Below are 57,671 nucleotides of genomic sequence, written 5' to 3'. Positions count from 1 at the left end.
GAGGCCGGAAAGCTCGCCGACCGCATCGTGATCCTGGCCGGCGGCCGGATCATCGCCGACGGTTCGGCGGACGAACTGGCGCGGCAGGTGGCGGGCGAGGACGAGGTGCGCTGGACACGCGCCGGTGAGCGCTTCACACACACGACCGCCGACTCGACCGGCTACGTCCGCGACCTGTTCGCCCGGCACGGCACCGCGATAGCCGAACTGGAGGTCCACCGGGCCTCGTTGGAGGACACCTACATGGCGCTCGTACGCCAGGAGGAGGCGGCCCGGTGAACCCGGCGACCGGCGGCACCCTGCGGATCGGCTGGTCCCGCGGCCTGATCGAACTGCGGCACTCCTTCACCAACGGCGGTGAACTGCTGTCCCATCTGCTCTGGCCCACCCTGATGCTGACGGTGATGTACTTCCTGCGGGACTCGGCCTTCGGGTCCGGCGGCCTCATGCTCGGCACCCTCGCCCTGCCGAGCATCCTCGGCATGAACGTCGCGATGGGCATGGTCGCCATGAGCCAGACCCTCACCGCCGAACGCGAGGACGGCACCCTTCTGCGCGCCAAGGCGACGCCCGACGGCATGCCCGCCTATCTGATCGGCAAGGTCGTCACGGTCGGCGGCGGCCTCATCGCCGACCTCGCGATCCTGCTGATCCCCGGCCTGCTCATCATCGACGGACTCGCGGCCGGAGACGCCGGTTCCTGGCTCACCGTCGTCTGGGTACTGCTCCTCGGCATGGCGGCCACGCTCCCCATCGGCGCGATCCTCGGCTCGGTCTTCGCCGGCGCCCGCGCCCAAGGGCTCATCCAGCTGCCGGTGCTGGGCCTGATCGCGATCTCCGGCATCTTCTATCCACTCACCTCCATGCCGGAGTGGGTGCAGTGGATCGGCCAGGCGACCCCGATCTACTGGCTGGGGCTGGGCATGCGCGCCGCGCTGCTCCCGGACTCCGCGGTCGCCGTGGAAATCGCCGGGTCCTGGCGCCAGTGGGAGACGGCCGGGGTGCTCGGTCTCTGGGCGGTGCTCGGCCTGGTACTCGCCCCGGTCGTTCTGCGCCGTATGGCACGGCGCGAGTCGGGGTCGGCGGTGTCGGAGCGCCGGGAGAAGGCACTGCGCAGGGTGGGCTGAGCGGTCTGCACGGAAACGGGCGGCGTACTCCGACGCGGTGTCGGAGTACGCCGCCCCGGGGCGGGACGAGTTGCGGGAGGCGGCCCGTGCCGTCATGGCCGTTACTTCGGGTCGCGGTTGAACTTCGAGGTCGACCAGAAGTAGCCGAGCACCGCGAGACCCAGGCACCAGGCGAGGGCGAGCCAGCCGCTGTTGCCGATCTCGGTGCCGAGGAGCAGGCCGCGCAGTGTCTCGATGGCGGGGGTGAAGGGCTGGTACTCGGCGATCGGCTGGAACCAGCCCGGCATGGTCTCGACCGGGATGAAGGCACTGGAGAGGAACGGCAGCAGGATCAGCGGCGTCGCGTTGTTGCTGGCCGCTTCTGCGTTCGGGCTGGCCAGTCCCATGCCGACCGCGATCCAGGTGAGTGACATGGCGAAGAACGCGAGCAGACCGAACGCCGCGAGCCACTCCAGGACCGTGGCGTCGGTGGACCGGAAGCCGATGGCCACGCCGACCGCACCCACGAGGACCACGCTCATCACGCACTGGAGCACGCTGCCGACGACATGCCCGACAAGCACCGAGCTGCGATGGATGGCCATCGTGCGGAAGCGGGCGATGATGCCCTCGGTCATGTCCATCGAGACGGAGACCGCGGTGCCGATCGTGGTCCCGCCGATGGTCATGATCAGGATGCCGGGGACGATGTAGGCGATGTAGTCGGAGCGGTTCGCGCCGCCTCCGCCGATGCCGGCGCTCATCACGTCGCCGAAGATGTAGACGAAGAGCAGCAGCATCATGATCGGCGTGAGCAGCAGGTTCAGGGTCATGGACGGGTAGCGGCGCGCGTGCAGGAGGTTGCGCCGCAGCATCGTGTTCGAGTCGCGTACGGCGAGGGCGAGAGAGCTCATCGGGTGTTCTCCTTGGAGGACTGGCCGGGGACGCCGGCGGAGTTGGTGGCGCTGGTCAGGGCGAAGAACACGTCGTCGAGGTCGGGGGTGTGCACGGTCAGTTCGTCGGCCTCGATATCGGAGGAGTCGAGCCAGTCGAGGATGGAGCGCAGTTCGCGCTGGCTGCCGTCGCTGGGGATCTGTAGCGACAGTGCCTCGTCGTCCCTCGTGACTTCGGTCAGAGCGGAGGCGGCGCTCTGATACGCGGCCGGGTCGGTGAAGCGGAGCCGTACGTGTCCGCCGGGGATGAGCCGCTTCAGCTCCTCCGCGGTGCCTTCGGCGGCGATCTTCCCGTCGTTCAACACCGCGATGCGGTCGGCGAGTTCGTCGGCCTCGTCCAGGTACTGGGTGGTGAGCAGGACGGTGACGCCGCCGGCGACCAGGCCGCGGATGATGCCCCACATGTTGTGACGGCTGCGGGGGTCGAGGCCGGTGGTCGGCTCGTCGAGGAAGATGATCCGCGGGCTGCCGACCAGCGTCATGGCGATGTCCAGACGCCGCTTCATACCCCCGGAGTAGGTGGATGCGGGCTTCTTCGCGGCCTCGGCCAGGTCGAACCGTTCCAGGAGTTCGGCGGTCACCCGCCGCCCCTCGTCACGGGAGAGATGGTGCAGGTCCGCCATGAGGAGCATGTTCTCCTCACCGGTGATCAGACCGTCGACCGCGGAGAACTGCCCCGTGACACCGATCGCGGCCCGCACCGACTGCGGGTCCGCGGCGAGATCGTGACCACCGACACGCGCCTGCCCCCCATCCGCGGTGATCAGCGTCGAAAGGATCTTCACCGCGGTGGTCTTCCCGGCACCGTTCGGCCCCAGCAACGCGAAGACCGTACCCGCCGGGATACGCAGGTCGATCCCGTCGAGGACGAGCTTGTCCCCGTAGGACTTGCGCAGGCCGACGGCGGAGACGGCGGTGGGCGACTCCTGGCCGTTGGCGCGCTTGGACATGGGCATGACAGATGAAGGCATGGGCCCTCCCGTTCGAAGGCTGGAATGAAGTGAAAGGAATGAAGTGACAGGAATGGAGCGTGAGGAGAGGCGGACGCTCAGGCGCGGGCGCGGGCGCGGCGGACGTCGATGTTGCCCCAGTTGGTCCGGGCGCGGACCTTGACGGTGTCCTCGCTCTGCTCCGGGGTCTGGGAGGCGGAGAGCGTGTTGCGTACCTGCCCGCGGTTGGAGCTGACGTCCAGCCAGGCGGCGGTGCCCTCGCGGACGCCGACCTCGATGGAGCCGTTGGCGGTCTCCAACTGGACGGTGCCGGAGGCGACTTCGGCGACGCGAAGGCCGCCGTTGGTGGTGGTGCCGGTGACCGAGGACTCGGCGCGCTCGATGTCGATGGCTCCGTTGGCGCCGCTGATGCGCAGCTCGCCGATCACGGTGCCGACGGTCGTGGCGCCGTGCGAGTTCTTCAGGACGGCGGGGCCGTCGACGAGGCCGACACGCACGTTGCCGGTGCTGCTGGTGATCTCGGCCATGCCCTCGACCCGGTCCACGGTGATCGAGCCGTGCGACGCCTTGAGTTGCAGCGGGCCGGTGGTGTCGAGGCGTACGTCACCGGCCGAGGTCTTCACGTAGACCTCGCCGAGCCGGCCCTCGCCGATCAGGTTTGCCCCGGTGCCGGTCATGTCGATGCTTGAGCCGGTGGGCAGTTCGACCGTCACGTCGACGGTGCCGCCGCGCCCCAGCAGATTGGCCTTGGGCGTCCTGACGGTCAGTGAGCCGCCCGCGTAGGCGACCTCGGTCTGGTCGGCCGTCCGTACGTCCTGGTCCTTCTTCGGGTCGCGGGGCCGCACCTCGACGACGGTGTCGAGGCGGTCGCCCGCGGTGAACCAGATGGAACCGGAGTACACGTAGGCGGTAACCGAGATCGGTTCGGGGGTGTCGTAAGAAGGCATGGCTGTCCCGTCCTCTTGGGGCTTCGGATCGTCCCCGCTGGTGGGACGTGGTGTGGATGAAAGTGGTGAGGGTGAAGTGACGGGGCGGACGCGCGCTAGCGCACCCAGCCCGTGAAGCTCTGTCCGACGGTCAGGGTCTTCTCCGTCGTACGCGGCCGGCTGCCGCCGTCGACCGCGGCCGACACGGCGCGCACCAGCCACGCGTTGACCGACAGGCCCTCGCGGGTGGCGGCCTCCTCGGCGCGGGTCTTGAGGTGGGCCGGCAGGCGCAGGTTGACGCGGGCGGTGCCGCCTTCGTCGCCGTCGGCCGGGACCGGGGCCCTGAGCGGTTCGACGGGCGCGGCCGGCTCCGCGTGGGCACCGGTGTCGGTGGGCGGCAGGGTCACGACGAAGTCGGGGTCGAGTCCGCGCAGCCGTACGTCGACCGAGCCGGGGGCGAGTTCGCGGGTGATCTCGTCCATCGCGGCGGAGAGCACGTTGAGCATGGTCAGCCGGGTCGCCGACTCCAGTGGAGCGGTGAGCCTCTCGGCCAGCTCGCGGGCTTCGTCGCCGCCGGCCTCGGCGGCCACCGCGAGTTCGCGGCGGAGGTTGTCGACGTACGGGGTGAGGTCCATGACGCCATCATGGCACCATTATGGCTCCATGCGCAAGCGTCAAGGTGGCCCCTCTGGGGTGATGAGCGAGTGAACAGCTCTGAGCTGCGGAAACGTACTGGCGTCTAACTGAGTCACTGTGGTGCCACGCGTGTGCCTGTGCTTCCGGAGGCGTGAAATGGCACCGGTTGGCACCAGGTGGCACCGCAGTGACGCCGGATGGCGCCGAACCGCGCCACCCGATGCCATGCGCGTTCGCGGCGCGGGCCGGGAACGACCGTGGCCCGGCGGTCGTCAGAGACGACCGCCGGGCCACACGGAGAACTTCCCGCCGAGGGCGTGCCCGTCACTCCTCGATCGTCAGACCCTTCCGCAGCCTGACGAGCGTGCGCGACAGCAGCCGCGACACATGCATCTGTGAGATGCCGAGCTCCTCGCCTATCTCCGACTGGGTCATGTTGGCGACGAAGCGCAGGGACAGGATCGTCCGGTCGCGCGCCGGGAGGCCGGCTATCAGGGGCTTCAGCGACTCGACGTACTCGATGCCTTCGAGCCCGTGGTCCTCGTAGCCGATGCGGTCGGACAGCGCGCCCTCGGTGTCGTCCTCCTCCGGCTGGGCGTCCAGCGAACTCGCCGTGTACGCGTTGCTCGCCGCCATCCCCTCGACGACTTCTTCGTTGGTGAGGCCGAGTCGCTCGGCGAGCTCGGGGACCGTCGGTGCGCGGTCCAGCAGCTGGGACAACTCGTCGCCCGCCTTGGCCAGTTCGAGGCGGAGCTCCTGGAGCCTTCGCGGCACCCGCACCGACCACGACGTGTCGCGGAAGAAGCGCTTGATCTCGCCGACGATCGTCGGCATCGCGAAGGTGGGGAACTCGACGCCCCGGCTCAGCTCGAAACGGTCGATCGCCTTGATCAGTCCGATCGTGCCGACCTGGATGATGTCCTCCATGGGCTCGCTGCGGGAGCGGAACCGGGAGGCGGCGAACTTGACCAGGGCGAGATTCAGCTCGACCAGGGTGTTCCGTACATAAGCGTGCTCATGGGTGCCCTCTTCCAGGCCTTCGAGGCGTCCGAAGAGGGTCTTCGACAGAGACCGGGCATCCAGCGCGCCCACCTCGTCGAAGGGCGGGATCTCTGGCATGTCATCGAGGCCCGGGAAACCGGACGCGGATGTGGCGCCGGTCTCGTCAGGGTCGGACGGGATTGTCGACGGCGCGTCGTGGGTACGCGGTTCGTCGAGCCGGGGTGACATGGGTCTCCTCCATACGTTCTCGGCATATGGCTGCCGATGCCAATACGCGCTGCTGCGGTTTGCGGCGCCTCCATAGCCGGTCGCGTCGGTCAGGTTGGTTGTGTCTTCACTAGCCCTATCGGTTCAGCGTGGACACGTGCAAGTGTCATTTCGTACATATGTCCGCATTGCGTGGGAGATTGGCTACCGGAGACCGCGTGAAAGGCGTAATGTTTCGACGAACGTCAACGGCGCGTGACACGGCGCCGGGCGCGAACGGGAGCGCGATCACAGCGCCTCCGGGGACGCCATCCACAACAGCTGAGACATCTGACGACGGCGCACGACACGGCAGAAGAGGGACGGACGGGCATGGACCGCCAGACGGTCGGCAGCACGAACCGGGGCCGGCTTCGGGTCGAAGTTCGGACCGAAGGCCGAAGCGAGGTCGTGACAGCGGCGGGTGAGTTGGACCACCACACCGCCGAACTGTTGCGCGCACCCCTTGAAGAAGCGATCGACCAGGGGCGGGTACGTCTCGTGGTCGACTGCTCGCAGCTTGAGTTCTGCGACTCGACCGGGCTGAACGTGTTGCTCGGGGCCCGCCTCAAGGCCGAAGCGGCCGGCGGTGCCGTCCATCTGGCCGCGATGCTGCCGGTGGTCGCCAGGGTCTTCGAAATCACGGGCGCCGACGCGGTCTTCACCGTGCACGAGTCGCTGGAAGCGGCTCTTGCCGATTGACCCGGGAGCCGGTACGAAGGCTCCGCGTGAACCAGATGTTGCAAGTGTCACGTCACCCGCGTAGGTCTTGTGGGTGTTGTCACGATTACGCCGGGCAGAAGAGTCCCCGGGCGGCCGGTCGGGACAGGCAAGGCACTCTGCGTAACGACGCAACGACGTAACGACCTATTGGCGAACTGGTGAATCGGTGAGGTGAAGCGCTGATGAGCACCACCCGGCAGTTTCCGCCGGGCGATTTCGGCTCCGAGCCGGACGGCGCGGGTACCACCTCCGCCGGGTCCGAAAGCCGGGTACGCACCCTGGCGTTGGGCAGCGCCAGCGGCATCGTCCCGATGGCACGCGACTTCACCCGTCAGGCGCTCTACGACTGGGGCTGGCTGCCGGCCGCGACCGCGGACCGCCGCGCCGCCGCGGAAGACGTGCTGCTCGTCGTCTCCGAGCTGGTCACCAACGCGTGCCTGCACGCCGAGGGCCCCGAGGAGCTGCGGGTCTCCTCCGACACCAAGGTGCTGCGCCTCGAAGTCACCGACCGGGGTACGGGCCAGCCCGCGCCCCGCACCCCGCACCGCGCCGGGCGGCCGGGCGGACACGGGATGTTCATCGTGCAGCGGCTCTGTCTGGACTGGGGCGTCGCCCGTACGCCGGGAGCCCCCGGCAAGACGGTCTGGGCGGTCCTGGCGGCCCCCGCGTAACGCGCGGCCCCTCTCTCGGCGCTGACGCGCACCCCCGATCGCCGGGCGGGCTCGTTTCCGGGCCCGCCCGACTCAGCGGCACGTCACCGCACGTCGCCCATCAGGGCCCGCACCTTCTTGCGGTACATGAAGATCGCGAAGCCCGCCAGCGTGGCCAGCAGCGCCTCCACGGCGACCACACCCGTACGGCTCAGATCGACACCGGCGATGGAGAGCATCCCGGTCACCGAGTCGCCCGCCGTCACGGCCAGGAACCAGACGCCCATCATCTGACTGGCGTACTTGGCCGGAGCCATTTTCGTCGTCACCGACAGGCCCACCGGCGAGACGCACAACTCCCCGACGGTCTGGATCAGATAGATGCCCACCAGCCACACCGGGCTGACCAGGCTGCCGTCGGCCGCCAGGACCAGCGGGATCAGGAAGAAGAAGAACGAGACGCCGACGAAGAGCAGGCCGGCGGCGAACTTCACCACCGTGCTGGGCTCCTTGCCCTGCCGGTTCAGCCAGAGCCAGAACCAGGCGACCACCGGGGCCAGCGCCATGATGAACACGGGGTTCAGCGACTGGTACCAGGACGTCGGGAAGCCGATGCCGAAGACCTGGTCGTCGGCCTTCGTCGTACCGAACGCCTGGATCGTCGACCCGCCCTGGTCGTAGATCATCCAGAAGACCGCGGCCGCGACGAAGAACCAGATGTACCCGGACATCTTCGTCTGCTCGACCGGCGACAGATCCTTGTCGCGCTTTATCCGGATCAGCACCCCGGCCGGGATGACGATGCCCGCGAGCGTCAACGGCACCATCGCCCAGTTCAGGGTGAAGTTGCCGGTGAAGACCACGCCTCCGTAGAAGACCGAGGCGATCAGCAGCCACGTCAGACCCCTGGTCAGCCAGCTCGCACGCTCCTCGCGCGACAGCGGCGTCGGGACGACACTGCTGCGCGGCGCCAGGTGCTTCGTACCGGCCAGGAACTGGATCAGACCGATGCCCATGCCGAGGGCCGCGAGCGCGAAGCCCAGGTGCCAGCTGTACTTCTCGCCGACGGTGCCGATGATCAGCGGCGCGAAGAAGGCACCGATGTTGATGCCCATGTAGAAGACGGTGAACCCGCCGTCGCGGCGCGGGTCGTTGGGGCCGTCGTAGAGGTGGCCGACCATCGTGGAGATGTTGGACTTCAGCAGTCCCGAGCCGAGCGCCACCAGCGCCAGACCGGCGAAGAAGGAGCCCGAGCCCGGCAGGGCGAGCGTCAGATGGCCCACCATGATGGTGCAGGCCGCGATCGTCACGGTCTTGCGCGGGCCCCAGACCCGGTCGCCGAGCCAGCCGCCGGGCATGGCCAGCAGATAGACCATCGACAGATAGATCGAGTAGATCGCGGTCGTGGTGGCCAGGGTCAGTCCCAGACCGCCCTCCTGGAGCCCGTTCGAGGCGTCGGGGCCGCCGGACAGCAGATAGATCGTGAGCAGAGCCCTCATGCCGTAGAAGCTGAAGCGTTCCCACATCTCCGTCATGAAGAGCGTGGCCAGACCGCGTGGGTGGCCGAAGAACGTCTTCTCGGGGATGGTGCGGGGACCGGGGCCGTGGGGGCCGCCGGGTGGTTCGGGGGAGTCCTTGGTGAGGCTGGACGCCATGGGGGGGATCCTTGCTTGCTCGGGTTCATGAAAAGGGGACCTTCGGCTCTCAAGCCGCCAAAGGTCCCCAACCGGTCGTACGAAGAGCCAGGCCACCATACGGCACGACAGAGCGGTATTCGGGACGACAGAGAGGTATATGGAATGACTTGAGGGATGGATCACAGGTGCCCCACGGAACCACCAACCACTTTCGAAGGCAGCTGACCCAATCGCATACCGGAGCCACAGGCATCGGCGATCACTGCCCGGCCGCTCCTCCGCGCGGACTACCATCACCTCATGACCCGTGTACTGCTCGCCGAGGACGACGCGTCCATCTCTGAGCCGCTGGCCCGCGCCCTGCGCAGGGAGGGCTACGAGGTGGAGGTACGCGAAGACGGTCCCACCGCGCTCGAAGCCGGCCTCCAGGGCGGCGTGGACCTGGTCGTACTCGACCTCGGGCTGCCCGGCATGGACGGCCTCGAAGTGGCCCGGAGACTGCGCTCCGAGGGCCACTCCGTACCCCTGCTGGTGCTGACCGCCCGCGCCGACGAGGTGGACACCGTCGTCGGCCTCGACGCCGGCGCCGACGACTACGTGACCAAGCCGTTCCGGCTGGCCGAACTGCTCGCCCGGGTACGTGCCCTGCTGCGGCGCGGCGCGAGCGAACCGGCCGCCTCGCCCACCACGCACGGCGTCCGCATCGACGTCGAGTCCCACCGGGCCTGGATGGGCGAGGAGGAGCTCCAGCTCACCGCGAAGGAGTTCGACCTGCTGCGGGTCCTGGTCAGGGACGCGGGCCGGGTCGTCACCCGCGACCAGCTGATGCGCGAGGTCTGGGACACCACCTGGTGGTCGTCCACGAAGACCCTGGACATGCACATCTCCTGGCTCCGCAAGAAGCTGGGCGACGACGCGGCGAACCCGCGGTACATCGCGACGGTCCGGGGCGTCGGTTTCCGCTTCGAGAAGAGCTGAGCCGGGCCGGGCGGTCCGCTCCGCTCCGAGCCGGGCGATCCGGCGGGACCGGCCGGACCGGACCAGCCGAGCAGAGTAGGGCACAGTGCGCCGTCGTCTGATCAACTCCACGCTCGCCGTGGTGCTCGTCGTCATCGCCGTCTTCGGGGTCTCCCTCGTCATCGTCGAGACCCGCACCATCAGCACCAGCGCCCAGGAGAGCGTCGACCTGGAGGCGGTACGGCTGGTCAGCATCGTCGACAGCCGGCTGCTCGGCGGCGAACGCGTCACCGAGACGATCCTGCGGGAGCAGATCAACGGCGAGCGGTACGCCAAGGTCGAGATCCCGGGCCGCCCGACCGTCGAGATCGGCGTGCCCCCCGAGGGCGGCGTCATCCGGGGCAGCGCCGAGGGCGAGCAGGGCGAGACCGTCACGGTCGAGGAGTCCCGCGCGTCCGTCACCCGCGAACTCGGCCGCACCCTGCTGATCATCGGCGCGGTGGCGCTGCTCGCCGTCATCGCCGCCGTCCTGCTCGCCGTACGCCAGGCCAACAAGCTCGCGTCACCGCTCACCGACCTCGCCGAGACCGCCGAACGCCTCGGCTCCGGAGACCCGCGCCCCCGTCACAAGCGGTACGCCGTACCCGAACTGGACCGGGTCGCCGACGTGCTCGACGCCAGCGCGGAACGGATCGCGCGGATGCTCACCGCCGAGCGCCGGCTGGCCGCCGACGCGTCCCACCAGCTCCGTACGCCGCTCACCGCGCTCTCCATGCGCCTGGAGGAGATCTCCGCCACCGACGACCCGGACATCGTCAAGGAGGAGGCGACGATCGCGCTCACGCAGGTCGAGCGGCTGACCGACGTGGTGGAGCGGCTGCTCACCAACTCGCGTGACGCCCGGACCGGTTCGGCGATCGTCTTCGATCTCGACGACGTCGTGCAGCAGCAGATCGAGGAGTGGCGCCCCGCCTACCGCAGCGCGGGCCGCGCCATCGTCTGCTCAGGCACCCAGCACATGCGGGCCGTCGGCACCCCCGGAGCCGTCGCCCAGGTCCTCGCCGCGCTGATCGAGAACTCCCTGATGCACGGCGGCGGCACGGTCGCCCTGCGCAGCCGGATCACCGGCAACCAGGCCGTGATCGAGGTGACGGACGAGGGACCCGGCGTACCGGCGGACCTCGGGTCGCGGATCTTCGAGCGCGCGATCAGCGGGCACAACTCGACGGGCATCGGGCTCGCGGTCGCCCGCGACCTGGCGGAGGCGGACGGCGGACGGCTCGAACTGCTCCAGCAGCAGCCGCCGGTCTTCGCGCTGTTCCTGAGCCGTGAGGTACGGGTGCGCAACGAGCCGAAGAAGACCGTCAGATGACCCGGCCGGGCTGCGGCTCGCGCCGCCCGTCTCCTACGGTCGCCAGCTCCGGCTCCGGCTGAAGCCTGCGGAACACCCATGTGCGGTACGACCAGAAGCGGAACAGCGTCGCCACGCCGATACCGAGGAACTTGAACACGTTGCTCTGCAGCGGCCCGTCCCAGCCGAACCCGTACGTCGCCGTGTAGAGCACACCGTTCTCGATGACCAGCCCGACCGCGCTGAACAGCAGGAACAGCGTCAGCTCCTTCGTACGGCGGCTCTTGTCGCGGTCCCGGTAGGCGAAGTGGCGGAAGCCCACGTAGTTGCAGGCGATCGCCACGACGGTCGCCAGGATGCTGGCCCGGACCACCTGGAGCTCGGTCGTGTGCCGTACGAAGTTGAAGACCGCCAGGTTGACGAGCAGGCCCACCCCGCCGACCGCACCGAACTTGGCGATCTCACGGGTGAGCAGGGAAAGCCGCTCCCGCAGGGTCTGTCGCTGCGAAGGCGCGGGAGTCATGTGGCCGCTCAGCCCCGTCCGGTCGGTGTTCCGTCGTAGACGTCCAGGACGCCGACGACGCAGTCTCGTCGGCCGTATCCCCCGACGCCGCGACGCCACCGACCGACCCACTCTAACCACCGGACCGGCTCGGGTTGGGCGACGGATACCCTGGGTGTGTGACGTTTCCGGTAGTCGGCATGGTCGGCGGCGGTCAGCTCGCCCGTATGACCCACGAGGCGGGCATCCCCCTCGGCCTCAGATTCAAGCTCCTCAGCGAGACCCCTCAGGACTCCGCTGCGCAGGTGGTCAACGACGTGGTCGTCGGTGACCACCGCGATCTGGAGACGCTGCGCGCCTTCGCGCGCGGATGCGACGTGATCACCTTCGATCACGAGCACGTCCCGATCGAGCACCTGCGCGCCCTGGAGGCGGACGGCGTCCCCGTACGCCCCGGCCCTGACGCCCTCGTCCACGCGCAGGACAAGGGCGTGATGCGCGCACGGCTCACCGAGCTCGGCGTGCCCGCCCCGCGCCACCGCATCGTCACCGACGCCGCCGACGTCGCGGCCTTCGCCGCCGAGGTGGGCGGCTTCCCCGTCATCCTGAAAACGGTGCGCGGCGGTTACGACGGCAAGGGCGTGTGGTTCACCCGATCGGAGGACGACGCCGAGCAGCCCTTCCTTGCCGGAGTCCCCGTTCTGGCGGAGGAGAAGGTCGACTTCGTCCGGGAGCTGGCCGCCAACATCGTGCGCTCGCCGCACGGCCAGGCCGTCGCGTACCCCGTCGTGGAGTCGCGTCAGGTCGACGGTGTGTGCGACACCGTCATCGCGCCGGCGCCCGGTCTCTCCGAGGAACTGTCCGGCCAGGCGCAGCAGCTCGCGCTGCGGATCGCCGCCGAGCTGGGTGTCGTCGGTCATCTCGCCGTCGAGCTGTTCGAGACTGCCGACGGCCGGATCCTCGTCAACGAGCTGGCCATGCGCCCACACAACTCCGGCCACTGGACCCAGGACGGCGCGATCACCTCGCAGTTCGCCAACCACGTACGGGCCGTGCTCGACCTGCCGCTCGGCGATCCGCGTCCGCGCGCCCCGTGGACGGTCATGTGCAACGTGCTCGGCGGCGACTACCCCGACATGTACGCGGCGTATCTGCACTGCATGGCCCACGACCCGCAGCTCAAGATCCACATGTACGGCAAGGACGTGAAGCCCGGCCGCAAGGTGGGCCACGTCAACACCTACGGTGACGACCTGGCCGACGTGCTGGAGCGCGCCCGCCACGCCGCCGGATACCTCCGAGGAACGATCACCACATGAGCTCTCCCCTCATCGGCGTCGTCATGGGGTCGGACTCCGACTGGCCCGTCATGGAGGCCGCCGCCCAGGCGCTCGACGAGTTCGAGATCCCCTACGAGGTCGACGTCGTCTCCGCGCACCGGATGCCGCGCGAGATGATCGCGTACGGCGAGGAGGCCGCCGGACGCGGGCTCAAGGCGATCATCGCGGGCGCGGGCGGCGCTGCCCATCTGCCGGGCATGCTGGCCTCGGTCACGGCGCTGCCGGTCATCGGGGTCCCCGTACCGCTGAAGTACCTGGACGGCATGGACTCGCTGCTGTCGATCGTCCAGATGCCCGCCGGGGTGCCGGTCGCGACCGTCTCCGTAGGAGGAGCCCGTAACGCCGGTCTGCTGGCCGCGCGGATCCTCGCCGCCCACGACCCGGAGCTGCTGGCCCGTATGGAGGACTTCCAGCGACGGCTCGGCGAACAGGCCACGGACAAGGGCAAACGCCTGCGCGCGAAGGTCGCCGGTCACGACGCCTTCGGCTTCGGGAAGTGAGGGCCGCCATGGGCGCCGAGGACTATCTGGAGCAGGCACGCGAACTGCTCGAGGACTTCCCCGTGGTCGACGGGCACAACGACCTGCCGTGGGCGCTGCGCGAGCAGGTCCGCTACGACCTCGACCGCCGCGACATCGCCGACGACCAGTCGGCGCATCTGCACACCGACATCCCCCGGCTGCGGGCGGGCGGCGTCGGGGCGCAGTTCTGGTCCGTGTACGTACGCTCCGACATGGCCGGCGACACGGCGGTCAGCGCGACCCTGGAGCAGATCGACGTCGTCGGGCGCATGATCGCCCGCTACCCCGACGACCTCGCCGCCGCCCGCACCGCCGACGACATGGAGAACGCCCGCCGCACCGGCCGGATCGCCTCCCTGATGGGCGCCGAGGGCGGCCACTCCATCAACAACTCCCTCGCCACACTGCGCGCCCTGCACACCCTCGGCGTGCGCTACATGACGCTCACGCACAACGACAACCTCCCGTGGGCGGACTCGGCGACCGACGAGCCGGGCGTGGGCGGCCTGTCGCCCTTCGGTCACGAGGTCGTACGCGAGATGAACCGCACCGGCATGCTGGTCGACCTCTCGCACGTGGCCGCCACGACGATGCGCGACGCGCTCGCCACGAGCACCGCGCCCGTCCTGTTCTCGCACTCCTCCTCGCGGGCCGTCTGCGACCACCCGCGCAACGTCCCCGACGACGTACTGGCGCTGCTGGCGGCCAACGGCGGCGTGGCGATGGCCACCTTCGTACCGAAGTTCATCCTTCCCGAGGCGATCGCCTGGACGAAGGCCGCCGACGACAACATGCGCGCGCACGGCGCGCACCCGCTGGACACCACCGAGGCCGGGATGAAGATCCACCGGGCATACGAGGAGGAGCACCCGCGCCCGACGGCCACGGCGGCGACGGTCGCCGACCACCTGGACCACATGCGCGAGGTCGCGGGCATCGACCACATCGGCATCGGCGGCGACTTCGACGGCACGGCGTTCACACCGGAGGGTCTTCGGGACGTCGCGGGCTACCCGAACCTCGTAGCCGAACTCTTCGCGCGCCGCTGGTCCCCCGAGGACCTGTCGAAGCTGACCTGGCACAACGCCGTACGGGTGCTGCGCGCGGCGGAGGACGTGGCCCGCGGGCTGCAATCGGAGCGGGGCCCGTCGACGGCGACGATCGAGGAACTGGACGGCTGAGAGGCCGACCGGTTCGCCCCTGATCGGCGGACGGGCCGCACACGCGGCCCGTCCGGCGGTCGGGGACAGGCACCGCCCACGGGCGGCGAGACCCGGTCGGTTGTCCCCGGGGCCGGCACGGGCGTACCCCCGAACGCTCCGTCCGCCGCGACCCTTCCCGCACCCCGTGGCACGGTGGCCGTACTGCCTTCGCACCCCACGGAGCCTCGTCATGGCAGATCTACGGGACGACCCCCACGGCACGGACTCGACAAGCTCGGTCGGCGACCTCGACGCGCCGCCACAGCCACCCGCCGCGGAGGCGACGGCCACGGCCACCGCCCCCATGTCGTCCGCCGAGCGCGCCGACGCGCTGCTGGCCTCGCACCCCGTCATCGACGGCCACAACAGCCTCGCCCCCACCCTGCTGCGCCGCCGCGCCGCCGGGCACAGCCATGACCTCGAACAGGGCGAGAACTTCCTGGACACCGACATGCCGCGGATCCGGGCGGGCGCGCTCGGCGCGCAGTTCTGGTCCCTCCAGGTGGCCGGCGACACGGACGACGAGGGCCGGGCCGTCAGCACCACGCTGGAACTGATCGATCTCGTAAGGGACTTGATCGCGTCCTGCCCGGACAGCCTGCGCCTCGCGCTCGGCGCCGGGGACCTGGCCGACGCCCGCCACTGCGGACGCGTCGCCTCGTTCCTCGGCCCCGTCTCCGGCCGGGCGATCGGCGACTCGCTGGCCACGCTCCGCGCGTTCCACTTCCTCGGTGTGCGGGTCCTCGCCCTCGCGGGCGCGCGCTGGGCGGACAAGGGGCTCACCCGCTTCGGCCAGGAGGCCGTCCGGGAGATGAACCGACTCGGCGTCGTGGCCGACCTGTCCGGCGCGTCCGACGAGACGGCCCGCGACACCCTCGCCGTCACCAGGGCCCCGGCGATGTTCTCCCACTCCGCCGCCGGCGCCCTCACCGCGGACCCCGGCAACGCCCCGGACGAGATCCTGGCGCTGCTCGGCGCCAACGGCGGTGTCTGCATGGTGAGTTTCGCGCCCGCCCTGACCTCCCGCGACGGTCGCGCCCCCGACGTCTGTGCCGTCGCCGACCATGTCGAGCGGGTACGGGACCTGGCGGGCCCGGCGTGCGTCGGTCTCTCGGGGACGTACGGCCGCGAGGTGGACGCGCCCCGTACCGCCGGCCTCGAAGACACCTCGTGCTACCCGCGCCTGATCGCCGAACTGCTCGACCGAGGCTGGGACGACACCGCGATCACCGATCTCACCTGGGGCAACGCGGCCCGTGTGCTGCGCGACACCGAGTTCCTGGCGCGCGCCGCCCAGGGGCGCCGTTCCGCCTCGACGGCGACGATCGCGGAACTGGACGACTCCCGCCGGTAGTTGAGAGCCGGGGCCGGTACCCCCGGGGCCTCCCCGCCGGGCCCGGTCAGGCCCTCGGCCGCCCCATCGCCCGGTACGTCCAGCCCGCCCCGCGCCACACCGCCGGGTCCAGCGCGTTGCGCCCGTCGAGGATCAGCCGCCGTGTCACGGCCTCGCCGAGCTCCGCGGGGTCCAGCTCGCGGAACTCGCGCCACTCGGTCAGGTGCAGCACGACATCGGCGCCGCGCACGGCCTCCAGCGCGGACTCCGCGTATCCGAGCGTCGGGAAGATCCCGCGCGCGTTGTCCATGCCCTTGGGGTCGTACACGGTCACCTGACCGCCCTGGAGGTGGATCTGGCCCGCGACGTTCAGCGCGGGGGAGTCCCGTACGTCGTCCGAGTCCGGCTTGAACGTCGCGCCGAGGACCGCGACCCGCTTGCCGAGGAACGAGGAGTCGCCGCCGACCGCCTCGCGCGCCAGCTCCACCATGTGGCCCCGGCGCCGCATGTTGATCGAGTCGACCTCGCGCAGGAACGTCAGCGCCTGGTCCGCGCCCAGCTCACCCGCCCGCGCCATGAACGCCCGGATGTCCTTGGGCAGACAGCCGCCGCCGAAGCCGATCCCGGCCCGCAGGAACTTCTTCCCGATGCGCTCGTCGTAGCCGATGGCCTCCGCGAGCTTCACGACGTCGCCGCCGGCCGCCTCGCAGACCTCGGCCATCGCGTTGATGAAGGAGATCTTCGTGGCGAGGAAGGAGTTCGCCGCGGTCTTCACCAGCTCGGAGGTCGGGAAGTCCGTCACGACGAACGGCGATCCCTCCCCGATCGGTGTCGCGTACACCTCGCGCAGCAGCTTCTCCGCGTGGTCGCTCGCCGTGCCGACCACGATCCGGTCCGGGTGGAGCGTGTCCTGTACGGCGAAGCCCTCCCGCAGGAACTCCGGATTCCACGCCAGCTCGACGTCGACGCCCGCCGGCGCCAGCTCGGTGAGCCGCCGCGCGAGGCGCTCCGCGCTGCCGACCGGCACGGTCGACTTGCCGACCACCAGCGCCGAGCGGCCCAGCCGCGGGGCCAGCGAATCGAAGGCGCTCTCCACATAGCTCATGTCGCACGCGTACTCGCCGTGCTTCTGCGGGGTGTTCACACAGACGAAGTGGATGTCGCCGAAGGCGCCGACCTCCTCCCAGGAGGAGGTGAAGCGCAGCCGGCCGGTCGACCCCTCGAAGCCGGCGACGTGCTTGCGCAGCAGGTCTTCCAGGCCGGGCTCGTACATCGGCGCCTTGGCCGCCGTCAGCATCTCGATCTTCTCGGGGACGACATCGAGCCCGAGCACGTCGAAGCCCAGCTCCGCCATGGCCGCGGCGTGGGTGGCGCCGAGGTAGCCGGTACCGATCACAGTGATCTTGAGGGCCATGGGTGCTCCAGGGAGTGCGGTCGGGATGCGTCGCACCCGGTGCGATCGCGGCTGCGATCGCACCGCGAGTGCGGTGCCCGAGCATAGCCGCGCCGTCCGGACCCCTTTTCGGGCGCCTCGGGGCAAGGTGCGGGAGCTGTCGGGAAACTCACGTACGCCACCGCGCTCCTGGCCCCTAAAATTGGGGTTACTTAACGGTAGTTAGCATTCAGGGGAGTGGAAGACCGTGGCCGGATCAGCTGATTTCGACCTGTACCGACCGTCCGAGGAGCACGACATGCTCCGTGACGCCGTGCGCGCGCTCTCCGAGGCGAAGATCGCGCCGTTCGCCGCCGCGGTGGACGAGGAGGCCCGCTTCCCGCAGGAGGCGCTCGACGCGCTGGTCGCCGCCGATCTGCACGCCGTCCACGTCCCCGAGGAGTACGGCGGCGCCGGTGCCGACGCACTGGCCACCGTGATCGTCATCGAGGAGGTCGCCCGCGTCTGCGCGTCGTCCTCGCTGATCCCGGCCGTGAACAAGCTCGGCTCGCTGCCCGTCATACTCGCCGGCGGCGAGGACCTGAAGAAGAAGTACCTCGGCCCGCTGGCCAAGGGCGACGGGATGTTCTCCTACTGCCTCTCCGAGCCGGACGCGGGCTCGGACGCCGGCGGCATGAAGACCAAGGCCGTACGGGACGGCGACGGTTACGTACTGAACGGCGTGAAGCGCTGGATCACCAACGCCGGCGTCTCCGAGTACTACACGGTGATGGCCGTCACCGACCCCGACCTCCGTACGAAGGGCATCTCGGCGTTCGTCGTCGAGAAGGGCGACGAGGGAGTCTCCTTCGGCGCCCCCGAGAAGAAGCTCGGCATCAAGGGCTCACCGACCCGCGAGGTCTACCTCGACAACGTCCGCATCCCCGCCGACCGGCTCATCGGCGCCGAGGGCACCGGCTTCGCGACGGCCATGAAGACCCTGGACCACACCCGCATCACGATCGCGGCCCAGGCGCTCGGCATCGCCCAGGGCGCGCTCGACTACGCGACGGGCTACGTCCGGGAGCGCAAGCAGTTCGGCAAGCCGATCGGCGACTTCCAGGGCGTCCAGTTCATGCTCGCCGACATGGCGATGAAGCTGGAGGCGGCCCGCCAGCTCACCTACTCCGCGGCGGCCCGCTCGCAGCGCATCTCCGACGGCGGCGACAAGGAACACCTGACCTTCTTCGGTGCCGCGGCCAAGTGCTTCGCCTCCGACGTGGCGATGGAGGTCACGACGGACGCGGTCCAGCTCCTCGGCGGCTACGGCTACACGCGCGACTACCCGGTGGAACGGATGATGCGCGACGCCAAGATCACCCAGATCTACGAGGGCACGAACCAGATCCAGCGCATCGTGATGGCGCGCAACCTGCCGTAACGCGGAACCGAACGAACCGATCCGGACCGCCTCGACCCGCCCCCCGGCGGGCCGGGGCGCCTGTGGAAAAGCCGGGGACGCGGTCGGCGCCCCCTGCTACGTTCCCCGCATGATCAGATCCGTGCCGTACACCGGCAGCGAGAAGGACAGCCTGTACGTCGCCCTCGACCGGCACCGCGATGTGGTCCTGTGGAAGCTCGAAGGGCTCGACGACGAGGCGCTGCGGCGTCCCGTGACCCCCTCGGGCACCAATCTGCTCTCGCTCGTGAAGCATCTGGCGACCGTCGAGTACGGCTGGTTCTGCGAGACGTTCGGGCGGGAGACCGAGCCGTTCTGGTTCGACACCGAGACCGAGGACATGACCGTCGCGCCGGACGAGTCCACGGCCGACATCCTGGCCTTCTACGCCCGCGCCCGCGCCGCCGCGGACCTGGCGATCCGGGAGACCGGCCTGGAGGAGACCGGTACGTCCTGGAGCGGCAGGACGGTGACGATGCGCTGGGTCCTGATCCACATGATCGAGGAGACGGCGCGGCACGCCGGCCACATGGACATCCTGCGGGAGCTGATCGACGGGGCGACGGGCGATCACCAGGAGATTCCCGAGGGGTGACCGCCCGCCGGCTCAGTCCGAGGTGACAGTGACCTTCTCGTCGTTGTTCAGCTGGTCCACGAGCTGCTTGACCTTGGCCTTGTCCCAGACCAGGTTCCCGCCCTTGCTGCCCGAGATCGGGATGTTCATCGACGTGCCGTCGCCGCCCGTGACGCCCTTCATCGCGAAGAACATCTGGCTCAGCGACCAGAGGGACATGTCCTTGTCGACTATCAGGGTGTCCAGGCCCGCGCCCAGCGTCGGGTAGAGCTTGAACGGGTTGAGGATCGTGCCCGGCGTGGCCGTCTGGGAGGCCAGGGCCGCCAGGAACTTCTGCTGGTTCTTCGTGCGGTCCAGGTCACTGCCCGCGAACGCGTACCGGGTACGGACGTACGCCAGGGACTGCTCGCCGTCCAGCGTCTGCTTGCCCTTCTGGAAGTCGGCACCCGACTTCTTGTCCTTGAACGCCTTCGGGATGTCCAGCTCCACACCGCCGATCGCGTCCACGATGTTGGCGAAGCCCGCGAAGCCGATCTCGACGTAGTGGTCGATGTGCAGACCGGTGTTGAACTCGACCGTACGGACGAGGAGTTCGGGCCCGTCCTCCGCGTACGCCGCGTTGAGCTTCGTCTCCCGGCCCTGGTTCGGGAACATCTTCCCGGACTCCGAGCCGCGGAACGACGGGATCACCACGTTCGAGTCGCGCGGCAGCGAGACCAGCGTCGGGCCGTTCGAGCCGTCGTGCAGGATCATCATCGAGTCCGTGCGCTTGCCTTCGGCGCTGCCCGTGTGGAGGTTCTTCTTCTCCTCGTCGGACATGCCCTCGCGGCTGTCGGAACCCACGATCAGATAGTTCGTGCCGTCGCCCGACTTCGGCCGCTCGATCACCTTCGAGAGGTCGACCTCGCGCTTGAGCTTGGAGTCGGCCCAGAAGTACGTGCCTATGGAGACCGTCAGCACAACGACGAGCACGGAAATCGCGGTGATCTTGATACGGCGCCGCCAGTCCGGTGCGTGGTCCGGGGGGTAGCCCCCGCCGTTGTTGTACGAGCCCTGCGGGGGCACCCGCGGCGGTCCGCCCTGACCCCGGTCGGCCGGGGAGCCGTAGACCTGTCCGGTGTTGTAGTCACTGTTGTACGGCGGCGGGTCGTAGCCCCCGTCGTACCCCTGCGACGGCTGCTGGGGGACGGCGCGCCGCTGCACGTGCGGCATGGCGCGCGCTCCCTCGGGCTGCGCGCCCGCGCTGCCGCGTCCGTAACGGTCGCCGCCACGGTCGGCACGGTCGCCGTTCCATCCATCAGGCCAATCGTTCATGCGGACCAGTGTGCGGCTCAGAGGTGTCGCGCATACAGGGGTGGAGGAAAATCACAGCCTCCCTGTTGCCAAGCTGATGCAATGCGAGCCGTGACGGACCCCCGCATAGGGTGGAGGGCATGACAGACCAGGCCGTCCGCCCCGAGACAGATATTCCGGGTAAGCCCACCTCAGCGTCCCGCACCACGCTCAGCCACATCATGAGCGGGAGCGACACCAACCTCCTCGGCACGGTGCACGGCGGCGTGATCATGAAGCTCGTCGACGACGCCGCGGGAGCGGTCGCGGGCCGGCACTCGGGAGGGCCCGCGGTCACCGCGTCCATGGACGAGATGGTCTTCCTGGAGCCGGTACGGGTCGGTGACCTGGTCCATGTGAAGGCCCAGGTCAACTGGACGGGCCGGTCCTCCATGGAGGTCGGCGTCCGCGTACTCGCCGAGCGCTGGAACGAGTCGACCCCCGCCCAGCAGGTCGGCAGCGCCTATCTCGTCTTCGCCGCCGTCGACGCGGACGGCAGGCCCCGCCCCGTACCGCCGGTGGTCCCCGAGACGGAGCGCGACAAGCGCCGCTACCAGGAGGCGCAGATCCGGCGCACGCACCGGCTGGCCCGGCGCCGGGCGATCAAGGAACTGCGCGAGAAGCGGGCGGCGGACGGCATCGACGACTGACCGGGACCGGTCACACGCGGCCCGTCCGGCGGCCGGCCGTCCTCAACCGCCGGACGCGTCACGCGCCAGGGGGCAGGGCCGGCCCGGGAACCACGAGGACCGGTCAGGGAGCCGCGCGCCGTGTCACGGGCACACCACCTGGTCGCCGGTCACCGCCCCGAACTCGCCCTGAAGGGCGTTCTCCGCCCGTACCGGCCGCACCGTCTCGTAGTCCTTCCCCGCCATCACCCTCAGCGTCGCGCCCTGCCGGGGCACCGGCCGCAGCTCACAGCCCGGCAGGGCCGCCGCCAAGGACTTCGCCGAGCGGTCCCAGCGCGGGTCGAACAGCACCTGCGTACGCGTAGCCTCGGGTCCCGTGTGGTTCAGCGGGGCCCGCGTCGTGTCGAAGCCCGTCCCGCGCAGGGCGCCGTCGACGCGCTGGCCCAGACCGTCCTGCCGCGTCGCGTTGTAGACCTGCACCCTGATCTGCTGCGGTGACACCTCGACCATCGAGGCCGGCGGCTGCTTCGGCCCCTCCGGCCCGCGCGGTCCCTCGGGCGCCGACGGTGTGAGCGGCTTGTCCTCGCGCAGCGCCCGGAAGAGCTTCTTCGACTTCACCGGGTCCCACTTCAGCGTCGATCCGATGCCCTTGACCGGGTAGCCCCCGGTGGTGACCGGCACCGACGTGAACTCCGACGACGCCGGTGTGAAGTCGCGCATCGCCTTGCCGAGCGTGAGCATCTCCTCCGTACCGAAGCCCCTGTCCGCCCGCACCGATTCGAGCATGGTCGAGGTCACACCGCGCAACTTCACCGGGTTCAGCAGCACACCGCTGCTGGTGGCCTGCTTGACCAGCGCCGCCATGAAGCGCTGCTGGCGCTGCATCCGACCGAGGTCGGACGAGCCGTCGAGATGGCGGGACCGTACGTACTGGAGCGCCTGACCACCGTCGAGTTCGTGGGTCCCCGCCCTCAGATCGAGGCCGGTGTGCGAGTCCTTCAGCGGCTTGGCGGTGCAGATCTCCACCCCGCCGAGCGCGTCCACCGTCTTCATGAAGCTGGTGAAGTCGATCTCCAGATAATGGTTGATCTTCACGCCCGTCATGCTCTCGACGGTCCGGACCGTCAGATGCGGACCGCCCTCCGAGTACGCCGCGTTGAGCTTCACCGGATGCGGTCCGTGCTCGTCGCCGGTGGTCCCGTCGGTGTGCGACGGCAGCTCCGCGTAACTGTCGCGCGGCAGGCTCACGACACTCGCGCGCTCCCGGTCCTCCGAGATGTGGACGAGCATGATCGTGTCGGTGCAGCGGCAAGGAGCGCCACCGAGCCGGTACTTCTGCCGCTCCTCCTTGGTGATCTTGTCGCGGCCGTCGGTGCCGACGAGGAGGATGTTCATGCCGTGACCCGCGTCCGGGCGGTTCTTCATGTCCTTGAACGGGTCGACCCGGTCGATTCCCGTGTCGAGACTGGTCACCAGCGCGTGGCCGATGCCGCCGGCGCCGAGGACCAGCACGGAGAGAGTGGTCGCCATCCGCATCCCCCAGCGGGGCCGTCCGTCACGTCTGCCGCGCGCGTTCCGGGCGTTGCCTACGCTCCGCGCGTCCCGCACACCGGTCTGCGGCGGTCTCGGCCGACCGGCCGGCCGGGGCCGGGGGGAGCGGGGTGGTGTGGGCACGGGGGACACCTCCGCGGGCGACGGGGACGGCTGGACTACTGAGTGAGGGGGCGAAGGGGGACCAGGGGACGCAACGTAGGCCCATACGATCAGCAGCCTTGCGCTGAGCCCGCCCGACGCGCGTCGCAGTCCCCCATTCGCGGTAACGTGGCGTTCGGTGAACCCCTCTCCCTGACGCCCGAAGGATCACATGCCTGCCCAGCCCCCCGCCGTCTCCGTGATCATGCCGGTGCTCAACGAGGAACGGCATCTGAGGAACTCCGTCCAGCACATCCTGGAGCAGGAGTACGACGGCGAGATGGAAGTGGTCATCGCGCTCGGTCCGTCCACGGACCGCACCGACGAGATCGCGGCCGAACTCGTGCGCGAGACGGCGGACAGTGACCGCGCCCGCGTGCAGACCGTGCCCAACCCCACCGGCCGCACGCCGGCGGCGCTCAACGCGGCCATCAAGGCGTCCAAGCACCCCGTCGTCGTGCGCGTGGACGGCCACGGCATGCTCTCGCCGAACTACATCTCCACCGCCGTACGGCTCCTGGAGGAGACGGGCGCGCAGAACGTCGGCGGCATCATGCACGCCGAGGGCGAGAACGACTGGGAGCACGCCGTCGCCGCGGCGATGACCTCCAAGATCGGCGTCGGCAACGCGGCCTTCCACACGGGCGGCTCGGCGGGCCCCGCCGAGACCGTCTACCTCGGGGTCTTCCGGCGGGCCGCGCTGGAGCAACAGGGCGGCTACAACGAGGAGTTCATCCGCGCCCAGGACTGGGAACTGAACTTCCGGATCCGCGAGGCAGGCGGCCAGATCTGGTTCTCGCCCGAACTGCGCGTCCAGTACCGGCCGCGGCCGTCCGTCCGGGAGCTCGCCAAGCAGTACAAGAACTACGGCCGTTGGCGCCATGTCGTCGCCCGCTTCCACTCGGGCTCGATCAATCTGCGCTACCTCGCCCCGCCGGTCGCGGTCTGTGCCAACGTCCTGGGCGTCGTCGTCGGCCTCGCCTTCACGCCCTGGGCGCTCATCGTCCCCGGCGGCTATCTCGCCGCGATCGTCGCGGGCTCCATCCCGGCGGGCAAGGGCCTGCCCCTCAAGGCGCGGCTCCAGATCCCGCTCGCGCTCGCCACGATGCACATGTCGTGGGGAGCCGGCTTCCTGACCAGCCCGCGTTCGCTCGCCAAGAAGGTCATAGCGAGCCGCCGCCCGGCGGTCCAGCAGGGCGTCTGAGCAAGGCGGTCACGTACGCGAGGAGCCCCGAGGCGCATCGGCCTCGGGGCTCCTTCTCCATCTGCGGTCCGTACGGGTCCGGCCGGCTTCAGTAGGTGAAGCCGGGCTGGATCGCCATGCACTCGGTGTCGTCGGCGCCGTTGAGCGCCCGCGCCGTGTCCGGCGTCTTGCCCTCATCCTTCGCCGCCGACTTCGGGTACGTGTCACCCTTACGCCAGTCGGCGCCCACGACGAGCGTCACACCCGACACCTCGGTCGACTTCTTCGCCGAACTCACCGGAATGCCGAGGGACTTGGCGACCGCCTGCGCGTCGCCCTCCAAGTCCGCGCTCGGGAACAGGACCTCCGTACGCGCGGTCGCGTCGGGCGTCACGTCCGCCACGGCCTTCGTGTAGCCCTCGGCGTTGAGCAGCCCCGCGACCGCCGTGGCCCGCTGCGGCGTCGGCGCCAGCGTGTCGCTGCCCGTTCCGTTGCGTACGAGCACCCCGGTCTCGGCCGGAGCCGCCGCCGGGTCCTTGGACTCGGCCGGAGGCTTGCGCTTGGACGCCTTGCCGTCCAGCGGCACGTCGTCGCGGACCATGTCGAACAGCTGCTCGGCGTCGCCCGGCTTCGGGAACACCCGCCCGGCCTCGGTCCCCTCGCCGTACACGTTCGGCATCGTCGCCATCGTGATCCGGTTCGTGGGCACCTGCTTGAGCTCTTCCGCCAGGTCGTACAGCTTCTTGACGCCGCCCAGGTCCTTGTCGACGGTCAGCGCGTCGGTGGCCGCCTCGGCGAGGCTCATCAGCTTCCCGGGGTCGGTCAGCTTGGCGCCCTTGCGCAGCTCCCGGACCATCGAGTTCATGTACATGTGCTGGGCGTGGGTGCGGGCGAGGTCGCTGCCGTCCTCGAAGCCGTAACGCGTACGCAGCCACTGAAGCGCCTGCTCGCCCTGGATGACGTTTTCACCCGCCTTCAGCTTCAGCCCCGAGCCCTTGCCCTCGGCGTTGCGCGAGTGGACGTTCTCCTCGACGCAGACCGGTACGCCGCCTATGGCGTCCGCCATCGACACCACGCCCGCGAAGTCGATCATCATGAAGTGGTCGATGGTGATGCCGGTGAGCTCGTACCAGGTGGCCACCGTGCAGCCCGGACCCCCGCGTCCCAGACTCTCGTTGGTCTGTACGTTGCTCGTGCTCGCCGGGTAGACCTTGCCGGTTTCCGGGTCGGTGCACTTGGGCATCTTCAGCATCGTGTCGCGCGGCATGCTGACCACCGACATGTTGCTGCGATCGGCGGACACGTGGAGCAGCATCTGTACGTCGGCCAGGGGCAGGCCGCCGAAGGTCTCCTTGGCGCCGCCGAGCTTCTGGTTCGCCTCGGAGTCGCGGGCGTCGGAGCCGATGAGCAGGATGTTGAGCGGGGTCTGGCCCGCGGAGTTGGCCTTGTGGTCGGCCATCGGCTTGTCGCCGAGCGTCAGGTCTTCCTTTTTCAGCTTGCCGTCGAGATGGCGGTAGTAGAGGTATCCGGCGCCGGCCGTGCCGAGTATCAGCAGGGCGACGGCGGCGGATACCCAGCGCAGTATTCGGCGTTTGCCGCGCCGGTTGCGGGGACGCGCGCCGTTGCGGCGGGGGCCGCCCCGTCTCGCCCGGCCCGAGCCGTCACCGCTGCCGGCGGCGGCGTCGCCGGAGCCGTCGCCGGACCCCGCGCCGCCGTTCGCACCGCCGTCACCGGCGCCTGACGTGGCATCGGGCCCACCCGCGGCCCCGCCCGCACCGTCCTCGTACAGACTGTCGTCCCAGCCCAACTCACCGGCGTGCGGGACGCGTTGCCGTGTCTTCTGTCTGCGCGTGCTCTGTTCCACCCCGTGCCCCCTACCCCTGTCGCTCAAGCGCTCCGTGCGAGCCGGCGCTCCGGGCGTACCGGGGCCTGGCTCACTTGGCGCACACTTGCTTGTCGGCTTCCACCTTCTGCACGCCGTCCGGCGCCTTCGCCGGTCCGACGATGGGCACGCCCGCACCCTTGAAGTCCGCACCGAGCGTCAGGGTCATCGCCTGCAACCCCTCGGCGTCCTCCTTGCCCGGCTTCATCGCCCCGGCGGGCAGGCCCATCATGTCCGCGAGACGGCGGGCCTGGTCTGCCTGGTTCGGTGCGTACTCCAGCGACGTCTTGTCCAACTCCTCGGGCGCGTTGCCCTTGTTGGTGGACTTCGGTACGCCTTCCTCGTTCTGGAGCCAGGCGAGCGTCTCCTGGGCGGAACCCTGCGGCCCGCCGCCGTTGAACACATCGACCCTGACATCGGCGGGGGCTGCCTTGGTTCCCTTGAGGAGCGCCGCCTGCTTGCTCTTGGCGGCCTTCTCCTGCTTCTTCACCTCGGTGAGGGAGGTGTCGCTCTGCATCATGGCGAACAGCGGCTTCGCCTGCGCCTCGTTCACGACGACCGTCGCCTTCACGACCTCCGCCGGGTTGTCTATGACGGGGAGCGTGGTGAAGCTGATGTTCTTGGGATTGACCTTGGACAGCTCCGTACCGAGGTCGCGCAGCTTCTCGATGCTGCCGATCTGGGAGTCGACCGTGAGCGCGTCGGTCGCCGCCTTCGCCAGGTCCCACAGCTTCGAAGGGCTGGTCAGAGTCTCGCTGGACTTCATCTTGCGGATCATGGCGCTCAGGAACTGCTGCTGGGTCTGGATGCGGTCCAGGTCGCTCTCGTTGCCGAAGCTGTGGCGCGTACGTACGAAGGCGAGAGCCTGCTCGCCCTTGATGACGTGCTTGCCCTTGCTCAGCTTCAGATGAGAATCGGGGTCGTCGACGTCCTTGGCGACGCACACCTCGACACCGCCGACCGCGGTCGTCAGCGTCTTCACCGCGTTGAAGTCGGCCATCATGAAGTGGTCGACCGTCAGCCCGGTCAGCTCCTTGACCGTACGCATCGTGCAGCCCGGGTCCCGCTCGGACTGGCCGAGGCTGGTGTTGAAGCGGACCCCCTGCTCGCCCGGGATGATCTTCTCGCCGGATTCGGTATTCGTCTTGCAGTCCGGGATGTCGGTGATCAGGTCGCGGGGGATGGAGAGCGCGGTCGCGTTCGTCCGGTCCTTGGAGACATGGAAGAGGATCGTGGTGTCGGCGTGGCCGACGCTGTCCTTGTCGCCGTAGCCCTCGTTGCCGGACCCGGTGCGCTTGTCGGTACCGATCACCAGGATGTTGACGGCCTGGTCCTTCTTGAACCCTCCGCTGCCCGCTCCCTCGACATCGATCGTATTGATGTTGCCGTTGAGCTCCTGGTACGCGTAGTAGGCGGCGCCCGCCCCGCCGACGAGGATGAACGCCGTGATGCCGCCCGTCCAGCCGAGGATCTTCTTCTTGCGGGACTTGGGCGGCGCCTTGCGCTTGCGGCGGCCCGCGCCCGCGGCGCCCGCCGCGTCGGCGTTGTTCGCGCCGCGGCGCCCGCGCTGGGCGGGCACGTCCCGGCGGGACGTACCCGAAGTGCCGGTGGAACCGGAGGAGTTGCGGGCGCGCGGGATGCTCGCGCCCGCTTCGTCGGCCGTGCCGGCGGCGCCGGCGCCCGCGCCCGCTCCCGCGGCGCCGGGCGCTCTGCGGTCTCCGGCGGAACGCCCCTGCGGCGAACCGTCCGCGGGCGGCGCGTTTCTCGACCGGCGAGGAGCGTCGTGCCCGTTTCCCGCGTCACGGGAAGGGGCGGACGACTGCCCTTCGGAGTGGTTCAGTCGCAATTCGTAATTGCCGGTCTGCGGGTTGAGTACCCACTGGTCGGCGGGATCGATCCCGTCGCCTTGTCCACGGCCTTGCGCATCCACGGTTGCTTGAGTCCTCCGTCGGTGCCACGCGAAGCGCTTCATCCCCCAAAAGCGCTCGGTCTTTCGATCCGGCGGTGTGCGCGACCTCTGCGGTCCGATGTACCGGATCGCGTCACACTATCCGCCCAGTTCAGCGTCCAGCGACGTTGGTGACAAATTCGACTCCTCTTACAAGGGGGCAATCTGCCCAATCGTCATAGACTGCCGACTCCTACTTGGTATTGCTTTTACTCGCACAGCCCGGCGGCGGCATTTGTGCCCGGGAAAGACGGAGTCGGAGTGGCACTCGACGATCCCATGTCGTCCGGCTTTTCGTCCGTCTTCGTACTTTCTTCGTCACGTTGAGTGTCCCCTCCGTCGTTTTCGCTGTTCCGCTCCTGGCCCGCGGGGACGACCGAGACGGGCTCGTCCTTGCGCAGTTGCGTGAACAGCTCCCCCGCGGCGGGTTGCACCAGCTCGTCACGGTTCGGGTCATTGACATAAGGCTGTCGCGGTACGGTCAGGAATTGCACCTTTTCCGTCGGTACGTTCCGCAAACCGCGTGCCAGGTCGTACAGGTCCCTGAGCGTGTTCAGTCCGGGATCCGTCGTCAGCGACTTGGTCGCCGCGTCCAGCACCGGATACAGCCGGGTCGGATTGAGCAGAACGCCGTTGCTCTGCACCTTCTTGACGAGCGAACCGAGGAACTGCTGCTGGCGCTCCATGCGTTCGGTGTCGCTGCCGTCACCGATGGTCTTGCGGGCCCGTACGAATCCGAGGGCTTCCTCGCCGGTGAGGGTCTGCTTGCCCGCAGGCAGCTTCAAATGCGCGTCGCTGTCGTCGACGGGCTTCTTCAGACAGACGTCGACGCCGTTGACGGCGTCCACCATGTCCTTGAACCCGCTGAAGTCGACCACCATGTGATGGTCGACGCGGATACCGGTGAGCTTCTCGACCGTACGGACCGCACACGCCGTACCGCCGAACTGGAAGGCCCAGTTGAACTGCGCGGACTGCTTCCGCGAGCGCTTGTCGTCCGAGGTCTGGCAGCTCGGGATCTCGACCATCAGATCGCGCGGGATGGACACGGCGGTCGCGCTCTGCCGGTCGGCGGCGAGGTGCAGCAGGATCGTGGTGTCGGAGCGCTGCGAACCGCCGTCGTCGCGGCCGTACTTGCCGTTGCCTTCGCCGGAGCGGGTGTCGGAGCCGATGAGCAGGATGTTCTTCGCGTCGACGGCGATGGGCTTGGGGCGTTCCTTCTCGTACGTCCGCAGCTCGGCTTCGGCGGTGGTGTCGGTGGTGATGTTGCTGTCGAGCTTCTGGTAGAACCACCAGCCGACACCGGAGGCGGCGAGGACGACGACGGAGGTGCCGAGGGCGGTCCAGCGGAGCCAGTGGCGTTTACGCGGGGCGGCGGCGTCGGGATCTTCGGCGTCGGCGGCGGGAAGGGCGGCGGGGGCGTCCGGGACGTCCGGCGACTCGGCTTGCGCGACGGTCTGCGCGTCCGCCTTCTCGTCGGCCTTCTCGTCGGCCGTCGACTCGGCCTTGCCTTCGTCCGGTACGGCTTCGCCTTCGGCGGCTCTCTCGGCTCCGGCTTCCTTCGCTTCGGCTCCGTCCGCCGCGGTGTCGTCGCCGTCGGACCCGGGCGACGCGGTCGGCGGCTCGTCGTCGGCCCGGGGGTCCGGTTCGGGCGGCGTGCCAGCACTGTCGGTCACGGGCGAGTCCATCCTTCATGGCGTCGGCGGCGCACGGCTCCGCCGGTTTCAGGTGTAGACGGCTGAACCGCACGCTTGGTTGTGCACTGAACTGGATCTACCGACGATCATCTACCGGAGGCGGCGTTCCACGCCGGAACCCGTCGGGCCATCAGCTCACCGTGTCGCCGTCCGCCGTGCCGGTGACGCGCTCGCTCTCGATCCGCTTGGCCAGCCCCTCCGCCGACAACTGGTCCATGTTGCGGCACAGCACCACCGACGAGCCCGCGGCGAGCGGCGCGTACAGCCCGGCCGAGAGCCCGTCCCAGGAGTCGTACGGCCTGTCGGACAGTAGGCGCGCGCCGGGCGCCGTCAGACCGAGGGCCGTGGCGTCGGCGCGGGCCCGCCCGACGACCTGGGCCGCCGTCAGCTCCGTACCGCCGACGACGAGCGCGGGCGCGTCCGGGTCCACCGGAGCGAACGGGGCGAACCGGTCGCCCTGGCCGGGCACCTCGACCGCGTAGTCGGCGAACCCGTCGGGCGCCTGCGGGAAGCGGCCCCCGAGCGGACGCAGCGCGAGCGCCAGCCGCTCGCCACGGCAGGCGCGGGCGGCGGCGAGGTCCTCCGGGGCCGGACCGCTGACGACGACATCCGCGTCGGCCGGGTCGCCGCCGATCTCGACGCACACCCCGACCGAGGAACAGGCGAGCAGCCAGACGGCCGTCTGCCAGTGCGCGGGCAGCAGCAGCGCGAGCCGGTCGCCGGGCGCGGCGGCGAGGTCGCCCTGGAGGAGGTTCGCGGTCTTGGACACCCAATTGGCGAAGGTGGCCACGGACAATTCCACGCGTTCACCGGTGGCATCGTCGTAGAAGGTGACCAAGGGGCGGGCAGGATCCGTGGCGAGGGCGGATCGCAGCAGGTCGGCGGGGGTGTGGTCGCTGGCGTTCACGCGGGCAAGGGTACGCCGGGGCGGCCGGCGCGCACCGCCGTACCGGTGATGCCGTCCACCGGTTGGTCCGATGGCCCGTCAGTTTCCTTGGGTGCTCCCGGAAGGCGGCCCCGGCCGGCCGACCGCACGATCGGAACATGCGTGTATTCCTGTCATCCTCGATCGGCGTCGCGTGTGCCGCGGCTCTCGTACTCCCGCTCTCCATGCCCTCCGGGGCTGTGGCGGCTCCCCAGGACGCCCGGGCGGGCACATCCGTTCCGGGCTCCACCGAGTCGCTGCCACTCGTCCCGCTCGGGTCGGATCGGTCCTCCGGTGTCGCCACCGAGCAGGGGCTGCCCGAGCGGGACGTCCAACCCTTCTCGCTCGTCGGTGTCGTCTGGGACGACGCCGACGCCGAACTCCACGGCTCGGTCCAGGTCAGAAACCGGTCCGCCGAAACGGGCACCTGGTCCGGCTGGCAGAACCTGGAGACGCACAACGCCGAGCACGGCGCCGATCTCGGTACGTCGGAGCGCGACTCCGGCACCGTACGGGGATCGACGGCCCCCCTGTGGGTCGGGGCGTCGGACGGTGTCCAGGTGCGGGTCCGGGCGGACGACGACGACCCGGACGCGGACCCCGCCCACGCGTCGCTGCCCCGCGGGCTGAGCCTGGAACTCGTGGATCCGGGGGAGGCGCCGGAGCAACTGCCGGTGACGGGGACCGACGCCTCGCGCGGTCAGGCGGTCGCGACCGACCCGGACCTCACGGAGACCGACGACGACACCGATGACGGCGCCGTCACCGAAACCGACGACGACACCGCCACGGACACCGACGACGACACCGTCACCGAGACCGACGACGACACCGTCACCGAGACCGACGACGGCGCGGTCACGGAGACCGAGGACGGAACCGTCACGGACACCGGCGTCGCCGCCAAGCCGTACACCGCACCCCGCCCGAAGATCATCTCGCGCAAGGGATGGGGCGCCAACGAGAAGCTGCGTGAGAAGCAGTTCGGCTACACGAAGACGGTGAAGGCCGCCTTCGTCCACCACAGCGCGACCGGCAACAACTACACCTGCAAGCAGGCGCCCTCAGTCATTCGCGGTATCTACCGCTACCACGTGACGAGCAGCGGCTGGCGGGACATCGGCTACAACTTCGCCATCGACAAGTGCGGAAACATCTACGAGGGGCGCGCCGGAGGCGTGACGAAGCCGGTCATGGGCGCTCACACCCTCGGTTTCAACACGAACACCACTGGCATCGCCGTTCTCGGCTCGTACTCGAGCACCAACCCGCCCGCGGCCGTCACGAGGGCTGTCGCCAAGCTCAGCGCCTGGAAGCTCGGCCTGCACGGAATCAACCCGCGGGGCAAGGTGACACTGACGTCGGGCGGCAGCAACAAGTACAAGAAGGGCCGGAAGGTCAGCATGAACGCGGTGTCCGGTCATCGGGACGGGTTCGTGACGGACTGTCCGGGCAACAAGCTGTACAGCAAACTCGGCTCGGTCCGTGTGTCCGCCGCGAAGTACCAGGGACGCTCCTAGACTGGCCGGTCACCCCCCGGACGGGGGGACCGCCGGCCCCAGCAGGAAGCAGAGACGAACAAGGTGACTGAAGCGATCCTCCTGGTCGGCGGCAAAGGCACCCGGCTCCGGCCGCTCACGGTGCACACGCCCAAGCCGATGGTCCCGGCGGCCGGCGTCCCGTTCCTCGCACATCAGTTGGGACGGGCGCGGGCCGCCGGTGTCGAGCACATCGTTCTGGCGACGTCCTATCTGGCCGAGGTCTTCGAGCCGTACTTCGGGGACGGCTCGTCGCTCGGCCTGCGGCTGGAGTACGTCACCGAACACGAGCCGCTCGGCACCGGCGGCGCGATCCGCAACGTCGCCTCCCGGCTGGACTCCGGTCCGGACGACCCGGTGCTCATCTTCAACGGCGACATCCTGACGGGTCTGGACATCGGGGCGCTGGTCGACACCCACGCGTCGGCCGGGGCGGACGTCTCGCTGCATCTGACACGGGTCGACGACCCGAGGGCGTTCGGGCTGGTGCCGACGGACGACAGCGGCCGGGTCACGGCGTTCCTGGAGAAGCCGCAGACCCCGGAGGAGATCGTCACCGACCAGATCAACGCGGGGGCGTACGTATTCCGCCGCTCGGTGATCGACTCCATCCCGGCGGGGCGTCCGGTGTCGGTCGAACGCGAGACGTTCCCGGGCCTCTTGGAGTCGGGCGCGCATCTGCACGGCATGGTCGACTCCACGTACTGGCTGGACCTGGGCACGCCCCAGGCGTTCATCCGCGGCTCGGCGGACCTGGTCCTCGGCGTGGCACCGTCCCCGGCGGTCCCGGGCCGCTGCGGCGACCGTCTCGTCCTCCCGTCGGCCACGGTCGCCCCGGACGCGAAGCTCACGGCGGGCACGGTGATCGGCGCGGGCGCGGTGATCGCGGAGGGCGCCCGCATCTCGGGCAGCGCGATCCTGGACAACGCGGTGATCGGTCCCGGGGCGGTCATCACGGACTCACTGGTGGGCGCGGGAGCGCGGGTGGGCGCGCGTACGACACTGTCGGGCACGGTGATCGGCGACGGCGCGACGGTGGGCCCGGACAACGAGCTCCACGCGGGAGCCCGCGTCTGGTGCGACACGACGCTCCCGCCGCGCTCGATCCGCTTCTCGTCGGACGAGTAACACGTCCTTGCTTGAAGCCTGTCCGGCGATCGAGGACAAGGGCCGGCCTGTCGGGGGCCGGGGGTCCGGGGGCCCGTCCCCGGTTTCGGGAAGGGGCGGGGCAGGGGAGAGGCCCCGCTCGCGGACCGCCTACCCTCGTCACAGACCCCGACACCAAGGACCCTCCCCGTGGCAGGCCGCTTCGCCCCCCGTACCCCCGCCGTCCCCACCCCCCGAACACCCGGCGGCATCGGCCCTCGCACCGGCACCACGAGCGCCAAGACCCGGACCTGGACCCCGCCGGGCGACGCGTTCGAGCTGGGCCTCGTCCTCGGGCCCCTGCGACGCGGCCCCGCCGACCCCACCTTCCGTACCGCGCCCGACGGCTCCGCCGTCCGCGCCACCCGGACGCCCGCCGGACCCGGCACCCTGCGGGTCAGGGCGGTCGGCGACGGCACCGTGCACGCCGAGGCATGGGGCCAGGGCGCGGACTGGCTGCTGGAGCGGCTGCCCGAGATGCTCGGCGCCTCGGACGACCCCGCCGCCTTCGTCCCGCGCCACAGGCTCCTCGCCGCGTCCCAGCGCCGCCGTCCGGGCCTGCGCCTGTGCCGTACCGGCCTCGTCCTGGAGTCGCTGATCCCGTCGATCCTGGAGCAGAAGGTCACGACGATCGAGGCGAACCGCGCCTGGCGCCACCTCGTACGCAAATACGGCGAGCCCGCCCCCGGTCCCTACGGCGACTCGTCCGACGGCCGTCGCGACAGCCGGATGTACGTCATGCCCGACGCCCGCGCATGGGCCATGATCCCGTCCTGGGAGTGGCACAAGGCCGGTGTCGACGCCAAACGCTCCGACACCGTCGTACGCGCGGCCCGCGTCGCCCGCCGGCTGGAGGAGGCCGCCGGCATGGAGCCCGAACTCGCCTCCGCCCGGCTCCAGTTGATCCCCGGCATCGGGCCGTGGACCGCCGCCGAGGTCCTTCAGCGGTCCAACGGCGCTCCGGACGCCGTCACCGTCGGCGACCTCCATCTGCCGGGCATCGTCGGCTACGCGCTCGCCGGCCGCCCCGACACCGACGACGCCGGGATGCTCGAACTGCTGGAGCCGTACGCCGGCCAGCGCCACCGCGCCGTACGGCTCATCCTCCTCAGCGGCCGCACCCCACCACGCCGCGCACCACGCATGCCCGTCGGCAGAATCGCCCATCTCTAGGGGGCCTACGGACGGACCACGCGGGCTCACCGCACCTCGATGAAGTCCTCCGGCTCCCGCCCCGGCCTGCTCTTCGGGGCCGTCGCCGCGTGCCCGACCGCCACCGCGCCCATCGGGTCCCAGTTCGCGGGCAGTTCGAGCACGTCCCGTACGACGTCGCGGCAGAACATCGTGGACGACACCCACGCGGAGCCGAGCCGCTCTCCGGCCAGGGCCACCAGGAAGTTCTGCACACCGGCGCCCGTCGCGACCACGAACATCTCGCGCTCGGCCATGTCGCGCCGCGCGTCCCCGTACGTGTGCGCGCCGTCCGCCACCAGGCACGGCACCACCAGATACGGCGCGGCGCGCAGTACGTTCCCGCGCCGTACCCGCTTGGCGACCGAGTCCTCCGACTTGCCGTCGCGGCGCAGGTCCGCGATCCACGCGTCCCGCATCGCGTCGACGAGCCGCAGACGCGACTCGGGCGACTCCAGCAGGACGAACCGCCACGGCGTCGTGTGATGCGGCGCCGGAGCCGTCACGGCCGCGGCGACCGCGCGGCGGACCGCGCCCGTGTCGACCGGCTCGTCGGTGAACTCCCGGACCGTACGGCGCTGGGTGACCGCCTCCCGTACCGCCTCGGACGTCCCGAGCCGGAACATGTCGTCGGCCGCGACCCGCACCATCGCCCGCGCGCCGTCCGCCGATTCGCCCACCAGCCGCCCGAGGCCGGTCACGACCGCCACCGGCAGCCCGGCGGCCTTGCCCTTCACCAGGTCGCCCGCGGCGGCCAGTTCGTCTGCGAGAGCGACGACCGTCGCGCCCAGCGGATTGCCGTGCGCGTCCGTACCGCCGCGCAGATCGTCCAGGACCCGCACTCCCGCCGCGCCGATCGCGACGTCCGTCAGCCCGTTGCGCCACGGCCGGCCGAAGGTGTCCGTGACGATCACGCCGACGTCCACGCCCAGCGCGTCCCGCAGCCCGTCGCGGATCGCACGGGCCGAGGCGTCGGAGTCCTCGGGCAGCAACAGAACCGTCCCCGGAGGGGTGTTGGACGCGTCGACACCGGCCGCCGCCATCACCAGGCCCTGCCGGTTCTCCACGATCCGCAGCGGCCCGCGCCGCGCCACGACGCGGACGGTCTCGGCGTCGATCGCCGCCTCACGGTCCCGCGCCTCGACGATCCTGCCCTCGGCCTTGGACACGATCTTCGACGTCACGAGGAGGATGTCCCCGTCGACCAGACCGGGCCCCGCGGCGACGATGAGCTTCGCGAGATCGTCGCCCGCGCGGACCTCGGGCAGCCCGTCGAGCGCCCGGACGCCGTACGAGAGGACGCCCGCGTCAGCGCGCGTCCCCGCACCTTCGTCAGCCACTCCGCCTTCGCGCCCGTCTTCGCTTCCGCTTTCGTGGGACAACGTCACGCCCGCACCTCCTCGGCCAGCGCCAGCGCCTCACGCGCCATCGCTGTCGTCGCGTCCAGATCGGTCATCATCAGCGGTACGGCCCTGCTGCGGATCCCCGCGCCCTCGATCTCGGCGACGGCTGCCGCGTCCACGGTGTCGACCAGCCAGCCGTCCAGCAGTCCCGAGCCGTAGTGCTGCGCCACGGCGGTGGCCGTCGACTCGACGCCGATCGCCGCGAGGACCTTGTCGGCCATCCCGCGCACCGGCGCGTCCCCGACGATGGGCGAGAGCCCGACGACCGGCACCCCGGCGTCGGCGATCGCCTCGCGGATCCCCGGCACGGCCAGGATCGTGCCGATGCTGACGACGGGGTTGGACGGCGGGAAGAGGACGACGTCGGCCTGGGCGACGGCCTCCAGCACACCGGGCGCCGGCTTCGCCTGGTCGGCGCCGACGGGCACGACCGCGTGAGCCTCGACAGAGGCCCGCATCTTCACCCAGTACTCCTGGAAGTGCACGGCCTTGCGCTCGCCCGTGGGGCTGTCCGGCACATCGACGGCGACATGTGTCTCGACGCGGTCGTCGGACATGGGCAGCAGCCGGACGCCGGGCTTCCAGCGCGCGCAGAGCGCCTCGGTCACCGCGCTCAGCGGATAACCGGCACCCAGCATCTGCGTGCGGACGATGTGGGTGGCGAAGTCGCGGTCGCCGAGGCCGAACCACTCGGGCCCCACGCCGTACGCCGCGAGCTCCGCCTTGACCTGGAACGTCTCGTCGTCACGTCCCCAGCCCTGCTCTTCATTGATGCCACCCCCGAGGGTGTACATCACCGTGTCGAGGTCCGGGCAGACCTTCAGCCCGAACAGATGGATGTCGTCACCCGTGTTGCCGATCACCGTGATGTCCGCGTCCGGCGCGGCCTGTTTGAGGCCACGCAGGAAACGGGCACCACCGATACCGCCGGCCAGAACCACAATGCGCATGCTGTGCAGTTTGTCAGGCGGGTACGACATCCTGGGCCGCCGGGGCGCACCGGGCAGAGTGCATCGGCATCTCGGTCAGACCCGGGTAGTAGATGTGCAGACTCACGGCCGGTTCGAGTGAATCGTTGACCACCTCGTGGACGTATCCGGGGGCGAAGACCCGCTGTGCGCCGCCGAGGAGTGTGCGGCCCGCCGTCCGCGTACGCTCCGTCAGTTCGCCGTCGAGGACGGTCAGAACGCCGGACGAGCGGCCGTGGTCGTGCAGTCCGCTGCGCTGGCCGGGCACCCAGGAGAGCAGCCACACCTCGTAGCCGGGGCCGGTGCTCAGCCGGTGGTACCAGCGGCTGGCGGCGTCGTACTCGACGAGTGCGGTCCACCGCGCGCGGTCGGCGGCGATGGCACGGGCCAGACCGGCGAATTCGGCCACGGTGGCGGGGTGCTCGCGGGCGGGCTGGAGAAGGTGCGGCACCTCAAGGAGATCGCCTGCGATCTGAAGGTCGCTGTCGCTGTTCATGGGTGTGGAGGTTCCTCGGCAGAAGGCGTGCGTGGGGGCGCGAAGCAAGTGCGCGAAAAGAGGGTGGGGAAGGAGATGTACGGCCGGAGCTTCAGTGGCTCAACAGCACGGACAACAGGTACAGCGACAGCGGGTCTGGGCAGCACTGCGGAATCCACGGGTGTGGGTCGCGTACATCGCTGAGGTGACCGGCATGCAATCAAAGGTGGCGGGAACGGTTCCCACTTGTCAACTCAATGACCGATTTGGCGGCAATGTTTCACCTCATCCGGTTACTGAGTCAGGGGAAAGGTTTGTGCGGCCGCTGACGGGGAGACATGGCGCAGCAGTCGGGCTCGCAAACACCGTCGCGCTCTCGTGATCGGACTGTGATTCGAATCGCTTCCGTGGCTGGATCGCAACATCGACACGGCTGCTGACGTCTCCCCCGGAGAGGAGTGGATGCGGGCAGGCCAGTGGCATGTGTCAGGTTTTTGGTGATTTGAACACTTTCCGCATAGCCTTGGTTCCGCAGAGTGAATACCGGGACCAATAGCAGATCTCGGCTTGACTGGCTCGTATCCGCACACTTGTAATTTCACTCGTGTCGTTCGGCCGAAAACGGTAGCGGCCGCAAGCACGGGGACGTAAAGACAGACGAGGGGCGCACATGACCGAGCTGTTCGAACAACTGCTGGTCGAGGACGCGGACGAGGAACTCGGCTGGCAGGAGCGCGCGTTGTGCGCCCAGACCGATCCCGAGTCCTTCTTCCCCGAGAAGGGCGGCTCCACCCGGGAGGCGAAGAAGGTCTGTCTCGCCTGTGAGGTCCGCTCCGAATGCCTGGAGTACGCCCTCGCCAACGACGAGAGGTTCGGTATCTGGGGCGGTCTCTCCGAGCGTGAACGCCGGCGTCTCAAGAAGGCCGCGGTTTGAACAGTTCCAGCCATTCTCCGCACGCGCCCTGCGCGATAGCCCGCGCGAGACCTCGCGAGGCGATCTCCCAACGGTCCGTCATCTGCGTCCTCTTCGCAGGCGGCGGACCGTTGTCGTGACCGGCACGCGCGGCCCGGTCCGGCGCTGTCTCCCGCGTCGTCCGCTTTGTCCGGGCGCTCGGCGATCCGGTGCTTGTTCGTACCGTTAGTGTGGGGCCCCGTCCGAGACGCCCCAACGCCCCGTCGGGGCGACCCCCCGGCCGGAGGGCCCCTACCTCGATGTCCGCCACCACAGCCGCGTTCGATTCAGCCACCGCACCGGAGTACCCGCGGCACGTCGTCACCGCCGTGCTCGTCTCCCACGACGGTGCCCGCTGGCTCCCCGACGCCCTCACCGGGCTGATCGGCCAGGAACGCCCCGTACAGAACGTCATCGCCGCCGACACGGGCAGCGCCGACGAATCGGCCACGCTGCTCACCGAATCGCTCGGCCCCGACCGCGTCGTCCACCTCGCCCGCCGCACCAGCTTCGGTACGGCCGTCGAGGAGGCGGTCCGCACCGCCGGCGTGCAGACGCCCGACGACCTGCCGTATCTGAAACGCCCGAGCGGCTGGGACCCCGTCACCAGAACCTGGCACGACGAGGCGTACGACATGCCCGACCTGCCCCACGGCGAGCCCGTGCAGTGGCTGTGGCTGCTCCACGACGACTGCGCGCCCGACCCCGACGCACTCGCCGAACTGCTGCGCGTCGTCGATTCCGACTCGCACGCCGCGATCGTCGGTCCCAAGCTGCGCGGCTGGTACGACCGCAAGCAGCTCCTGGAGGTCGGCGTCTCCATCGCCAACAGCGGGCGCCGCTGGACCGGGCTGGACCGGCGCGAGCAGGACCAGGGCCAGCACGACCAGGTCCGCACCGTCCTCTCCGTCTCCAGCGCGGGCATGCTCATCCGCCGCGACGTGTGGGAGGAGCTCGGCGGCTTCGACCGCAGACTCCCGCTGATGCGCGACGACGTGGACCTGTGCTGGCGCGCGCACGCCGCGGGACACCGGGTGCTCGTCGCGCCCGACGCCGTCCTCAGGCACGCAGAGGCCGCCGCACGCGAGCGCCGCACCGTCGACTGCGCGGGCCGCTCCGTCGTCAACCCGCACCGGGTCGACAAGGCCGGCGCCGTCTACACGATGCTCGTCAACTCACGTAGCGCCGTCCTGCCCTACGTACTACTGCGGCTCGTCGTCGGCACACTCCTGCGCACCGTCGCCTACTTGGTGGGCAAGGCGCCGGGACAGGCCGTCGACGAGGTCATGGGACTGTCCGGCACGCTCCTGCGGCCCGGCAGAATCATCGGCGCGCGAAAACGACGCGGCAAAGGCGTCGTCGAGGCAAGTGAACTTCGCGCGCTTTTCCCGCCACCCGGCGCCACCGTCCGGGCAACGGCCGAGCAAGTAGCTGGAAGCCTCGGTGGCGGCTCTGAGACCGAAGCCGGTGGCTCACGCCACGGCGCGGTGGAGTCGGGCCCCGGCGGGGACGACGCGGACTTTCTGGAGATCGAGCAGTTCGCCCGGCTGAAGCGCCTCGCGCACAAGCCGGGCCCCGTCCTCTTCGCCGTACTGCTTATCGTCTCACTCGTCGCCTGCCGGGCACTGCTCGGCGGCGGCGCCCTCGCGGGCGGCGCTCTGCTGCCCGCGCCGCCGGACGTGGCGGGCCTGTGGTCCCGTTACGCCGACGGCTGGCACCCCATCGGCACGGGCGGCACCCAGACCGCCCCGCCCTACCTCGCGGTCCTCGCGGCCCTGTCGGCGCTGTTCCTCGGGTCGACCGGCTTCGCGCTGACCCTGCTGCTCGTCTGCTCCGTACCGCTGGCCGGAGTCACCGCGTACTTCGCCTCCCGGCCGCTCGTCGAATCGAAGCTGCTGCGGGCCTGGGCGAGCGTCGCGTACGCCTTCCTGCCCGCCGCCACCGGAGCCCTGGCCACCGGGCGGCTCGGCACGGCCGTACTGGCGGTCCTGCTGCCGCTGATCGCGCGGGCGGCCGTCGCCGCGTACGGGATCCGCGCCGAGCCGAAGGAGGGCGCCGCGAGCACCGCGCGCGGGAGCTGGCGCGCCACCTGGGCGTACACCTTCCTGCTCACCCTCGCGATGGCGTTCACCCCGATCGTCTGGCCGATGGCGCTCGTCCTCGGCCTCGCCGTCCTGGCCCTGCGCCGCGACGACATCGTGGCCTACGGGCTGCGCCTGCTGGCCGTGGTCGGCACCCCGCTGCTCGTCCTGGCCCCCTGGTCGCTCTCGCTGCTGACGTCACCGTCCAACCTCTTCCGCGAGGCGGGACTGGAGTTCGGTACGGGACAGGCCACCGCGCTCGATCTGCTCGGCATGAGCCCCGGCGGCCCCAAGGCCGCGGGCGGGGTGCTGCTGATCGGCGTCGTCCTGGCGGCACTGGCCGCGCTGCTGCGCGGCGAGCGGCAGTTCGCCGTGCGCGCGGCCTGGGTGGCCGCACTGGTGGCGCTGGTCTTCGCCGTCCTCGCGAACAACTCCGGCTGGGCCGGCCCCGCCACCCTCCTGTACGGCCTCGCGCTCATCGCGGCTGCCGTACTCGGCGCCGACGGCGCCAAGGAACGTGTCGCGAGCCAGAGCTTCGGCTGGCGCCAGCCCGTCGCCGCGCTCATCGCCGTCGCGGCCGGGGCGGCCCCGCTGCTCGCCGCGGGCGGCTGGATGCTCAGCGGCGCGACGGGCCCGCTGGAGCGGCGCGACCCCGTGCAGGTACCGGCGTTCGTCGCCGAGGAGAGCATCACCCGTGACCAGCCACGCACACTGATCCTCGGTGGTACGTCGCCCGCTGAGGTCTCGTACTCGCTCGTACGCGGCTCCGGCGGCCGGCTCGGCGACGCCGAGCTGACCGAGTCCGGCGGCAGCGACCCCGGGCTCGACAAGGTCGTCGGCCGCCTGGTCGCGGGCTCCGGCGCCGACCAGACCGACCAGCTCAGCGGTTTCGCGATCCGCTACGTCCTCGTCCGGGACGGCGCCCCGGCGCAGATGTCACGCGTTCTCGACGCCACCCCCGGCCTGAGCCGGCTCAGCCAGCTCGACGGCAGCGCGCTGTGGCGTGTCGACCGTCAGATCTCGCGGGCCACGATCGTCGAGGGCGAGAGCGACGCCGAGCCGCTGCCCGTCGGATCGTCCACGGTCGAGGCCCACACCGACATCCCGGCCGGCAAGGCCGGACGCGTGCTGCGGATCGCCGACCGGGCCGCCGAGGGCTGGCAGGCCACGCTCGACGGCCGCCTCCTTGAGAAGACGACCGTCGACGGCTGGGCGCAGGGCTTCGAGCTCCCCGCCGAGGGCGGCAGGCTCGACCTCACGTACGAGGACTCGTTCACCCACACCGCGTGGGTCTGGGCGCAGGCCGCGCTCGGCGTCGTACTCCTCGTGCTCGCCCTGCCGGGGCGGCGCAGGGAGATCGACGACGACCTGCCCGAGGAGCAGGCAGAGGTGCCCGCACAGCCCGTGTCCGGAGAGGGCCGCCGGGCACGCAGGCTGCGGGCCGCGGCGCAGGCGGAGGCGGAGACCGCGGAAGGCACCGACAGCGCCGACAGCGTGGAGACCGTGCCGCCGCCCCCGGCGGAAGCCCCGTACGTCGCCGCCGCGGCGGTTCCGCAGCAGCAGTCGTACGGAGAGTGGGACGGCCAGTCCTCCTACCAGGGCGCGGACTACGGCTCGTACACGAACGAACAGCAGTACCAGGGCGGGCAGAACGAGCAGCAGCAGTACGAAGGCGCCCCCTATCAGGGCCAGCAGCAGTACGACGGGGCGCAGCAGTACGAGGGCGCGCCCCAGTACGACGCCGACGGCTATCAGCAGTACCAGCAGTATCCGGCGGACCAGTACCAGCAGCAGGCGCCGGTCCAGTACGACCAGTACGGATACGTCGTCCAACAGCCGTACGCCGAGGGGCAGCAGCCCTACACCGCCCCCCAACAGCCGTACACCGACGGCAATGAGAACGAGCAGCGTCCCGACGGGAGCAGCAACCAGTGAACCGCACGACCCTCTCCCTCACCGCGGCCGCCACCGCACTCGCCGCGGTCACCGGGTTCGCCGCGGTCAGCGCCCCCGACAGCGCCGACACGACGGCGACGTCGAAGACGCCCGCGCGGCTCCCCGTCGAGCGCAGCAGCCTGCTCTGCCCCGCGCCCAGCACGTCGGAGCTGGCCGAGACGGTGTACACGTCCTTCACGCCCGTCGGGACCGACGGCGCGGGCACGGGCGGCACGGCCGAACTGGCGCCGTCCGCCGCGCCCTTGGACGACGCGACGGCCGCCGACGACGAGAAGAAGGACGACAAGGACGAGGAGAAGGACGAGGAGAAGACGGGCGACACGGCCGAGGACGACAGCGCGAAGAAGCCCGTGGCGGACGGAGCGGACGCCAAGGCCAAGCCGTTCATGGCCCTCAAGGAGCCCGGCAAGCCCGTCTCCGGGACCAAGAACGTCTCGGACGCCCCCGCGCTCGTCGGCACGGCCACCGGCCGTCTCGCGCCCGGCTGGACCACCCAGCAGACCACCACGGTCACGGGCGGCGACGGACGCGGACTGCTCGGTATGAGCTGCACCGCGCCCGACACCGACTTCTGGTTCCCCGGCGCGTCCACGGACAAGGCACGCCAGGACTACGTCCACCTCACCAACCCGGACGACACGGCGGCCGTCGCCGACGTCGCGCTGTACGGCAAGGAAGGCACGCTCAAGTCCGACACGGGAGAAGGCATTCCGGTCCCGGCGCGTTCCAGTGTCCCCGTCCTGCTGTCGACCCTCACCGGAGAGGCCGAGCCGAACGTCACCGTCCATGTCAGTACCCGCACGGGCCGAGTGGGCGCCGTGGTGAACGCGGCCGACGAGAAGCTCGGCGGCGACTGGCTGGCAGCCTCCGCCGATCCGGCGCCGCGCGTGGTGCTCCCCGGAATCCCGGCGGACGCCACCTCCGTACGACTGGTGGTCTTCGCGCCCGGTGAGGACGACGCCGAACTGAAGGTGCGGCTGGCCGGCGAGAGCGGCACGATCGTCCCGGCCACCGCCGCCGAGACACTCAACGTGAAGTCGGGCATGACGGCCTCGCTCGACCTGGGGGACGTCACCAAGGGCGAGGCAGGCTCGGTGCTCCTGGGCCCGGCGGAGGGCGCCGGCGAGACCCCGGTGGTCGCCGCGCTGCGCGTCGTACGGGGCAAGGGCATCAACCAGGAGGTCGCCTTCATCCCGGCGACCGGCCCGGTGACCGAGCGCGCGACGGCCGCCGACAACCGTGCCAAGGGCTCGACGCTGTCACTGGCCGCGCCGGACGGCACCGGCAAGGTGAAGGTCACGGCCTCGGCGGGCAGCGGGGGAGGCGAGCAGGTCGTCAAGACGTACACGGTCAAGGGCGGTACGACGCAGGCCGTCACGCCGCCGGTGCCGCAGGGCCTCAAGGGCTCGTACGCGCTGACGGTGGAGCCCGAGTCGGGCGGTCCGGTCCACGCGGCGCGCACGCTGGCGCTGACCCAGGACGGCGTACCGATGTTCACGGTGCAGACGCTGCCGGACGACCGGGGCATGGTGTCCGTACCGGCGACGAAGGAAGACCTCTCCGTACTGGAGTGAGGTCGGGGGCGGGACCGCGGGGGCCCTCGCGGTCAGTCCTGGCCGTACCGCGGATCGACGGATTCCGGCGCGAGCCCCAGCAGTTCGGCGACCTGCTCGACCACCACCTCGTGGACGAGCATGGCGCGCTCCTCGCGGTTCTTCGTACGGATCTCGACGGGCCGCCGGTAGACGACGATGCGCGCGGGACGGTCCTTGCCCTCGGGGACCGACCGGCCGAGCGGTACCGAGTCGTCCTCGATGCCGGGGACGTCGATGACGAGGAAATCGATCTCCGCCAGCTGGGGCCAGCGCCGCTCCAACCGCTCCACGGAGTCCCGTACGAGATCACGGAACGAATCCGAGCGGCTCGCCGAGATCGGGACCTGCGGCGGGGCGACGGGCCCGCGCATCCCGCGTCCGTGGCGGTCACGGCGGCGCGGTCTCGGCTCGGTCGGGTTCGGCGGTACGGGACTGTCCATCACTGACGCAGGGTAGCTCTCATGGGGACGCCGCGACGGCCCGCCGATGGGCCGCCGGACGGCATGTCGCAAATTGAGCATTCCGGCCAAGCTTGGGCTCGTTTCGCTATGTCGGCCGGATCGTGGCGCTCGCCTTCAATGACGTGATTTGCCCCAAGTGGCGACCGAATCACTGACGGTCATTGCCCGGTCACTCTTCCTCCCGTGCAGGTCAGGGCAGTTGTGCGGGTGTCGAGCAGGGTGAATCCCGTGTCACGACACGGTGGAGTGACGTGAGGGCGAGTCGTCGCGGCCCGCTCAAGAGTGCGGTACCGTCCAACATCGTGAGCCCTGTACGTCGCTGTTCGCGCACCGCGTGCGGCCGTTCCGCTGTCGCGACACTGACGTACGTCTATGCCGATTCGACCGCGGTCCTCGGCCCGCTCGCCACGCATGCCGAGCCCCACTGCTATGACCTGTGCGCCGAACACAGCGAGAGACTGACCGCTCCGCGCGGGTGGGAGGTCGTCCGGCTCACGGACGGCTCGGCACCGGCCCGGCCCAGCGGTGACGATCTCGAAGCTCTGGCGAACGCCGTACGTGAGGCGGCGCGCCCTCCGGAGAGAGCGGCCGGACCCGGCGTGAACGGGCCGCGCGGGGCGGACCAGGCGGAGGCCGGGCGCCGCGGGCATCTTCGGGTGCTGCGTTCCCCCGATTCCTGACCCCCCGGTCACCTCCGGTCGATCTTCCGCCGCACCGTCGCCTCCATCTCCGGCTTTCGGTGACGGATCCTGCACGGGCCATTGACCTTGCTTGTCGTGGACACGATCATGCCTCCCAGCCGTGAGAGATCACTTTCCGCATCGCGGAATACGGAGGCCCCCGTCGTGTTCGAACAGCAATTGGAACCTGTCGCCGATTCACTCGGCGTGTCCGCCCTCGTCGCCGCGCTTCCCCTGGTCACCGTGCTGGTGTTGCTCGGCGCCGTCCGTATGAAGGCTCATCGCGCCGGACTGACAGGTCTGGCCGTCGCCGTTCTGGTCGGCTGGCTGGCCTTCGGAATGCCGATCGGCCAGACCCTCTCCGCAGGCGCGCAGGGCGTCGTCTTCGGCCTCTTCCCGATCATGTGGATCGTCGTCAACGCCCTCTGGGTGTACCGGATGACGGTCCGTACCCAGCACTTCGACATCCTGCGCCGCTCGTTCGGGCGATTCTCCGACGACCCGCGCATCCAGGCACTCGTCGTCGCCTTCTGTTTCGGCGCGCTCCTCGAAGCGCTCGCCGGCTTCGGCGCACCCGTCGCCATCTCGGCGGTGATGCTCGTGGCGCTCGGCTTCGACCCCGTCAAGGCGGCCGTCGTCGCCCTCGTGGCCAACACCGCGCCCGTGGCCTTCGGCGCGATGGGTACGCCGGTGGTGACCCTGGCACAGGTGACCGGGCTGCCGCTGGACACCGTCGCCTCCGTCGTCGGCCGCCAGACGCCGCTGCTGGCCGTTGTCGTCCCCCTGGTGCTCGTCGGCCTCGTCGACGGCAAGCGCGGCCTGCGCGAGACCTGGGCGCCCGCCCTGGCGTGCGGACTCGCCTTCGGTGTCGCGCAGTTCGTCGCCGCCAACTTCGTCTCCGCCCAACTCGCCGACATCGGGGCCGCGCTGGTGGGTGCCGCGGCGCTGCTCGCCGTCCCGAGCGCGCGCAAGCCGGCCGACGAGGCGGTGCGAACCTCCGTACTGAAGGGCGCGCGCAGCGAGGATCTCGACGTCGAGGACGACCGCCGCGAAATCGTCCGCGCCTACGCGCCGTACGGCCTGATCGTCGTGATCTTCTCCCTCGCGCAGATCCCGCCGATCAAGGACCTGCTGGCCAGGGCGACCCAGTCCTTCGACTGGCCGTTCCTCGACGTCGCCGACTCCGAGGGGAAGCCGGTCGGGGCCAACGTCTTCTCGCTGCCGCTCATTTCGACCGGCGGCACACTCGTCCTGGTCGCGGGCTTCCTGACGGCCGTGGTGATCGGTCTCAAGGCGAAGGACGCGCTCAAGGAGTGGGCGGCCACGGTGCACGAACTGCGCTACGCCATCCTCACCGTCGTGTCGGTGCTCGCCCTCGCTTACGTCATGAACCTCTCCGGACAGGCGGCCACCATCGGCCACTTCGTCGCGGCGGCGGGCGCGGGGCTGGCGTTCCTCTCGCCCGTACTGGGCTGGTTCGGCGTCGCCGTCACGGGCTCCGACACCTCGGCCAACGCCCTCTTCGGGGCGCTCCAGGTCACGGCGGCGCGTGAATCCGGGCTGTCGCCCGAGCTGTTGGCGGCGGCGAACAGCTCCGGCGGAGTGCTCGGCAAGATGATCTCCCCGCAGAATCTGACCATCGCGTGCGCGGCGGTCGGTCTCGCGGGCAAGGAAGGGGACCTCCTGAGGAAGGTCCTGCCATGGAGCCTCGGACTGCTGTTGGTGATGTGCCTGATCGTGGTGGGGCAGAGCACCTTCGTACTGGGGTGGATGCTGCCGTAGGCGCGCCGCGGCCGGCCCGGGGCCGCGGCTTCGGGACCCCTTCCGAGGGCGGGTAGTTTGTGATGACTGTCCGCAGAGACCTCAGGAGGGGTGGCCGTGGCCGACTTGGGCCAGATCGTGAAGGCGTACGACGTACGTGGCGTGTATCCGGACCAGCTCGACGACCGGCTCGTCGAGCTCTTCGGGGCGGCCTTCGTGGAAGTCACGGGCGCCACGGCGATCGTCGTCGGTCACGACATGCGGCCCTCCTCGCCCCATCTGTCGGCGAGCTTCGCCAAGGGCGCCGTCCGGCGCGGGGCGCACGCCACGCTGATCGGGCTCTGCTCGACGGACCAGCTCTACTACGCCAGCGGGGCACTGGACCTGCCGGGCGCGATGTTCACCGCTTCGCACAATCCCGCGCGGTACAACGGCATCAAGATGTGTCGCGCGGGCGCGGCGCCGGTGGGGCAGGACACCGGCCTGGCGGAGATCCGCGCGCTGGTCGAGAGGTGGCTCGCCGACGGGCCCCCGGAGCCGGCCACGGAGCAGGGAACGATCACGCAGCGTGACACGTTGACGGATTACGCCGCACACCTGCTGTCCCTGGTCGAGCTCTCGGAGATCCGCCCGCTGAAAGTCGTGGTCGACGCGGGGAACGGCATGGGGGGCCACACCGTCCCCACGGTCTTCGCGGGGCTGCCCGTCGACCTGGTCCCGATGTACTTCGAGCTGGACGGCACGTTCCCCAACCACGAGGCCAACCCGCTCGATCCGCGGAACATCGTGGACCTCCAGGCCCGTGTGCTCTCCGAAGGCGCCGACCTGGGCCTGGCGTTCGACGGTGACGCGGACCGCTGCTTCGTCGTCGACGAGCGGGGGAGGGGCGTGTCACCGTCGGCGATCACGGCCCTGGTCGCCGAGCGTGAACTCGCCAAGCACCCCGGCGGCACGGTGATCCACAACCTCATCACCTCCTGGTCGGTCCCCGAGGTCGTCAGGGAACAGGGCGGCACCCCGGTCCGTACGCGCGTCGGCCACTCCTTCATCAAGGCGGAGATGGCCCGCACCGGCGCGATCTTCGGCGGCGAGCACTCGGCGCACTACTACTTCCGCGAGTTCTGGAACGCGGACACGGGCATGCTCGCCGCGCTCCACGTCCTGGCCGCGCTCGGCGAACAGGACGGCCCGCTGTCCGAACTCGTCGCCTCCTACGACCGGTACGCCGGGTCGGGCGAGATCAACTCCACGGTGGACGACCAGACGGCCCGCGTGGCCGCCGTACGGAAAGCCTTCACCGACCGCGAGGGTGTCACGACCGACGAACTCGACGGTCTGACGGTGACCACCGCCGACTGGTGGTTCAACCTCCGCGCCTCCAACACGGAACCGCTGCTGCGCCTCAACGTGGAGGCCCGCGACGAGCCGACGATGGCCAAGATCAGGGACGAGGCCCTGGCCCTGATCCGATCCTGACTCCGGGTCGGCTCCCGGCCGGCTCCAAGCCGGCTCGGGGCTGAATCCGGCCTGTCCGGCGGTCAAGGACAGACCGTTCTCCGCCCGCGCCGACGGCGGTCGCGGGCCCGGGGTCCGGGGGTCCGGGGCGCGCCCGCTTTCGTTGGGGAGCGGCAGGGAGAAGCGCCGCTTGTCCTGCCCGCCCCACCCCAACCCCACCCCCGGTACGAGCCCGGCCCCACCCTCCGGCGGTAGGCTGACGTGGCCCAATCCGCACCACTCCGTACGCCTCAGCTCGTTCGAAGGGACACCACCACATGCCGCTCGAAGCCGGCCTTCTGGAGATCCTCGCCTGCCCGGCCTGCCACGCGCCGCTCAGCGACCGCACCGAAGCCGACACGCCCGAGCTGATCTGCACCGGCGCGGACTGCGGCCTGGCCTACCCGGTCCGGGACGACATCCCCGTACTCCTCGTGGACGAGGCCCGCCGCCCCGCCTGACGGAACCCCGCCGCCACAGGCCCGTGCCCACGCGCCGTCCACGGCGCCCGGCGATCGGAGACACACCTCCCATGCTCGACGAGTCCTTGCTCGACGCGCCGGACGCGCTGGCTCGAGCCGACCACCGTGGGCTCCTCCTCGGCGCCGCCGAGGCCGGGGCACGTGTACGCACCGCCATCCGGCACGCCGCCGAGGCGGGCATCGGACAGCTCAACCCCGAGGGCCGCCCCCGCGCCGTGCTGTTCGCCGGCTCCGGCACCGCCGCACTCGGCGTCGCCGACCTGCTCGGCGCGCTCGCCGGTGCCGCCGCCCCCGTCACCCTGCTGCGCCCCACCGGCGTGGCACCCGCCGCGGGCGCCCTGCGCTGGGCGCTCCCCGGCTGGGCCGGCTCCGTCGACCTGCTCCTGATCGCCACCACCGACGGCGGCGAACCGGGCCTCGCCCTCCTCGCCGAGCAGGCGTACCGCCGCGGCTGCACCGTCGTCGCCGTCGCCCCGCACCCGTCCCCCCTCAGCGAGGCCGTCGGCGGTAGGCACGGACTCGCCGTGCCCATGGCGCCCACACCCCAGGAGCAGTACGAGGAGATCCAGGCGGCGAGCCCGGGAGCGCTCTGGGCGCTGTTCACCCCACTCCTCTCGCTACTCGACCGTGTCGGGCTGCTCACCGCGTCGGCCGAGACCCTTCAGCTCGTCGCCGACCGTCTCGACAGCGCGGCCGAACGCTGCGGCCCGGCCATCGCCACGTACAGCAACCCGGCCAAGACCCTCGCCGCCGAACTGGCCGACAACCTCCCGCTGATCTGGACGGAAGGCACGGTCGCCGCCCCCGCCGGGCGCCGCTTCGCAGCCGTACTGGCCGAGTTGTCCGGCCGCCCCGCGCTCGCGGCCGAGCTCCCCGGCGCCCTGCCCGCACACGGCCTCCTCCTGGGCGGCGACTTCGCCGGTGGCGCCGCCGACCCCGACGACTTCTTCCGCGACCGCGTCGAGGAGCCCCAGCCGCTGCGCGCCCGAGTCGTGCTGCTCCGCGACCGCCCCGTCGGCGGACTGACCGCGGCGCCCGCCGCCCGCGAACTCGCCATCAGCCACGAGACGGCCATCAGCGAGCTGGAGCCGCAGGAAGGCACCGAACTCGAAGCCCTCGCGGAACTCGTCGCCGTCACCGACTTCGCGGCCGTCTATCTCGCCCTGGCCTCGGGCAACCGCGAATGAGCCCGACCGGCCTGTCCGGCCGCCCCTCGCGCTGAACGCACCTCACGCACCCCGCACCCCGCACGCTCACGTCACGGAACAAGGAAGCACCCATGGACCGCCTCTCCAACACCGTGCGCCCCTACGCCTGGGGATCCACGACCGCCATCCCGGAACTGCTCGGCACCGCCCCGACCGGCGAGCCCCAGGCCGAGATGTGGATGGGCGCCCACCCGGGGGCCCCGTCCCGTGTCAACCGCACCACCACCCCCGTCGACCACCCGCTCTCCGACCTCATCGCAGCCGCCCCCGAGGCGGAACTCGGCGCCCCCACCGTCAAGAAATTCGGTCCACGTCTCCCCTTCCTCCTCAAGATCCTTGCCGCCGGCGCCCCCCTCTCCCTTCAGGTCCATCCCAACCTCGCCCAGGCGAAGGAGGGTTACGCGGCGGAGGAGCGCCAGGGCGTCCCCATCGACGCGCCGCACCGCAACTACAAGGACGCCAACCACAAGCCCGAGCTGATCTGCGCCCTCACCCCCTTCGACGGCCTGTGCGGCTTCCGAGCGCCCGCCGAGACCGCCGAACTCCTCGCCGGACTCGACGTCGACTCGCTCAAGCCCTACGTGGACCTCCTGCGCGCACACCCCGAGGAAGCCGCGCTGCGCGAGGTCCTCACCGCCGTGCTGACCGCCGACCCCGACGAGATGTCACACACAGTGCATTCCTCCGCCGAAGCCGCCGCACGCCTCGGCGGCGAGTACTCGCCATACGTGTCGATCGCGCACCACTACCCCGGCGACCCGGGCGTCATCGCGGCCATGCTGCTCAACCACGTACAACTCCAGCCCGGCGAAGCCCTCTTCCTGGGCGCCGGCGTCCCGCACGCCTATCTGCGGGGGCTGGGCGTCGAGATCATGGCCAACTCGGACAACGTCCTGCGCTGCGGCCTCACCCCCAAACACGTCGACGTACCGGAACTGCTCCGCATCGTGCGGTTCGAGTCGGCCGAGCCCGCCGTGCTCCGCCCCGAGGCGTCGGCATCGGGCGAGGAGCTGTACGAGACCCCGATCGACGAATTCCGGCTGTCCACCTACGGGTTGGCACCGGGCGCCGAGCCCCGGGAACTCACCGCCGACACCCCACAGATCCTGCTCTGCACGGCGGGCACACCGCGCGCCAACGAAATCGACCTGACTCCTGGCGATTCGGTCTTCGTCCCCGCGGGCGAGAAGACCGAACTGACCGGTACGGGAAGGGTCTTCAGGGCCACCGTCATCGCCTGAACCGGAGCTTCCCGCACGGTCCGCCTCGGCGGCTGCAACAATGTGCCGCCGTACCGCGGCGCCAGGGCCGCAGACCGATGAAGGGATCCACCGCACCCATGAGCGCGTCAGGCGGAACCAAGGCGATCGTGGCGGCGCTCGTCGCCAACCTAGCGATCGCAGTAGCCAAGTTCGTGGCGTTCCTCTTCAGTGGTTCGTCGTCGATGCTCGCCGAGAGCGTGCACTCGCTCGCCGACTCCGGCAATCAGGGGCTGCTGCTCCTCGGCGGCAAGAAGGCGAAGCGCGAAGCGACCCCGGAACACCCCTTCGGCTACGGCCGTGAGCGCTACATCTACGCGTTCCTCGTCTCCATCGTGCTCTTCTCCGTCGGTGGCATGTTCGCCATCTACGAGGGCTACGAGAAGATCAAGCACCCGCACGAGATCGAGGCCTGGTACTGGCCGGTCGGCGTCCTGGTGTTCGCGATCATCGCCGAGTCGTTCTCCTTCCGCACGGCCATCGTCGAGTCCAACCAGACGCGCGGCAAGCGCTCGTGGAAAGAGTTCATCCGGCACTCCAAGGCCCCCGAGCTCCCGGTCGTCCTGCTGGAGGACCTCGGCGCGCTCGTCGGTCTGATCCTCGCGCTCCTCGGTGTGAGCCTGGCACTCGCCACGGGCAACGGCGTCTGGGACGGCATCGGCACGCTCTGCATCGGCATCCTGCTGATCGTGATCGCGCTGGTCCTGGCGGCCGAGACGAAGTCCCTGCTGCTCGGTGAGTCCGCCGGCCGGGAAGACGTGGAGAAGATCAAGGCCGCGATCGTCGACGGCGACGTCGTCACCGGCATCATCCACATGCGTACGCTCCACCTCGGCCCCGAGGAGCTGCTGGTGGCAGCCAAGATCGCGGTCGAGCACGACGACACGGCGGCCGAGGTCGCCCAGGCGATCAACGCTGCCGAGGGCCGGATCCGTGAGGCGGTCCCGATCGCCCGCGTGATCTACCTGGAGCCGGACATCTTCAGCGCCGCCGCGGCCGCGGCGGGCACCAACCCGGCCAAGTCGCCGGGCGTCACGGAGGCCGAGCCGGCTCCCGACTCGGGTCCCGACAAGGACGACCACTGATCAGCTGCTCGCATCCGTAAGGAGGCCCCGGCGCATCTCGCGCCGGGGCCTCCTTACGGAGATGAGTCCGGTACGGCCGGCCCCCAGCCGTTCCCGGAAAGATCAACCATGAGAACGTACGGCAAAAAGCCCGTTAGGCCCGAGTTGGGACGCCTTCGGAGTCCGTCGCCGACCGGTTCCCGGCCCAGGCGCCCTTTAGGGCGCTGGGCCGATCGGTGTAGATTCGTCACCAGAGCCAGACGTCGCTGCTGATGGCGGTCGGGCGGTCTGCGGCGCGGACCGGCCGAGGGAGAGAGGGCCTCCGACGGACTGCGTTGCGTACGTCCGGGCATTCGTATGCCCGCCCGCCGCAGAGTCAGCCGTACCCACCCTCGACCCCTTTACGAGGAGCAGCTCGCTATGACCACTGTCGCCAACCGACAGGACTTCAAGGTCGCCGATCTCTCGCTTGCCGACTTCGGCCGCAAGGAGATCACCCTCGCCGAGCACGAGATGCCCGGCCTGATGTCGATCCGCAAGGAGTACGCCGAGGCGCAGCCCCTCGCCGGCTCCCGCATCACCGGCTCCCTGCACATGACCGTGCAGACCGCCGTCCTCATCGAGACGCTGGCCGCGCTCGGCGCCGACGTCCGCTGGGCCTCCTGCAACATCTTCTCCACGCAGGACCACGCCGCCGCCGCGGTGGCCGTCGGTCCGAACGGCACTCCGGACGACCCGCAGGGCGTCCCGGTCTTCGCCTGGAAGGGCGAGACGCTCGAAGAGTACTGGTGGTGCACGGAGCAGGCCCTGACCTGGCCCAACGCCTCCACCGGCGGCCCGAACATGATCCTGGACGACGGTGGCGACGCCACCCTCCTCGTCCACAAGGGCGTCGAGTTCGAGAAGGCCGGCGCGGCCCCGGACCCGGCCACGGCGGACAGCGAGGAGTACAGCTACATCCTCCGTCTGCTCAACCGCACCCTCACCGAGAACCCGCAGAAGTGGACGCTCCTGGCGTCCGAGATCCGCGGCGTCACCGAAGAGACCACGACCGGTGTCCACCGTCTCTACGAGATGCACCGCGACGGCACGCTCCTCTTCCCGGCGATCAACGTCAACGACGCCGTGACCAAGTCGAAGTTCGACAACAAGTACGGCTGCCGCCACTCCCTGATCGACGGCATCAACCGTGCCACCGACGTGCTGATCGGCGGCAAGGTCGCCGTCGTCTTCGGCTACGGCGACGTGGGCAAGGGCTGCGCGGAGTCCCTGCGCGGCCAGGGCGCCCGCGTGATCATCACCGAGATCGACCCGATCTGCGCGCTCCAGGCGGCGATGGACGGCTTCCAGGTCTCCACGCTGGACGACGTCGTCGGCATCGCCGACATCTTCGTCACCACGACGGGCAACAAGGACATCATCATGGCCGCGGACATGGCCAAGATGAAGCACCAGGCGATCGTCGGGAACATCGGCCACTTCGACAACGAGATCGACATGGCCGGCCTCGCGAAGATCCCCGGCATCGTCAAGGACGAGGTCAAGCCGCAGGTCCACACCTGGAAGTTCCCCGACGGCAAGACGCTGATCGTCCTGTCCGAGGGCCGCCTGCTGAACCTCGGCAACGCGACCGGCCACCCCTCCTTCGTGATGTCGAACTCGTTCGCGGACCAGACCCTGGCCCAGATCGAGCTCTTCACCAAGCCCGAGGAGTACCCGACCGACGTCTACGTGCTGCCCAAGCACCTCGACGAGAAGGTCGCCCGCCTCCACCTCGACGCGCTCGGAGTGAAGCTCACGACGCTCCGCCCCGAGCAGGCCGCGTACATCGGCGTGGAGGTCGAAGGCCCGTTCAAGCCCGACCACTACCGCTACTGATCCACAGGCACCGCCGCTGACACCAGCGGTACGGGCAGGCCCCCACACCCCCGTGTTGGGGGCCTGCCCCGGTCTCTGGCTCCTGATCCCCACCGGCTTCCGGTCCAGTCGGGTCCAGGCGGTCTGTGTGTACGCGGACGGCGCTCCCGTGCGCTCTCACGGCACGGGCTCCGAGGACACCGAAGGACTCCCGCACATGCCCCGTGGCCGCTACTCACTCCACGACCCGCACGACCACACCCCCCTCGGCGAAGAACACTTCCACTGCGCACCGGGCCCCTCGGGCTGGCGTTACGTCTCCCAGATCACCGCTCCGTCCGGCGAGCACTCCGGCTCCGTCGACCTCACCCTCGACGAGCTCGGTCGTCCCATCCGTCTCGAACTGCACGCCGCGAGCTGGCGGGTGCGTGCCGCCGCACTCGAAGGCGTCACCTGGGTCCGTACCGACCCCACCGGCACCGAAGCCACCGAAGGCAATGTCCCCGCCCACGCCTTCACCGGCGCTTCCCCCGCGTTCCTCGTCGCGATCACCCGCCTCCTGCGCCTCACTCCCGCTTCCCCCGCGACCCGCGTCCGCCTCGTGGCGTTCACGGATCCTGTTCTCGCCCCCCGAACTGTCGACCAGTCCTGGGCGCTACTGAGAAGTGAAGCGCATGCCACTGACAATGGCCCCCTGACCGTGGACGAGTACCAGGTCAGCGCCCTGGACACCGGTGAGCAGCACAGCGTCCACATCAGCGGCGACGTGGTGCTCGCGGCGCCGGGCATCGAGCTCGAAGACCTCGAATCCCCGCCGTCGGCTCCGTCCTGACACCGAGGCGGGCCGCCCGAGCGACAAGCCCTTAGACAGGTGGCGCGAACCCGGATGCCGGGGGATCGGCCGGACCGCGCTCACGAGTTGACGCCACCTCAGCCACCTCAGTCGCGTCGTGCCGTACGTCGTGCGGTCGCACGGCCTGCGGCTGCGCGTCCCGCTGCTGGACGTACCCCGGTTGTGCGACCTCCGAACGGTGAGTACGCGGTGGCCGGGCGGGCGGCCCGCCGACGGGAGCGGCCGCGCCGAAGGCCCGCCGCGCGTCCCGTGCCTGCCGTTCGTTCACCACGGCCGCCAGATACGCAGCCGGCGGCACGCCGTGCGGCAACGGCACACCCGTACGCGCCGCGAGATCACTTGCCAGCCGCTCCGACATCGACCAGCCGACGCCGGGGTCGAGTTGCCGCATCCGAGTCAGGTACTGCCGTACGGCCAGCCACAGGTCGTCGGGCACCGACGACAGATCCAACTCGGAGAAGCGGCCGACGAGCCACGGCGGAGGAGGCGGCGCGGCAGGAGCCCGATCCGCCGGCACCCGCTCGCGTACGACCAGCGTCCCCGCGAACAGGTCCCCGACCCGACGCCCTCGCGCCGACACCAGCGAAGCGATGGACGCGATGACGCCGAACGACATCAGCAGTTCCACCACACCGATCGCCCCACGCACGAGCGCGTGACGGAACCGGATGGGCCCGCCGTCGTCACGCACCACCCGCAGCCCACAGGCCAGCTTCCCCAACGAACGCCCGTGGCTGAGGGTTTCCACCGCGATCGGCACACCCACCGGTATCAACAGGAAACTCGCGACCGCCAGCGCCGCCACCGCTGCCGTGTCCAGCGAATCCGTCGCGATGGCGAGCACGATCGAGACGACGATGTACGCGGCCCAGACCACCACCAGGTCGATGACGACGGCCAACGCCCGGCTCGGCAGCTTCGCGGGGCGCAGCCCCAGTACGACCGCGTCGCCCGTCACAAGCTCATTCACCGGTGCCACCCTTCGCCGACCTTCTCTGCCCCCGGACCGCTCAGTCTGCCAAGCTGGCCTGCAACGTGCCGCAGTAGTACGGACCGTACGCACCCAGTGCCTGGAGCAGCAGCCGACCATGGATCTCGACGTCTTCGTGACGGCCCACCGACCCGAGTGGGACCGCCTGGACTTTCTCCTGCGCCGCGGACGTCACCTCACGGGTGCGGAGGCGGACGAACTCGTCGCCCTCTACCAACGCACAGCCACTCATCTCTCCCTGATCCAGTCCAGTGCCCCGGACCCCATGCTCATCGGGCGCCTGACCCAGCTGGTCGCGCGGGCACGCTCGGTGGTCACCGGCACCCGCCGCGCCGGCTGGCGAGATGCCGCGCGCTTCCTCTATGCCGGTTTCCCCGCCGCCGTGTACCGCTCCCGGCACTGGTGGATACCCACCGCGCTGCTCTCGGTGCTCGTCGCCGCGCTGATCGGCTGGTGGATATCGGCGCACCCCGAGGTCCAGTCGGCGATCGCGGCGCCCGAGGACCTCCGTCGGATGACCCGGCCCGGCGGTGAGTACGAGACCTACTACTCAAGCCACCCGGCGGCGTCCTTCGCGGCGCAGGTATGGACGAACAATGCCCAGGCGGCCGCCATGTGCCTCGTCCTCGGCGCCTTCCTCTGCTTCCCGGTGATCTGGATCCTCTTCCTGAACATGCTCAACCTCGGCGTAGGCATCGGCCTGATGTCGTCGGCCGGCCGTCTGGACACGTTCCTCGGCCTCGTCCTGCCCCACGGTCTGCTCGAACTCACAGCCGTGTTCGTCGCTGCGGGTACGGGCCTCCGCCTCGGCTGGACCTTGATCGACCCCGGTCCCTACACGCGTCGGACAGCGCTCGCCCAGCAGGGACGGGCGGCCGTGGGCATGGCCATCGGTCTCGCCCTGATCCTCTTCGTCTCGGGCCTGATCGAAGGCTTCGTCACCCCCTCCGGCCTGCCCACATGGGCACGCATCGCCATCGGTGTCGTGTCGGAAGCGGCCTTCCTGGCGTACGTGTACGTACTCGGCGGCCGAGCGGCCCGCGCGGGCGAGACGGGCGACGTGGAGAGCGCCGACCAGAGCGCCCAACTGCCCACGGCAGCCTGATGTGCGTCACGCGCCGCTGACCTGTTAGTCTCCTCTCCGCCCCACAAAGATCGCTGCCGATCATTGACATGGTCTGCGTGGGGAGGTAGATTTGAACGGTTGCCTCGAGGATGGACATGCTCGAGCGTGGCGTGCTTGTCTACTCGGCTCTGAGTGGGAATCGAATTTCCGCAGGGCCTTCCGATACATCATCCGAATCGAAGCGGCCGATTTAGTTCGGCCCGGATGTTTCTGATAATGTCTGGCTCAGCCGAAAGGCAAAGGGCCACTCCGAAGGCCATTGGAACTCTTAATCGAGAACCGCTTCTCCATGAGAAGCGAGACACGAAAAGGTTCTGATAGAGTCGGAAACGCAAGACAGCAAGACCGAAGGGAAAGCCCGGAGGGACCCGGAGACGGGACCGAAGGAAGCGTCCGTTCCTT

General features: G+C 70.2%; 49 protein-coding genes (1 of these 49 running past the window's edge). 30 read left to right on the top strand and 19 right to left on the bottom strand.

The features are described 5' to 3' along the window. Positions 1–279, top strand: partial view of an ABC transporter ATP-binding protein gene (locus ACFWHU_RS22300; protein WP_387226908.1) — the end only. The gene continues 567 nt to the left of window position 1, outside the view; 279 of the gene's 846 nt are visible here — the last part of the coding sequence; its start codon lies off the left edge, out of view; the stop codon is at positions 277–279. After that, complete coding sequence (locus ACFWHU_RS22295) at positions 276–1,127, top strand: ABC transporter permease (RefSeq protein ID WP_385797153.1); 852 nt, start codon at positions 276–278, stop codon at positions 1,125–1,127. Before ACFWHU_RS22300 ends, ACFWHU_RS22295 begins: the two co-directional genes overlap by 4 nt. Positions 1,128–1,228: 101 nt before the next feature. Here ACFWHU_RS22295 and ACFWHU_RS22290 read toward each other — a convergent pair whose 3' ends face one another. From ACFWHU_RS22290 to ACFWHU_RS22270, 5 genes are all read right to left on the bottom strand, one after another. After that, on the bottom strand, positions 1,229–2,020 hold the full coding sequence (locus ACFWHU_RS22290) for an ABC transporter permease (protein WP_387226611.1): 792 nt from the start codon (positions 2,018–2,020) through the stop codon (positions 1,229–1,231). Next, the gene (locus ACFWHU_RS22285) at positions 2,017–3,030 is read right to left on the bottom strand and encodes an ATP-binding cassette domain-containing protein (protein WP_387226609.1); all 1,014 of its coding nucleotides are present in this window, start codon (positions 3,028–3,030) and stop codon (positions 2,017–2,019) included. The genes ACFWHU_RS22290 and ACFWHU_RS22285 overlap by 4 nt, the downstream gene beginning before the upstream one ends. 77 nt (positions 3,031–3,107) lie before the next feature. Further along, positions 3,108–3,956 (bottom strand): DUF4097 domain-containing protein, encoded by an 849-nt coding sequence (locus ACFWHU_RS22280; protein ID WP_387226607.1) that lies wholly within the window; start codon positions 3,954–3,956, stop codon positions 3,108–3,110. A 95-nt stretch (positions 3,957–4,051) separates the two neighbouring features. Continuing rightward, a complete protein-coding gene (locus ACFWHU_RS22275) occupies positions 4,052–4,570 on the bottom strand; it encodes a hypothetical protein (RefSeq protein ID WP_385797145.1) in 519 nt (172 codons plus the stop codon). 325 nt (positions 4,571–4,895) lie between these two features. Then, positions 4,896–5,801 carry an RNA polymerase sigma factor SigF gene (locus ACFWHU_RS22270; RefSeq protein WP_385797143.1) on the bottom strand — a complete coding sequence of 302 codons (906 nt, stop codon included), beginning with the start codon at positions 5,799–5,801 and terminating at the stop codon, positions 4,896–4,898. A gap of 351 nt (positions 5,802–6,152) precedes the next feature. On the opposite strand from ACFWHU_RS22270, the gene ACFWHU_RS22265 reads away from it, so the two are divergent. Both ACFWHU_RS22265 and ACFWHU_RS22260 read left to right on the top strand, forming a co-directional pair. Then, a complete protein-coding gene (locus ACFWHU_RS22265; protein ID WP_078076999.1) occupies positions 6,153–6,521 on the top strand; it encodes an STAS domain-containing protein in 369 nt (122 codons plus the stop codon). 203 nt (positions 6,522–6,724) lie between these two features. Further along, positions 6,725–7,213 carry an ATP-binding protein gene (locus ACFWHU_RS22260; RefSeq protein WP_078077000.1) on the top strand — a complete coding sequence of 163 codons (489 nt, stop codon included), beginning with the start codon at positions 6,725–6,727 and terminating at the stop codon, positions 7,211–7,213. Between the two features lie 83 nt (positions 7,214–7,296). Here ACFWHU_RS22260 and ACFWHU_RS22255 read toward each other — a convergent pair whose 3' ends face one another. Then, the gene (locus ACFWHU_RS22255; RefSeq protein ID WP_387226603.1) at positions 7,297–8,847 is read right to left on the bottom strand and encodes a peptide MFS transporter; all 1,551 of its coding nucleotides are present in this window, start codon (positions 8,845–8,847) and stop codon (positions 7,297–7,299) included. Between the two features lie 282 nt (positions 8,848–9,129). On the opposite strand from ACFWHU_RS22255, the gene ACFWHU_RS22250 reads away from it, so the two are divergent. Further along, positions 9,130–9,807 carry a response regulator transcription factor gene (locus tag ACFWHU_RS22250; RefSeq protein WP_189109494.1) on the top strand — a complete coding sequence of 226 codons (678 nt, stop codon included), beginning with the start codon at positions 9,130–9,132 and terminating at the stop codon, positions 9,805–9,807. An 85-nt stretch (positions 9,808–9,892) separates the two neighbouring features. Next, complete coding sequence (locus tag ACFWHU_RS22245) at positions 9,893–11,158, top strand: ATP-binding protein (protein WP_385797137.1); 1,266 nt, start codon at positions 9,893–9,895, stop codon at positions 11,156–11,158. Here the strand turns inward: ACFWHU_RS22245 and ACFWHU_RS22240 are convergent. Further along, on the bottom strand, positions 11,151–11,660 hold the full coding sequence (locus ACFWHU_RS22240; RefSeq protein ID WP_387226600.1) for a GtrA family protein: 510 nt from the start codon (positions 11,658–11,660) through the stop codon (positions 11,151–11,153). The genes ACFWHU_RS22245 and ACFWHU_RS22240 overlap by 8 nt on opposite strands. A gap of 179 nt (positions 11,661–11,839) precedes the next feature. Between ACFWHU_RS22240 and ACFWHU_RS22235 the strand changes: the two genes are divergently transcribed. From ACFWHU_RS22235 to ACFWHU_RS22220, 4 genes are all read left to right on the top strand, one after another. Next, a complete protein-coding gene (locus tag ACFWHU_RS22235; RefSeq protein ID WP_385797348.1) occupies positions 11,840–12,958 on the top strand; it encodes a 5-(carboxyamino)imidazole ribonucleotide synthase in 1,119 nt (372 codons plus the stop codon). After that, complete coding sequence (gene purE, locus ACFWHU_RS22230) at positions 12,955–13,479, top strand: 5-(carboxyamino)imidazole ribonucleotide mutase (protein WP_385797132.1); 525 nt, start codon at positions 12,955–12,957, stop codon at positions 13,477–13,479. Before ACFWHU_RS22235 ends, purE begins: the two co-directional genes overlap by 4 nt. Positions 13,480–13,487: 8 nt before the next feature. Next, positions 13,488–14,681 (top strand): dipeptidase, encoded by a 1,194-nt coding sequence (locus ACFWHU_RS22225; protein ID WP_385797129.1) that lies wholly within the window; start codon positions 13,488–13,490, stop codon positions 14,679–14,681. Positions 14,682–14,892: 211 nt separating this feature from the next. Further along, the gene (locus tag ACFWHU_RS22220) at positions 14,893–16,056 is read left to right on the top strand and encodes a dipeptidase (RefSeq protein WP_387226597.1); all 1,164 of its coding nucleotides are present in this window, start codon (positions 14,893–14,895) and stop codon (positions 16,054–16,056) included. Positions 16,057–16,102: 46 nt separating this feature from the next. On the opposite strand, the gene ACFWHU_RS22215 is transcribed toward ACFWHU_RS22220, so the two are convergent. Next, positions 16,103–17,449, bottom strand: a complete 1,347-nt coding sequence (locus tag ACFWHU_RS22215; protein ID WP_387226595.1) for a UDP-glucose dehydrogenase family protein — start codon at positions 17,447–17,449, stop codon at positions 16,103–16,105. 226 nt (positions 17,450–17,675) lie between these two features. Between ACFWHU_RS22215 and ACFWHU_RS22210 the strand changes: the two genes are divergently transcribed. Together ACFWHU_RS22210 and ACFWHU_RS22205 are read left to right on the top strand one after the other, a co-directional pair. Beyond that, the gene (locus tag ACFWHU_RS22210) at positions 17,676–18,848 is read left to right on the top strand and encodes an acyl-CoA dehydrogenase family protein (protein WP_385797123.1); all 1,173 of its coding nucleotides are present in this window, start codon (positions 17,676–17,678) and stop codon (positions 18,846–18,848) included. A gap of 109 nt (positions 18,849–18,957) precedes the next feature. Next, positions 18,958–19,461, top strand: a complete 504-nt coding sequence (locus ACFWHU_RS22205; protein ID WP_385797121.1) for a DinB family protein — start codon at positions 18,958–18,960, stop codon at positions 19,459–19,461. Positions 19,462–19,473: 12 nt separating this feature from the next. Here the strand turns inward: ACFWHU_RS22205 and ACFWHU_RS22200 are convergent, their stop codons facing one another. Beyond that, entirely contained in the window at positions 19,474–20,754 is a 1,281-nt protein-coding gene (locus ACFWHU_RS22200) for an LCP family protein (RefSeq protein ID WP_385797119.1), read from the bottom strand. A gap of 119 nt (positions 20,755–20,873) precedes the next feature. Between ACFWHU_RS22200 and ACFWHU_RS22195 the strand changes: the two genes are divergently transcribed. Further along, entirely contained in the window at positions 20,874–21,422 is a 549-nt protein-coding gene (locus tag ACFWHU_RS22195; RefSeq protein ID WP_356584539.1) for an acyl-CoA thioesterase, read from the top strand. 123 nt (positions 21,423–21,545) lie between these two features. Here the strand turns inward: ACFWHU_RS22195 and ACFWHU_RS22190 are convergent, their stop codons facing one another. Beyond that, complete coding sequence (locus ACFWHU_RS22190) at positions 21,546–22,937, bottom strand: LCP family protein (RefSeq protein ID WP_387226591.1); 1,392 nt, start codon at positions 22,935–22,937, stop codon at positions 21,546–21,548. A gap of 328 nt (positions 22,938–23,265) precedes the next feature. On the opposite strand from ACFWHU_RS22190, the gene ACFWHU_RS22185 reads away from it, so the two are divergent. Continuing rightward, complete coding sequence (locus ACFWHU_RS22185; RefSeq protein ID WP_387226589.1) at positions 23,266–24,297, top strand: glycosyltransferase family 2 protein; 1,032 nt, start codon at positions 23,266–23,268, stop codon at positions 24,295–24,297. A gap of 88 nt (positions 24,298–24,385) precedes the next feature. Here the strand turns inward: ACFWHU_RS22185 and ACFWHU_RS22180 are convergent, their stop codons facing one another. The 4 genes from ACFWHU_RS22180 to ACFWHU_RS22165 form a co-directional block, all read right to left on the bottom strand. Beyond that, positions 24,386–26,140, bottom strand: coding sequence for an LCP family protein (locus ACFWHU_RS22180; protein ID WP_387226586.1), 1,755 nt, complete (start codon positions 26,138–26,140; stop codon positions 24,386–24,388). Between the two features lie 70 nt (positions 26,141–26,210). Further along, on the bottom strand, positions 26,211–28,088 hold the full coding sequence (locus ACFWHU_RS22175) for an LCP family protein (RefSeq protein ID WP_385797110.1): 1,878 nt from the start codon (positions 28,086–28,088) through the stop codon (positions 26,211–26,213). Between the two features lie 227 nt (positions 28,089–28,315). Continuing rightward, complete coding sequence (locus tag ACFWHU_RS22170; protein WP_387226584.1) at positions 28,316–29,794, bottom strand: LCP family protein; 1,479 nt, start codon at positions 29,792–29,794, stop codon at positions 28,316–28,318. 139 nt (positions 29,795–29,933) lie between these two features. After that, positions 29,934–30,710 carry a TIGR03089 family protein gene (locus ACFWHU_RS22165; RefSeq protein WP_385797104.1) on the bottom strand — a complete coding sequence of 259 codons (777 nt, stop codon included), beginning with the start codon at positions 30,708–30,710 and terminating at the stop codon, positions 29,934–29,936. A 137-nt stretch (positions 30,711–30,847) separates the two neighbouring features. On the opposite strand from ACFWHU_RS22165, the gene ACFWHU_RS22160 reads away from it, so the two are divergent. The 3 genes from ACFWHU_RS22160 to ACFWHU_RS22150 all read left to right on the top strand — a co-directional run bounded on the left by ACFWHU_RS22160 (position 30,848) and on the right by ACFWHU_RS22150 (position 34,585). After that, a complete protein-coding gene (locus ACFWHU_RS22160; RefSeq protein WP_387226582.1) occupies positions 30,848–32,248 on the top strand; it encodes a peptidoglycan recognition protein in 1,401 nt (466 codons plus the stop codon). Between the two features lie 63 nt (positions 32,249–32,311). After that, a complete protein-coding gene (locus ACFWHU_RS22155) occupies positions 32,312–33,394 on the top strand; it encodes a sugar phosphate nucleotidyltransferase (protein ID WP_385797099.1) in 1,083 nt (360 codons plus the stop codon). 168 nt (positions 33,395–33,562) lie between these two features. Then, positions 33,563–34,585, top strand: a complete 1,023-nt coding sequence (locus tag ACFWHU_RS22150; protein ID WP_387226579.1) for a DNA-3-methyladenine glycosylase family protein — start codon at positions 33,563–33,565, stop codon at positions 34,583–34,585. A 26-nt stretch (positions 34,586–34,611) separates the two neighbouring features. Here ACFWHU_RS22150 and ACFWHU_RS22145 read toward each other — a convergent pair whose 3' ends face one another. Genes ACFWHU_RS22145 through ACFWHU_RS22135 form a run of 3 tightly spaced genes read right to left on the bottom strand, consistent with a single transcriptional unit; the run spans position 34,612 to position 37,470 of the window. Further along, positions 34,612–35,943: a coenzyme F420-0:L-glutamate ligase gene (locus tag ACFWHU_RS22145; protein ID WP_385797095.1), complete on the bottom strand. Its 1,332-nt coding sequence runs from the start codon at positions 35,941–35,943 to the stop codon at positions 34,612–34,614. 44 nt (positions 35,944–35,987) lie between these two features. Continuing rightward, positions 35,988–36,956: a 2-phospho-L-lactate transferase gene (gene cofD / locus ACFWHU_RS22140; RefSeq protein WP_385797093.1), complete on the bottom strand. Its 969-nt coding sequence runs from the start codon at positions 36,954–36,956 to the stop codon at positions 35,988–35,990. A 13-nt stretch (positions 36,957–36,969) separates the two neighbouring features. Further along, complete coding sequence (locus ACFWHU_RS22135) at positions 36,970–37,470, bottom strand: cysteine dioxygenase (RefSeq protein ID WP_385797092.1); 501 nt, start codon at positions 37,468–37,470, stop codon at positions 36,970–36,972. Between the two features lie 649 nt (positions 37,471–38,119). Here ACFWHU_RS22135 and ACFWHU_RS22130 point away from each other — a divergent pair. From ACFWHU_RS22130 to ACFWHU_RS22120, 3 genes are all read left to right on the top strand, one after another. Continuing rightward, on the top strand, positions 38,120–38,383 hold the full coding sequence (locus ACFWHU_RS22130) for a WhiB family transcriptional regulator (protein WP_023541320.1): 264 nt from the start codon (positions 38,120–38,122) through the stop codon (positions 38,381–38,383). A gap of 278 nt (positions 38,384–38,661) precedes the next feature. Beyond that, positions 38,662–42,417, top strand: a complete 3,756-nt coding sequence (locus ACFWHU_RS22125; RefSeq protein ID WP_387226575.1) for a glycosyltransferase — start codon at positions 38,662–38,664, stop codon at positions 42,415–42,417. Continuing rightward, a complete protein-coding gene (locus ACFWHU_RS22120; RefSeq protein ID WP_387226573.1) occupies positions 42,414–44,012 on the top strand; it encodes a DUF5719 family protein in 1,599 nt (532 codons plus the stop codon). Before ACFWHU_RS22125 ends, ACFWHU_RS22120 begins: the two co-directional genes overlap by 4 nt. A gap of 32 nt (positions 44,013–44,044) precedes the next feature. Here the strand turns inward: ACFWHU_RS22120 and ACFWHU_RS22115 are convergent, their stop codons facing one another. After that, positions 44,045–44,473 carry a metallopeptidase family protein gene (locus tag ACFWHU_RS22115; protein ID WP_385797084.1) on the bottom strand — a complete coding sequence of 143 codons (429 nt, stop codon included), beginning with the start codon at positions 44,471–44,473 and terminating at the stop codon, positions 44,045–44,047. Positions 44,474–44,745: 272 nt separating this feature from the next. Between ACFWHU_RS22115 and ACFWHU_RS22110 the strand changes: the two genes are divergently transcribed. The 9 genes from ACFWHU_RS22110 (at position 44,746) to ACFWHU_RS22070 (ending at position 55,131) form a co-directional block, all read left to right on the top strand. After that, positions 44,746–45,174 (top strand): DUF3499 domain-containing protein, encoded by a 429-nt coding sequence (locus tag ACFWHU_RS22110; protein WP_385797081.1) that lies wholly within the window; start codon positions 44,746–44,748, stop codon positions 45,172–45,174. Between the two features lie 165 nt (positions 45,175–45,339). Next, the gene (locus ACFWHU_RS22105) at positions 45,340–46,956 is read left to right on the top strand and encodes an L-lactate permease (protein WP_385797079.1); all 1,617 of its coding nucleotides are present in this window, start codon (positions 45,340–45,342) and stop codon (positions 46,954–46,956) included. A 90-nt stretch (positions 46,957–47,046) separates the two neighbouring features. Beyond that, the gene (locus ACFWHU_RS22100) at positions 47,047–48,411 is read left to right on the top strand and encodes a phosphomannomutase/phosphoglucomutase (RefSeq protein WP_387226571.1); all 1,365 of its coding nucleotides are present in this window, start codon (positions 47,047–47,049) and stop codon (positions 48,409–48,411) included. 296 nt (positions 48,412–48,707) lie between these two features. Beyond that, complete coding sequence (locus tag ACFWHU_RS22095; protein WP_078077031.1) at positions 48,708–48,890, top strand: Trm112 family protein; 183 nt, start codon at positions 48,708–48,710, stop codon at positions 48,888–48,890. Positions 48,891–48,961: 71 nt separating this feature from the next. Beyond that, positions 48,962–50,098, top strand: coding sequence for an SIS domain-containing protein (locus ACFWHU_RS22090; protein ID WP_385797074.1), 1,137 nt, complete (start codon positions 48,962–48,964; stop codon positions 50,096–50,098). A gap of 92 nt (positions 50,099–50,190) precedes the next feature. Continuing rightward, positions 50,191–51,360: a mannose-6-phosphate isomerase, class I gene (gene manA / locus ACFWHU_RS22085; RefSeq protein ID WP_385797071.1), complete on the top strand. Its 1,170-nt coding sequence runs from the start codon at positions 50,191–50,193 to the stop codon at positions 51,358–51,360. Between the two features lie 98 nt (positions 51,361–51,458). Next, positions 51,459–52,463, top strand: coding sequence for a cation diffusion facilitator family transporter (locus ACFWHU_RS22080; protein WP_385797069.1), 1,005 nt, complete (start codon positions 51,459–51,461; stop codon positions 52,461–52,463). Between the two features lie 399 nt (positions 52,464–52,862). Continuing rightward, positions 52,863–54,320 (top strand): adenosylhomocysteinase, encoded by a 1,458-nt coding sequence (ahcY, locus tag ACFWHU_RS22075; RefSeq protein ID WP_385797066.1) that lies wholly within the window; start codon positions 52,863–52,865, stop codon positions 54,318–54,320. 196 nt (positions 54,321–54,516) lie between these two features. Then, entirely contained in the window at positions 54,517–55,131 is a 615-nt protein-coding gene (locus ACFWHU_RS22070; protein WP_385797065.1) for a hypothetical protein, read from the top strand. 31 nt (positions 55,132–55,162) lie between these two features. On the opposite strand, the gene ACFWHU_RS22065 is transcribed toward ACFWHU_RS22070, so the two are convergent. Continuing rightward, the gene (locus ACFWHU_RS22065) at positions 55,163–56,122 is read right to left on the bottom strand and encodes an RDD family protein (protein ID WP_387226567.1); all 960 of its coding nucleotides are present in this window, start codon (positions 56,120–56,122) and stop codon (positions 55,163–55,165) included. Between the two features lie 118 nt (positions 56,123–56,240). On the opposite strand from ACFWHU_RS22065, the gene ACFWHU_RS22060 reads away from it, so the two are divergent. Further along, on the top strand, positions 56,241–57,248 hold the full coding sequence (locus ACFWHU_RS22060) for a stage II sporulation protein M (protein WP_387226564.1): 1,008 nt from the start codon (positions 56,241–56,243) through the stop codon (positions 57,246–57,248). The last annotated feature ends 423 nt before the right edge of the window (positions 57,249–57,671 follow it).

It is taken from the genome of Streptomyces sp. NPDC060366, from assembly GCF_042725135.1.
Lineage (GTDB): Bacteria > Actinomycetota > Actinomycetes > Streptomycetales > Streptomycetaceae > Streptomyces.
The sequence above is the reverse complement of the archived record's forward strand: the minus strand, read 5'-3'. Positions and strand labels throughout refer to the sequence as shown.

Coding starts and splice junctions, on each gene's coding strand:
- ACFWHU_RS22290 (WP_387226611.1), bottom strand. CDS start 2,020: ATGAGCTCTCTCGCCCTCGCCGTACGCGACTCGAACACGATGCTGCGG.
- ACFWHU_RS22285 (WP_387226609.1), bottom strand. CDS start 3,030: ATGCCTTCATCTGTCATGCCCATGTCCAAGCGCGCCAACGGCCAGGAG.
- ACFWHU_RS22280 (WP_387226607.1), bottom strand. CDS start 3,956: ATGCCTTCTTACGACACCCCCGAACCGATCTCGGTTACCGCCTACGTG.
- ACFWHU_RS22275 (WP_385797145.1), bottom strand. CDS start 4,570: ATGGACCTCACCCCGTACGTCGACAACCTCCGCCGCGAACTCGCGGTG.
- ACFWHU_RS22270 (WP_385797143.1), bottom strand. CDS start 5,801: ATGTCACCCCGGCTCGACGAACCGCGTACCCACGACGCGCCGTCGACA.
- ACFWHU_RS22265 (WP_078076999.1), top strand. CDS start 6,153: ATGGACCGCCAGACGGTCGGCAGCACGAACCGGGGCCGGCTTCGGGTC.
- ACFWHU_RS22260 (WP_078077000.1), top strand. CDS start 6,725: ATGAGCACCACCCGGCAGTTTCCGCCGGGCGATTTCGGCTCCGAGCCG.
- ACFWHU_RS22255 (WP_387226603.1), bottom strand. CDS start 8,847: ATGGCGTCCAGCCTCACCAAGGACTCCCCCGAACCACCCGGCGGCCCC.
- ACFWHU_RS22250 (WP_189109494.1), top strand. CDS start 9,130: ATGACCCGTGTACTGCTCGCCGAGGACGACGCGTCCATCTCTGAGCCG.
- ACFWHU_RS22240 (WP_387226600.1), bottom strand. CDS start 11,660: ATGACTCCCGCGCCTTCGCAGCGACAGACCCTGCGGGAGCGGCTTTCC.
- ACFWHU_RS22235 (WP_385797348.1), top strand. CDS start 11,840: ATGGTCGGCGGCGGTCAGCTCGCCCGTATGACCCACGAGGCGGGCATC.
- purE (WP_385797132.1), top strand. CDS start 12,955: ATGAGCTCTCCCCTCATCGGCGTCGTCATGGGGTCGGACTCCGACTGG.
- ACFWHU_RS22225 (WP_385797129.1), top strand. CDS start 13,488: ATGGGCGCCGAGGACTATCTGGAGCAGGCACGCGAACTGCTCGAGGAC.
- ACFWHU_RS22220 (WP_387226597.1), top strand. CDS start 14,893: ATGGCAGATCTACGGGACGACCCCCACGGCACGGACTCGACAAGCTCG.
- ACFWHU_RS22215 (WP_387226595.1), bottom strand. CDS start 17,449: ATGGCCCTCAAGATCACTGTGATCGGTACCGGCTACCTCGGCGCCACC.
- ACFWHU_RS22205 (WP_385797121.1), top strand. CDS start 18,958: ATGATCAGATCCGTGCCGTACACCGGCAGCGAGAAGGACAGCCTGTAC.
- ACFWHU_RS22200 (WP_385797119.1), bottom strand. CDS start 20,754: ATGAACGATTGGCCTGATGGATGGAACGGCGACCGTGCCGACCGTGGC.
- ACFWHU_RS22195 (WP_356584539.1), top strand. CDS start 20,874: ATGACAGACCAGGCCGTCCGCCCCGAGACAGATATTCCGGGTAAGCCC.
- ACFWHU_RS22190 (WP_387226591.1), bottom strand. CDS start 22,937: ATGCGGATGGCGACCACTCTCTCCGTGCTGGTCCTCGGCGCCGGCGGC.
- ACFWHU_RS22185 (WP_387226589.1), top strand. CDS start 23,266: ATGCCTGCCCAGCCCCCCGCCGTCTCCGTGATCATGCCGGTGCTCAAC.
- ACFWHU_RS22170 (WP_387226584.1), bottom strand. CDS start 29,794: ATGGACTCGCCCGTGACCGACAGTGCTGGCACGCCGCCCGAACCGGAC.
- ACFWHU_RS22160 (WP_387226582.1), top strand. CDS start 30,848: ATGCGTGTATTCCTGTCATCCTCGATCGGCGTCGCGTGTGCCGCGGCT.
- cofD (WP_385797093.1), bottom strand. CDS start 36,956: ATGCGCATTGTGGTTCTGGCCGGCGGTATCGGTGGTGCCCGTTTCCTG.
- ACFWHU_RS22135 (WP_385797092.1), bottom strand. CDS start 37,470: ATGAACAGCGACAGCGACCTTCAGATCGCAGGCGATCTCCTTGAGGTG.
- ACFWHU_RS22130 (WP_023541320.1), top strand. CDS start 38,120: ATGACCGAGCTGTTCGAACAACTGCTGGTCGAGGACGCGGACGAGGAA.
- ACFWHU_RS22125 (WP_387226575.1), top strand. CDS start 38,662: ATGTCCGCCACCACAGCCGCGTTCGATTCAGCCACCGCACCGGAGTAC.
- ACFWHU_RS22115 (WP_385797084.1), bottom strand. CDS start 44,473: ATGGACAGTCCCGTACCGCCGAACCCGACCGAGCCGAGACCGCGCCGC.
- ACFWHU_RS22095 (WP_078077031.1), top strand. CDS start 48,708: ATGCCGCTCGAAGCCGGCCTTCTGGAGATCCTCGCCTGCCCGGCCTGC.
- ACFWHU_RS22090 (WP_385797074.1), top strand. CDS start 48,962: ATGCTCGACGAGTCCTTGCTCGACGCGCCGGACGCGCTGGCTCGAGCC.
- manA (WP_385797071.1), top strand. CDS start 50,191: ATGGACCGCCTCTCCAACACCGTGCGCCCCTACGCCTGGGGATCCACG.
- ACFWHU_RS22080 (WP_385797069.1), top strand. CDS start 51,459: ATGAGCGCGTCAGGCGGAACCAAGGCGATCGTGGCGGCGCTCGTCGCC.
- ahcY (WP_385797066.1), top strand. CDS start 52,863: ATGACCACTGTCGCCAACCGACAGGACTTCAAGGTCGCCGATCTCTCG.
- ACFWHU_RS22070 (WP_385797065.1), top strand. CDS start 54,517: ATGCCCCGTGGCCGCTACTCACTCCACGACCCGCACGACCACACCCCC.
- ACFWHU_RS22060 (WP_387226564.1), top strand. CDS start 56,241: ATGGATCTCGACGTCTTCGTGACGGCCCACCGACCCGAGTGGGACCGC.